The sequence below is a fragment of the cyanobacterium endosymbiont of Epithemia clementina EcSB genome, from assembly GCF_029919255.1.
Lineage (GTDB): Bacteria > Cyanobacteriota > Cyanobacteriia > Cyanobacteriales > Microcystaceae > Rippkaea.
In genome coordinates this window covers 2,998,922-3,056,592 of sequence record NZ_CP123991.1, presented here as the reverse complement: position 1 = coordinate 3,056,592, position 57,671 = coordinate 2,998,922, and the positions used below count along the sequence as shown (strand labels likewise).

General features: G+C 34.7%; 32 protein-coding genes, 1 tRNA gene and 2 pseudogenes (2 of these 35 running past the window's edge). 15 read left to right on the top strand and 20 right to left on the bottom strand.

What is annotated here, in order from left to right:
• Window positions 1–526, bottom strand: partial view of a hypothetical protein gene (locus tag P3F56_RS10195; RefSeq protein WP_281152734.1) — the 5' portion only. The gene continues 212 nt to the left of window position 1, outside the view; the window shows 526 of its 738 coding nt (coding positions 1–526); the start codon lies at window positions 524–526; its stop codon lies beyond the left edge, outside the window.
• 568 nt (window positions 527–1,094) lie between these two features.
• Between P3F56_RS10195 and ygfZ the strand changes: the two genes are divergently transcribed.
• The 3 genes from ygfZ to P3F56_RS10180 all read left to right on the top strand — a co-directional run bounded on the left by ygfZ (window position 1,095) and on the right by P3F56_RS10180 (window position 6,693).
• Window positions 1,095–2,144: a CAF17-like 4Fe-4S cluster assembly/insertion protein YgfZ gene (gene ygfZ / locus P3F56_RS10190; RefSeq protein ID WP_281152733.1), complete on the top strand. Its 1,050-nt coding sequence runs from the start codon at window positions 1,095–1,097 to the stop codon at window positions 2,142–2,144.
• 2,595 nt (window positions 2,145–4,739) lie between these two features.
• Window positions 4,740–5,012 carry a diacylglycerol kinase catalytic domain-containing protein gene (locus tag P3F56_RS10185; protein ID WP_281152732.1) on the top strand — a complete coding sequence of 91 codons (273 nt, stop codon included), beginning with the start codon at window positions 4,740–4,742 and terminating at the stop codon, window positions 5,010–5,012.
• 562 nt (window positions 5,013–5,574) lie between these two features.
• Window positions 5,575–6,693 (top strand): Gfo/Idh/MocA family protein, encoded by a 1,119-nt coding sequence (locus tag P3F56_RS10180; RefSeq protein WP_281152731.1) that lies wholly within the window; start codon window positions 5,575–5,577, stop codon window positions 6,691–6,693.
• A gap of 2,138 nt (window positions 6,694–8,831) precedes the next feature.
• Here the strand turns inward: P3F56_RS10180 and P3F56_RS10175 are convergent.
• A complete protein-coding gene (locus P3F56_RS10175; protein WP_281152730.1) occupies window positions 8,832–11,141 on the bottom strand; it encodes a putative PEP-binding protein in 2,310 nt (769 codons plus the stop codon).
• A 649-nt stretch (window positions 11,142–11,790) separates the two neighbouring features.
• Window positions 11,791–12,828, bottom strand: a complete 1,038-nt coding sequence (gap, locus tag P3F56_RS10170; protein WP_281152729.1) for a type I glyceraldehyde-3-phosphate dehydrogenase — start codon at window positions 12,826–12,828, stop codon at window positions 11,791–11,793.
• Between the two features lie 506 nt (window positions 12,829–13,334).
• Between gap and P3F56_RS10165 the strand changes: the two genes are divergently transcribed.
• On the top strand, window positions 13,335–15,743 hold the full coding sequence (locus P3F56_RS10165; protein WP_281152728.1) for a phosphoketolase family protein: 2,409 nt from the start codon (window positions 13,335–13,337) through the stop codon (window positions 15,741–15,743).
• 114 nt (window positions 15,744–15,857) lie between these two features.
• A complete protein-coding gene (locus P3F56_RS10160; RefSeq protein ID WP_281152727.1) occupies window positions 15,858–16,202 on the top strand; it encodes a phage holin family protein in 345 nt (114 codons plus the stop codon).
• 410 nt (window positions 16,203–16,612) lie between these two features.
• Here P3F56_RS10160 and P3F56_RS10155 read toward each other — a convergent pair whose 3' ends face one another.
• From P3F56_RS10155 to P3F56_RS10145, 3 genes are all read right to left on the bottom strand, one after another.
• Window positions 16,613–17,689: a calcium/sodium antiporter gene (locus P3F56_RS10155; RefSeq protein WP_281152726.1), complete on the bottom strand. Its 1,077-nt coding sequence runs from the start codon at window positions 17,687–17,689 to the stop codon at window positions 16,613–16,615.
• Window positions 17,667–17,804 (bottom strand): hypothetical protein, encoded by a 138-nt coding sequence (locus tag P3F56_RS10150; protein WP_281152725.1) that lies wholly within the window; start codon window positions 17,802–17,804, stop codon window positions 17,667–17,669. Before P3F56_RS10150 ends, P3F56_RS10155 begins: the two co-directional genes overlap by 23 nt.
• Before the next feature lie 178 nt (window positions 17,805–17,982).
• The gene (locus P3F56_RS10145) at window positions 17,983–18,180 is read right to left on the bottom strand and encodes a PDDEXK family nuclease (RefSeq protein WP_281152724.1); all 198 of its coding nucleotides are present in this window, start codon (window positions 18,178–18,180) and stop codon (window positions 17,983–17,985) included.
• Between the two features lie 656 nt (window positions 18,181–18,836).
• On the opposite strand from P3F56_RS10145, the gene P3F56_RS10140 reads away from it, so the two are divergent.
• Both P3F56_RS10140 and lgt read left to right on the top strand, forming a co-directional pair.
• Complete coding sequence (locus P3F56_RS10140; RefSeq protein ID WP_281152723.1) at window positions 18,837–19,901, top strand: LOG family protein; 1,065 nt, start codon at window positions 18,837–18,839, stop codon at window positions 19,899–19,901.
• Between the two features lie 152 nt (window positions 19,902–20,053).
• Entirely contained in the window at window positions 20,054–20,884 is an 831-nt protein-coding gene (lgt, locus tag P3F56_RS10135) for a prolipoprotein diacylglyceryl transferase (protein ID WP_281152722.1), read from the top strand.
• Between the two features lie 1,007 nt (window positions 20,885–21,891).
• Here the strand turns inward: lgt and P3F56_RS10130 are convergent.
• Window positions 21,892–27,834, bottom strand: a complete 5,943-nt coding sequence (locus P3F56_RS10130; RefSeq protein ID WP_281152721.1) for a translocation/assembly module TamB domain-containing protein — start codon at window positions 27,832–27,834, stop codon at window positions 21,892–21,894.
• Window positions 27,835–28,050: 216 nt separating this feature from the next.
• Here P3F56_RS10130 and P3F56_RS10635 point away from each other — a divergent pair.
• Window positions 28,051–28,890: pseudogene (locus P3F56_RS10635) on the top strand (amino acid ABC transporter substrate-binding protein).
• 2,912 nt (window positions 28,891–31,802) lie between these two features.
• Here the strand turns inward: P3F56_RS10635 and P3F56_RS10120 are convergent.
• Window positions 31,803–32,429, bottom strand: a complete 627-nt coding sequence (locus P3F56_RS10120; protein WP_281152720.1) for a cysteine dioxygenase family protein — start codon at window positions 32,427–32,429, stop codon at window positions 31,803–31,805.
• A gap of 1,691 nt (window positions 32,430–34,120) precedes the next feature.
• A complete protein-coding gene (locus P3F56_RS10115) occupies window positions 34,121–35,080 on the bottom strand; it encodes a DNA polymerase III subunit delta' (RefSeq protein ID WP_281152719.1) in 960 nt (319 codons plus the stop codon).
• 57 nt (window positions 35,081–35,137) lie between these two features.
• On the opposite strand from P3F56_RS10115, the gene P3F56_RS10110 reads away from it, so the two are divergent.
• Window positions 35,138–35,485 carry a hypothetical protein gene (locus P3F56_RS10110; protein WP_281152718.1) on the top strand — a complete coding sequence of 116 codons (348 nt, stop codon included), beginning with the start codon at window positions 35,138–35,140 and terminating at the stop codon, window positions 35,483–35,485.
• A gap of 96 nt (window positions 35,486–35,581) precedes the next feature.
• Here the strand turns inward: P3F56_RS10110 and P3F56_RS10105 are convergent, their stop codons facing one another.
• The 4 genes from P3F56_RS10105 to P3F56_RS10090 all read right to left on the bottom strand — a co-directional run bounded on the left by P3F56_RS10105 (window position 35,582) and on the right by P3F56_RS10090 (window position 40,705).
• Window positions 35,582–38,008, bottom strand: a complete 2,427-nt coding sequence (locus P3F56_RS10105) for a heavy metal translocating P-type ATPase (RefSeq protein WP_281152717.1) — start codon at window positions 38,006–38,008, stop codon at window positions 35,582–35,584.
• A 64-nt stretch (window positions 38,009–38,072) separates the two neighbouring features.
• Window positions 38,073–38,207 (bottom strand): hypothetical protein, encoded by a 135-nt coding sequence (locus tag P3F56_RS10100; protein WP_281152716.1) that lies wholly within the window; start codon window positions 38,205–38,207, stop codon window positions 38,073–38,075.
• Between the two features lie 485 nt (window positions 38,208–38,692).
• Window positions 38,693–39,871, bottom strand: coding sequence for a DNA polymerase III subunit beta (dnaN, locus tag P3F56_RS10095; protein ID WP_281152715.1), 1,179 nt, complete (start codon window positions 39,869–39,871; stop codon window positions 38,693–38,695).
• A 399-nt stretch (window positions 39,872–40,270) separates the two neighbouring features.
• On the bottom strand, window positions 40,271–40,705 hold the full coding sequence (locus P3F56_RS10090; protein WP_281152714.1) for a DUF2996 domain-containing protein: 435 nt from the start codon (window positions 40,703–40,705) through the stop codon (window positions 40,271–40,273).
• A gap of 258 nt (window positions 40,706–40,963) precedes the next feature.
• Between P3F56_RS10090 and P3F56_RS10085 the strand changes: the two genes are divergently transcribed.
• Window positions 40,964–42,895: a chromosome segregation ATPase gene (locus tag P3F56_RS10085; RefSeq protein ID WP_281152713.1), complete on the top strand. Its 1,932-nt coding sequence runs from the start codon at window positions 40,964–40,966 to the stop codon at window positions 42,893–42,895.
• A gap of 1,079 nt (window positions 42,896–43,974) precedes the next feature.
• On the opposite strand, the gene P3F56_RS10080 is transcribed toward P3F56_RS10085, so the two are convergent.
• From P3F56_RS10080 to P3F56_RS10060, 5 genes are all read right to left on the bottom strand, one after another.
• Window positions 43,975–44,634: an HAD family hydrolase gene (locus tag P3F56_RS10080; protein ID WP_281152712.1), complete on the bottom strand. Its 660-nt coding sequence runs from the start codon at window positions 44,632–44,634 to the stop codon at window positions 43,975–43,977.
• Between the two features lie 1,057 nt (window positions 44,635–45,691).
• Window positions 45,692–47,329, bottom strand: a complete 1,638-nt coding sequence (locus P3F56_RS10075) for an alpha-amylase family glycosyl hydrolase (RefSeq protein ID WP_281152711.1) — start codon at window positions 47,327–47,329, stop codon at window positions 45,692–45,694.
• A gap of 512 nt (window positions 47,330–47,841) precedes the next feature.
• Entirely contained in the window at window positions 47,842–47,967 is a 126-nt protein-coding gene (locus tag P3F56_RS10070) for a hypothetical protein (RefSeq protein WP_281152710.1), read from the bottom strand.
• Window positions 47,968–48,115: 148 nt separating this feature from the next.
• Complete coding sequence (locus P3F56_RS10065; RefSeq protein WP_281152709.1) at window positions 48,116–48,655, bottom strand: ComEA family DNA-binding protein; 540 nt, start codon at window positions 48,653–48,655, stop codon at window positions 48,116–48,118.
• Window positions 48,642–48,830: a hypothetical protein gene (locus tag P3F56_RS10060; RefSeq protein WP_281152708.1), complete on the bottom strand. Its 189-nt coding sequence runs from the start codon at window positions 48,828–48,830 to the stop codon at window positions 48,642–48,644. The genes P3F56_RS10065 and P3F56_RS10060 overlap by 14 nt, the downstream gene beginning before the upstream one ends.
• 122 nt (window positions 48,831–48,952) lie before the next feature.
• On the opposite strand from P3F56_RS10060, the gene P3F56_RS10055 reads away from it, so the two are divergent.
• The 4 genes and pseudogenes from P3F56_RS10055 to P3F56_RS10040 all read left to right on the top strand — a co-directional run bounded on the left by P3F56_RS10055 (window position 48,953) and on the right by P3F56_RS10040 (window position 53,153).
• Entirely contained in the window at window positions 48,953–50,386 is a 1,434-nt protein-coding gene (locus P3F56_RS10055) for an LCP family protein (RefSeq protein WP_281152707.1), read from the top strand.
• A gap of 112 nt (window positions 50,387–50,498) precedes the next feature.
• Window positions 50,499–50,579, top strand: a tRNA-Leu gene (locus P3F56_RS10050).
• A 196-nt stretch (window positions 50,580–50,775) separates the two neighbouring features.
• Window positions 50,776–52,188, top strand: a complete 1,413-nt coding sequence (locus P3F56_RS10045; RefSeq protein ID WP_281152706.1) for a serine/threonine protein kinase — start codon at window positions 50,776–50,778, stop codon at window positions 52,186–52,188.
• 567 nt (window positions 52,189–52,755) lie between these two features.
• A pseudogene (locus P3F56_RS10040) lies at window positions 52,756–53,153 on the top strand (aspartate 1-decarboxylase).
• Between the two features lie 556 nt (window positions 53,154–53,709).
• Here P3F56_RS10040 and lipB read toward each other — a convergent pair.
• Window positions 53,710–54,426: a lipoyl(octanoyl) transferase LipB gene (gene lipB / locus P3F56_RS10035; RefSeq protein ID WP_281152705.1), complete on the bottom strand. Its 717-nt coding sequence runs from the start codon at window positions 54,424–54,426 to the stop codon at window positions 53,710–53,712.
• A gap of 544 nt (window positions 54,427–54,970) precedes the next feature.
• Here lipB and hpf point away from each other — a divergent pair.
• Window positions 54,971–55,549: a ribosome hibernation-promoting factor, HPF/YfiA family gene (gene hpf / locus P3F56_RS10030; RefSeq protein WP_281152704.1), complete on the top strand. Its 579-nt coding sequence runs from the start codon at window positions 54,971–54,973 to the stop codon at window positions 55,547–55,549.
• Between the two features lie 1,157 nt (window positions 55,550–56,706).
• Here the strand turns inward: hpf and P3F56_RS10025 are convergent.
• Window positions 56,707–57,671, bottom strand: partial view of an alpha-mannosidase gene (locus P3F56_RS10025; protein WP_281153800.1) — the 3' portion only. The gene runs 2,101 nt beyond the window's last position; the window shows 965 of its 3,066 coding nt (coding positions 2,102–3,066); its start codon lies beyond the right edge, outside the window; its stop codon occupies window positions 56,707–56,709.

Below are 57,671 nucleotides of genomic sequence, written 5' to 3'. Positions count from 1 at the left end.
ATTTACCTCCAATGTTAAACCCACTTTCAGAATAGTCGTTAGTGTAGATTGAACGATATCCTACCATGGGAGCAACATTAATATAATTCCCCAAAGGCAACAAATAATATTGTAAGTTAAGCCCTCCCGCATCTCGTCTTCTAAAAGAAGTTTGATAGTCACCACTAATTGTTAAACCCGTTTTTCCAATAAAAATATCATCAACCCCAATATTAATTCCTCCCTCATGTTCAGTAGAAGGAAATTCTGCGTATCCTATCCCCACACGTGTTCGAAAACTCGGATCAGTATGAATATCGTATAAGACATTAGGAATCTTATTTAACCATTTTTTTAAGACGGGGCTATCTTCAATAATTTCTGATGGTAAATCAAAGGTATTTTCAATCAAACCATCCTTAATAGGACTAACCTCTGATGATGAGAATTGACTATCAGCTGGAGTTTCCAAGATAAAGATTAGTAAAACATTGGAAATGATGATATGCAACCAATGCAATCTCAGATGTAATTGTTGTTCGGGCATTATTTTAAAAAAGGAAACACCGCCAGGCTAGCATTATACTATTTTTCGACGCCGGTGTGGAGAAAAAATTAAATTCCATTAAATATTTTCTTAATTTTTTGGATTATTGCAATTAGTCTTTTAATTTTAATTAAAAGACTAATTGCAATAATAAAACTCATATCTTAAAATATAGAGAATACTACAAAAAGTAGAAGTTATCATTTAACCTGTTTTTATTCAGGTGATGAATAACCTGCGTAAACATTTATAAAAAATAAGTCAAAAGACAATTTATGAAAAAGATAAAATTATTTATCCTGGTTATTAACAATGTTTGACTTATAAAAAAATCTTTTACAAAAAGTAAATAATAATTTTATATTGAAGTTTAATTTATAGATTATGATATGTATGTGCTCAGACGTAAGATTTTTTCTGTAACAGTTGATTAGCAGGTATTTGATGTTAGTCATAATCTATGAAACAGGAAAAGTTGAGTGGCAACGGTTAGACAAAAAAGTTTAACGGATTGTACACTAAATATTTAGTTGACTAACTAGTTAATCTAGTACAAAATTATATTTATATGATACAAGAATTACGTAAAATTCAAAGACAATCCGGGGCAATTTTGATAGACAATGAGACAAGAATTAATAGTTTTAGTAATGATGGTGAAGGCTTTAAAACAGCTTATGACCGGGCGGTCATTTATGATTGCAGTCATTGGGGACTACTAAAACTCACAGGAGATGATCGCTTACGTTTTCTTCATAATCAAACTACTAATAATATTAATAAATTAAAACCAGGACTAGCTTGTGATACCGTTTTCGTCAATTCTACTGGTAGAATTATTGACTTAGTCACAGCTTACGTCACAGACGACTCAATCTTGATTTTAGTTTCCCCAAACCGTCGTCACTTCTTGATGGAGTGGATGGACCGATACATCTTTCCCATGGATAAGGTGAAAATTACAGATGTTTCCGAGAAAAATATTGTTTTTACCTTAATTGGTTCTGAATGTACTACATTACTAAAAGAAGGCGGAATTAATGGTTTAGCTGAACTTCCACCAGAAAGTCATTATTTAACGACTATGGGAGGAGCTTCTATGAGGATAGCTGTGGGAAGTGGTTTAGCTATCCCCGGTTATACCTTAATTATTCCAATCAATCAAGCCAAAACTGTTTGGGAGCAATTAATGCAATTAGGAATTATTCCTATCGGTGATCGCGTATGGGAACAATTGCGAATACGACAAGGAAGACCAGTTTATGATCAAGAATTAACAGAAGATTATAATCCCCTAGAAGCAGGGTTATGGCGAACTATTTCCTTTGAAAAGGGCTGTTATATTGGGCAAGAAACCATTGCTCGTCTAAACACTTATAAAGGAGTCAAACAAAGACTATGGGGAGTTAAGTTAAGTCAAGATATTCTACCAGACACTCCGATTATTTTGGGTAGTAAAAAAGTAGGGATTTTGACTAGTTTTACTGAAATTAATCAAAATTTTTGGGGGTTAGCTTATATTAGCACTAAAGCAGGAGGAGTGGGATTAAACATTCAAATAGGAAAAGCAATAGGACAAGTGGTAAAAGTACCTTTTTTAACCCATGAATATTATTAAACACTTGTTGTTTAAAAGACTTTTTACCGAAAAAATACTAAGTAAGGCACATTAGGTCAACTTTTGATTGTTTATGACCTCAGCCAAAATTTTTATAAGGCTGTAGCCCGCAATATATAGGCTTTTATTTATTAGCATGGCGTAACACTCCCTAAATTTTTCTTAAGATTTATGGCTTTCCCAAAAGAAATATGGCAACAGAATCAAAGTATAGTTGTTTTGTGTACACTGATATATCAAATACTTATTTTTACATATAGACAAAGATTATTTTGCTTAGTAAAGATGAAATAACTTTTCTAAAAAAAAGAAAAGATACGACAGTCTAAGTAAGTATAGAAAGTTAAAAATCTATAGCTCTTTTATAAGAAATAAATCAAGAGATAGTAGCGTAATTTTCTTAAAACTTAGTTTTCGAGGCATTGAACTAAAGATAAGAAGTTTAGTATAGATTATTGAATGTTCTATAAGAGTTTCATCAAAGAAATACTTTCTAATACTAAAGTAGTAGTAAAAATATTTCACATAATGAAACAGATAAAAAATTTAAAAATAAAATAAGAAAAATAGAAGAATGGCTACAACTCCTAGTAAATATTCTTTGTTCAAGAAAAAAGAAAGTCTGAGTCACGAAGAGAAAGCTAAGATTGAATAAGGTTTAAAAATTTTTCTAGTCTTAGAGAAGATGTGTTAAATATAAATAAAGAGGAGAATATCTGTCAGATAATAAGTAGATAGATTATAAAATCGTAGCTTTTTAAAAAAATCGAACTGTCCAAAAAGTAGTAGGAGTAACCAATCATGAAACTAAACCGATTAAATTATAAATATATGGTTGGATTTTGATATTAGTATATATCTTTTATTTATAAGTTTTTAGCTACTTTAATTTTTTTAAAGATTTTCTTATTGACAATAATTGATTAAATCTCATTTAAAATATGATAGTTAGTAATAGTAAATCCTTCTAGATTTAGAATGTTATTCGTTAAACTGAGTTAAGCATTTGATACTAAGAGTTAAATTGAACAATATTTAATATAACTTAAAAATATTGTAGTTTTTTTCATGAAAGGCAATTTTTTTAGTTAAAAATTAAACTTTAAACTTTATTTTTAAAATTTCGATATATATATTTTTTTAAAAAAAATAATGAGTTGGTGAATATGAATAGTTTTGGATAAAGTTCCATTAAATTACCGTTTAAATGTTTAAAACTAAATATAGATAGTTTAATTAAAAACTAAAGTAGATAAACAGATTTTTTTAAAAAAATTACCCTACAAAATATTGCTTAAGACAAATATAAATAAAATTTATCTTGCTTTAATTTAGATGCGTAAAATAGTTTGCTTTTTTGACGTTTCTTTAAGGTTATTCACTTAGTATGATTAACAATCATTATTCTTAAATGCAAAAAATTAAGTGATTGTCTTTACAAAAAGTAAATTTAAACTTTAATTTATAATTCTCGTTATTTTGTATTTACTCTGTCTAGTTAGTTTTCAACTAACTAGACAGAGTAAACTGATTGGCTCACAGGAAAAAGTAGGCTAATTGTCTAGATGTAAACCAGAATATTGCTAAATTTGCTGTTTGTGCCTTAGAGCTCCCTGAAACTAAACAAAAAACTTTTCCTGTTGTCTGGTTGAAAACTTGGAAAGCCGAAAAAAATATTCAACGCTGTGAAAGATTATCAGGAAAAATCGTTAAAACTTTACAGGTTTCTTTGAGACTTCTTCTTTTTCTGCGGAGACTAACTCTTTATTTCCAATGGATGTATAATATTTCTACTCACTTAACCTCTGTTTAAGTATCAGTTAGCAATCAACCTCTAAATACGTCTGTAGACGGAGTTTATCAAACCTTTGTTCTTAGATCTCAAAGGAACAACTACTTTACGATTCTATCTATAAGAATGTTTTAGTTAAATTTTAAAAAAGCTTAAAGTAATTAATTTTAAAAAGAACAAATTGAAGAAAAAAAAGAGAACAACTTTTAAATCTTTAGTTTAAGTAAATCTTGATATAAGACAGCCTGTTGTGCCAAAGGTAGGTATCATTTTTAACGATACCTACCTTTGGCTGTCAAATTGTTTTTGAATTGCGTGACAAGCCGACAGCCCATAGTTGTAGGATGGTATTATGAACTGACCGAGGGGGACTTCTCCGCTATTTCTAACCCTGAAGGCTTGTTTATCATACTTGTATTGACTATCTTTTTCTTCCTAAAAAAGACACAAATATGGTCTTTGTAATCATTTTAGGGGGGAATAAAACTTTTTCTCTGTCTATCAGCAACTTTATTTCTGTAAGATTCCTTGATTAGCTTTTGATTTTGGTAACATAGGTTTCTAAACTCTAGAACAAGTTTTGACCGATAACTACGAAATTGAGGAACGGACAGTCCTGACGGTGCGATTCCCTAGGAAACCCTATCATGTGTCACTTTAAAGTCACAATTGATAAAGGCGCCCCTGTGGATATTGCCACTAATGACATTACGAACTCTACACCAAAGAGGTTAACTTGCTTATTCTCTGAGTATAGGAAATCCTGGAGGACAGCAAATGTTCCCGTCTTCTAATTAGTCTTGATGTATCCCCATTCTCCAGCTTCCAATTCTCTAGTGTTTTCAGATAAGGAAGTGGTCAGGATTTTTCCAGCTACTCTTAATCGATTGATTATTGTGGTTGATGGTAATGGAGGACTTTATGTCTCACCAGAGGATCGAGTTCATGTAATAAAACTGCTCTACCTAGCCCATTCTATTCGTTTAGAATCCCCTGAATTTTTCCGTCTTCTACAAAAGAGATTAGGGTTAAGACTCCCCCATGCTGCCAAACTAACTTCTGTTGAATTTCCTTGACAAAAAATTTAAGTTTCTTCCTCTCTTCCATAAAAAAAGTTTAACTATTACTTTTATTTTACTTTTTTTCTATGAAATTTTGTAAGCGTCAAAGCTTGGCTTAAATTAGTTTCTGAAAAGTTAGGTTAGTTATCATAACAATAGACTTAAAATACCAGAGAAACCATGAGAAATAATGAAAAAAATGAGGTGAGTAAAACTATAAAAAGTACTTCGTTGTCAACGGAGTTCATAGACTATTTACCCGAGTTTATAAAAGAGATATCTTCGTAATTCTAATTGAAGTTAGTACAGATTGCCCATGATGAAATTACTACTTCATCACGGGTACCTCCTTATTGAAGAGGACAGTTATTTAGATACATTTAAGCATTAAGATATCTAAAAATGTCTCAATGCTTAAATGTGTCTGAATAAATCTTATGAAGGTTTTTATTATATACGATATAATATCCCATTTTTAAATTTAAAGTCATGGTATATTCATAAAATAGAGTGGTTGTTAAAAAATAGATAACAAACTGCTATGCGATAATTATTAATATCAATTAAAACAAGAATTATGTCAACTGTTCATGTCGCTGTTATCGGAACTGGTTTTGGTAAAGCTGTCCATATTCCAGGGTTGAAACACCATTCTCGCACCGAGGTAATTGCTGTTTACAATCGTGACTTAGAAAAATCCAAAGCCATAGCAGATTCTTACCAGATCCCCTATTATTTTGATAATTTTGAAAAACTTTTATCTCTACGTGAAATTGATGCTGTTAGTCTTTCCACACCTCCGTTTCTCCACTATAAAATGGGTAAACAAATTTTGGAAGCAGGTAAACATCTACTTTTAGAAAAACCTATGGCGATGTCAGCGCAAGAAGCAAAAGAACTTTATCATCTAGCGCAACAAAAAGAATTAGTTGTCACAACAGATTTTGAGTTTCGTTATGTTCCTGCATGGCAACTTTTATCGGAATATTTACAACAGAATTATGTGGGACGAATTCGCCTGATTAAAATTGATTGGTTAGTAGCGAGTCGTGCAAACCCAGAACTTGCTTGGAATTGGTATTCCCGTCGGAATCAAGGAGGAGGAGTTTTAGGGGCGATTGGCTCCCATTCTTTTGATTATATTCACTGGTTATTTGGACCTGTTAAACGATTATCAGCTCAAATAGTTTGTGCAATCAAAGAACGTCCTGATCCTAAAGATAATAATAAGTTTAAGCCTGTTAATACTGATGATACGTGTTTATTGATGTTGGAATTGGACGATGGAATCCCGTGTCAAGTATCCCTCAGTTCAGTAACTTATAATGGACGCGGACACTGGGTAGAAGTATATGGTGATCGTGGTACTTTAGTCTTAGGAAGTGATAACCTAAAAGACTATGTTCATGGCTTCCATTTACAAGCTGCCCCCGCAGGTCAACCGCTAACAGAAGTTGAAATTCCTAAACGATTAGCATTCTCTGAGGTCTTTGCCGATGGACGATTAGCCCCATTTATTCGAGTTCTTGATCGTTGGGTAGAAAGTATTGATCAAGGAAAGTCTTTAACTCCCTCTTTATATGAAGGAGTTTATTCTCAATTAATAATGGATCTAGCCTATGAAGCAAGTGATAAGAACTGCTCGGTAGATGTTCCAAATTTAGAACAATATATAGACTTTATAGACGTAAAATAATAAATCAGTAGCTAATCACTTCCAAAACTATTATCATGATTGTACTCTATAACTACAAAAACTTGATTTTTATAACAAATAAAAGTTAAAAGTCTTGCTTGGCAAAATTTTAACTTTTATTTGTTATTATTTTTTTACAGCTGGTCTAGAAGAACTTTGATTGATTTATTCTAGAGTTGGAACAACAAAATCTTACTATTGCAACAGTGGATATTTTATACATAATACAAATGAAAAATAATTAACTAGAAAATAAACAAAATAAGTACTGAATTAAAAGCAATTGAAGCTAAGTTAAAACTAACTACTATAAAAGTCAAAAATTATGGCTTACTTGTATAAATTTTTACGATTATATGGAAATAGATCACATCTAAGTTTTTAGTGATAATCTCAGAGATTATTGAAACCATTAATAATTTTTTATTTAAACATAATGATAAATGATAAATCTCAAATGAATACAGATTAATTTTCTATTGTAAGAACATGAGTTCGATTTCTTTACCCTTTTATAAAAAAGCATTTTCTAAAAAGTCAGCTATCATCGCTTTATAGAGCTCATGTGCTAGACAATGATTTTAATATGCTGTTTTTTACAGACTCGCACAGTAAAAATTACAAAAATTAGTTTCATTAATTCTAATCCGAAGAGTACACTGAGTTTTTGAAGGCTTAGTTGAATACCTCTAAAATCCTGTAAGATGACATTACGGATTTAAAACGCATTTAATCATAAACTATTGTAGTAAATATTGATTTTTAAGTTAACTCTAGGCAACATCGATGACCGTAAACTACTTCCTAAGTTAATGCAATATTTAATTGGTACATTATTAGCAAATTATTGGGAGGCAGAGTATATTCTTCTCAAGAACTCTTTGAAAAGCTGTATCAACAAGGACTTCAAGTAATTCCCTTTCATCGACAGATGATAAAGTAAAAGTTAGTAAAACTGATTGATAAAATCTTACTTGGTAAGCGTGTTAAAATTTAAACAGTTAAACAGTTAAACAGTTAAACAGTTAAGGACCAATTTGAAAATTTATCTAAGATTAAAAATTCGATAAACTGGAGTCTTTATAACTGTTATATTAACATTTTTTCTATACTGATTGCTTATCTATATTTACCTAAAAAACTTTTTCTATTTTTAGACTTAAAAGCTAAGACAACCTTGTATTATGCTGCGTTTAAACAAAAATATCAATCTCGATTATTGGCGCTTACTATATGAGATGAGCGTCAACTTCCTCATGTACTAAGAGAGATCTTAACAAGAATAACAGCGTTTAAAATCTAGCGTTATTCGCGTAGTAATAGATTAAAATATAATTTTTGAAAATAAATTTTACGTTTGCTGACTAAATTAATAGATTGCGTAGATAACCTGTGCTTTTATAGCTGAACTTTTCCCGTTGCTTCAATTTTACTTTCAATAAACCACTTGTATGTATCGAGTAATTACCAAGAATGATAACCATATCTATTCTTTTTTATTTTTTGTACTTTTTAGTTTTATATATCTTTTTATCTAAAGTTTGTTAGATTTTATACATTTTTAATATAGGATATAAAGCAGTTATTTTACTCGTTTTTAGTACTTTTTATTTTTAGCTATTTAAAACTAATTTGACTAATTTTTTGGGTAGTGAATTTTGATTGTTTATATTCAAAACAAATAGATACCATAAGTAAATTTGTCTCTCCATAAAAATTTCTTAAAAAAAATTTTATTTTTTTCTTCCATTTACTAGCGAATCCCGCTATTCTTTTCTTTCTTAAATAATTTATCTAGAAATTGTTTTTTAAATTGTATTTTCTAATAGTTCCATCCAATCTGTAATCTCTTTAACTTTCTTAGCCTCTTACATTTAGATGTAATGTCTGCTAGATGTAATGTCTGCGTTCTCATTCTGGAGAAAATTTTGGTGTCGCTAGTCAACTTTGATAGTTTTTACCTTTCTAATTATGTTAGCCAGACTTTCAGGCAGTCTACTATCCAGCAATTACTTTTTTTTATAGTATTTTTATATTTCATACCTATTTGAGTTAACTCATTTAGTTTAAAATAACTAATACGAGATAATTGTTATTATCAACCATGAAGCATATGTCTGAATAGGACAGCTTTCAAATTAGTTTTTTCTTTGTTGTCTGATAAATTCTAAAAGTAATTTTTTTTCAGCTCTAGCGATTGCTTGATAAGTTCGTTCTACCGCTTCAGTTTCTACCGAAATGTTGGTAATTCCCCACTGGACTAAATCCTCAACAAGATCGGGATATTGACTAGCTGCTTGGCCACATAAACTACACGAAATTCCCAACTGATGAGACTTTTTGATGAACTGTTTCAGAACTTTTTTTAACACAATTGGACAAGGTTGGGCAGTATCACTGAACTCGGGATTATCTCGTTCAACTCCAAACAGTAATGGAACTAAATCATTGGTTCCAATTGCAATTCCTTGAACTCCTGTATTAACGTATTCCTCTAATTCAAAAAGAACCGAGGGAACTTCTGCCATGATCCACAACTCAAAAGTTTTGGATTCCATTAATCCTGCTTGTTCCACTCGATGACGACAAAAGCGAAATTCCGCTACACTGCGAACAAACGGTAGAATTAAACGGAGATTATGAAATCCTTGTGCTTGAACTTGAGCTAATGCCCTCAATTCCCAGTCAAAAAGAGTTGGATTAAGTAAATAACTAGCTGTTCCCCGACAGTCACCTCTAACTGTAGCATTAATTCCTTGGCATGATTGACCATCAAAAGACCGATAAAACACAGGACGGGGAGTAAAACTAGTCGTAAACTCGCGAATACATTCACAAATTTGTTCAACAATCTGTGTAGGTTCGGATTCATGAAGCCATTGCTCTAGGGACTTAGGAGAACATAAGTTTAATAGCATCAATTCTGATCGAACCAATCCAATACCATCAATGGGTAAATCTATGGCCTTGACCAAAGAACTTGGTTGACTAACATTGACCATTAATTGGGTAGCAATAGGATAAGACAATTTTGAAGACATCTCCCGGGAATTCAAGGAAAAAGTAAGGGAAATATCATTTTGGGGTGATGTATGATAATAAATTGTTCCACTTCTACCATCTAGAATTATAGAGTCACCAGTTTTAAGTAATTTTGTTGCCCTCGACACTCCAACCACCGCAGGGATATTTAATTCTCTGGCTAAAATAGCTGCATGACTAGTCATTCCTCCTTGTTCAGTGATTACTCCTACCGCTTGTTTTAACAAAGGTAATTGGGAGGGGTGAATCTCTTTAGTGACAATGACACTCTTCTGAGAAGACGGGGGGCTGGGGGCAATTTCCCCAGTTATTATTTGAATTAATCCTTGGGTACGACCAGGGGCTGCCCCAATTCCTCTCAGGAGGGGTTGATTTTCCACGATTATTGGTTGTTTTCGAAAAGACAATGGATGAACTTGGGAACTTGAGACACCAGGAATAATCTCAGTGATAGCTAAAGTTGGAAGTTGGGAATGCTCAGATTCAAGCCATGTCCATTCTAAAGAACTCCAAGATAACTCATCTTGACTAAGATCCTCAAGTAATGGATAGATTTGACTCAGGATGGATTCATCGAGACAGTATTGCTCTTGTTGAGGAGAACTCAACACATAAGCTCCTAGAGGGCTTTCAAGATAGTTAACATCGCGGGACACGTCTTTATTTTCGAGTCGATAAGCACGGGTTTTATTCCCTAATTCTCTATCAATAACTAGGCTAGTAGTGCGATCAAAGACAAAGCGATCAGGCAAGACTTCCCCTCCCCATAAACTTTGGGGTAAACCCCAAGTGGCTTGTATTTCAAAAGTTTTGGGAGACACGGTAACAATACTTGAGACGATCACATTGGTTAACGGTTGAACCAAAACCCCTAGATTTAACTTTTCAATGGAAATGTCCATTCGTTGCCCATAAAATAGGCTTTGCGCGCTCAACAACTGACACCAAATTTGTTTAATGGCTAATTCTAAATCTTGGGGTAACTTTTTACAGACTTGAGGCACGATTAAGTTAGCAAACTCTTGTTTAATGCCCAAAGAATTTCCTAGAGAACCCTGTACTATTAAAAAGTTGCTAGGCAACTGCTCAACGGCTTGTGCAATAATCTTTCTCCATTGATCAGGGAAATAGGTATGAACAATAGCTTGACGACTTTGTTGTGCTGCTAACTGCAGGGACCTAAAGTTATCTACATCAAAATACAGGGAGGATGTGGGAAAATCCGCCAATAAAGAGGTGGAATCGTCTAACCTTCCCAAGAATTCTCCCCAAGTTTCTGAGCCGATAACAAATCCAGGAAAAACTGGATAGCCTTTTTTTTTGAGTTGGCTCAGTATCCAGGCCTTTTCCCCAACCCAAAGGCGATCTGCCGATTCAATCTGAGATAGCCAGTAGAGTGTTATCACTGTCGGGATGATGACTGAACCACGATCACTAGAGTACACACATTCTAATTTAAGTTTGTCACCTAACTCATCTCAGGGAGATTCTCTATAGTCAAATCTCTTAAGAGTCAAGAGCATTCATGTAACAATCAGTCCACTTCCTTAACTAGGATAACCTATTATTGATTCTCTTCAGTCTTTAGACTGGCTTCAACTCGTTAGAGTCGGCTTACTAAGTAAATTCCAACATCATCCTTTTCTCTAGTCTGACTATAAGCCAATTTGTGATGCCCAGTTTTTCAGGAAATACTTCGTAAAACTACTAAACCTCTCGATAGTGAAGTATTCCCATTTAAGAGTCTTCATTTGATTGAGGTGACAGATAAATCCTGACTTAATCGGGAGGAATCTCCAATAGTTTTAATAAAAAAAGGTAACCCAGTATTGAAGGTGTTCATAGTTCAATTATAGCTAACATTTGAGGGTTAGAGGTTACGACAGAGGAGCAGATTATTAATACTAGTTAAAAAACTATGATAGAAGACTAGATGTTATCGTTTAAATTAATCAATTAGAATCGAACCCAACAACTTCTACATTAGAAGTCTGAAAAAGAAATAATATAACCTATTATGGCTCTTCCACAGCTAGTCTAGAAGAGCCATAAAGACTAAACAGCAGTCATTGCTTCTGACTCTTTAGCTGCCATCATTGTTATTAAATCTAATATCCGAGAAGAATAACCCCATTCATTGTCATACCAAGATACAACTTTAAAGAAATTAGAGTTAAGTTCAATTCCTGCTTTGGCATCAAAAATACTTGAATGATGATCCCCATTAAAGTCCATGGATACCACATCCTCGTCAGTATAGTTCAAAACACCTTTTAATGGCCCTTCAGCAGCAGCTTTCATTGCTGCACAAATGTTTTTATAACTTGTAGGTTGAGTGGTCTTAAAAGTTAGATCAACCACAGAAACATCAGGAGTTGGAACTCGTAACGCCATCCCTGTCAATTTTCCTTTTAACTCTGGAATAACCAAGGTAACAGCTTTAGCTGCTCCAGTAGAAGTTGGAATAATATTCTGCCCGGCTCCTCGTCCTTCCCGAAAAGCTTTTTTACTAGGACCATCTACGGTGGGCTGAGTTGCAGTTACGGAATGTACCGTGGTCATTAACCCTTCGGCCAAGCCGAAGTTATCATTAATCACCTTAGCAATGGGAGCTAAACAATTTGTGGTACAACTGGCATTAGATACAATGTAATCTGTAGTGAAGTTATATTCGCCATCATTGACTCCCATCACGATTGTCCGAACTTTCCCGGGATCTTTGGTGGGAGCAGAAATCACTACCCGTTTGGCTCCAGCTTTGAGGTGTTTGCTGGCTGCATCGTAGGTGGTAAACAATCCCGTAGATTCCAGTACATAATCAATACCTTTTTCTCCCCAAGGCAATTCTTCAGGATTTCTGACAGAAAAACAAGGAATAAATTTACCATTGACAACAATACCATCTTCTTTGGCTTCCACCGTCCCATTAAAGCGCCCATGGGTAGAGTCATATTTGAGTAGATAAGCAATGTTGTCCGGAGGAATTAAGTCATTAATGCCGAGAAATTCAAAGTCAGGGTTATGGACACCAGCACGAAAGACTAATCTCCCAATTCGGCCAAAACCGTTAATACCAACTTTGACAGTTGCCATAAAATAAACTCCTAAAATTAAATGTACAATACTTTATCTTGAAAGCAATCAAAAAAGACTATTTGTTCTTACAATACTGTATCTCCCGTGACTTATATCTTAAGTGAAGCCTAATTATTAACATTTTATGAGTTTTAGGCTAATTTTTATGAATTCAGTAACCCCTTTCATTTTTTTATTCTTTTATCAGAATGATAAAATCCCATAACTAAAAAAAATTTCATTTGATTGCATTGTCTGTCAAAACTCTCATTTTAATAGAATTCTGTAACTCCAAAAACTTAATCTTTATCAGAATTTAGTTCTGATAGTTTTAGAAACTCTTCAAAGCAATACTTTCAGTTTTTTATCAGAATTTTGTCACAGCTAGGCTTAATAAAGCTATAGTTGCCATCCTATTATAGTTATTTTGTTCTTTGACAAGGGAACAAGTCTACAAAAGATTATACTGAACAGTAACTGATTGACAACGATTAACTTAAAATCCAATTTTAAAACGATAACTCATGACAGCCACACCGGAAAGACTAACCTTAGAACAAACTCCTCTTTCGAGCAGCGAGTTGCAAAAAATTCATGCTTATTGGCAAGCTTGTAACTACCTTGCTGTTGGGATGATTTACCTACAAGATAATCCTTTACTCAAAGAACCTTTGAAGGAAGAACATATTAAAAACCGTTTGTTAGGACATTGGGGAACAAGTCCTGGTTTGAGTTTTATTTATATCCACCTCAATCGCCTGATTAAAAAATATGATTTAGACGCGATCTATATGGCAGGTCCTGGTCACGGTGCGCCCGGAATACTCGGTCCAGTGTATCTTGAAGGAACCTATTCTGAGACTTACCCTGATAAAAGCCAAGATGAGGAGGGAATGAAAAAGTTTTTCAAGCAGTTTTCCTTCCCTGGGGGAACTGGTAGCCATTGTACTCCAGAAATTCCTGGATCAATTCATGAAGGGGGAGAATTGGGCTATTGTCTCTCCCATGCCTATGGTGCGGCTTTAGATAACCCCAATCTTATCGTTGTCGCCGTGGTAGGAGATGGAGAAGCAGAAACTGGACCGTTAGCCACTTCTTGGCATTCCAATAAATTCCTAAACCCCATCCGCGATGGTGCTGTGCTACCTATTTTGCACCTCAACGGCTATAAGATTGCCAATCCGACAATTTTTGCTCGTATTAGTCATGAAGAACTAGAATGTCTCTTCAAGGGATATGGTTATAAACCTTACTTTGTCGAAGGCTCTGATCCTGAAGTAATGCACCAGAAAATGGCCGCTACCCTGGAAGCAGCGATCAAAGAAATTAAACGAATTCAACAAGAAGCGTATAGTAGTGGGATAGCTAAACGTCCCATGTGGCCAATGATTGTTTTACGTTCTCCAAAAGGATGGACAGGTCCTAAAGAAGTAGATGGCAAAAAGACAGAAAATTTCTGGCGATCACATCAAGTTCCCTTATCAGGAATGCACAATAATACTGCTCATTTAAAAGTTCTTGAAGACTGGATGAAGAGCTACAAACCCGAAGAACTTTTTGATGAAAATGGTACATTAATTCCCGAATTACAGAAACTTGCCCCCACCAGCTACCGCCGCATCAGTGCTAACCCTCACGCCAATGGAGGGTTACTCCGTAAAGACCTCAAAATGCCTGACTTCCGTAACTATAAGGTTGAGGTAAACAAACCTGGAACAATAGAGGTGGGAAATACTTTCGTGTTTGGGAACTTTCTACGGGATATCATGGCTAACAACATGACTAACTTCCGTGTTTTTGGCCCTGATGAGACTGCATCTAATCGTCTCAGCACTATTTACGAAGCAAGTAAAAAAGTCTGGATGGCTGATATTCTCCCTGAAGATGCCGACGGCACCGAAATTACCACTGATGGACGGGTAATGGAAATACTGAGCGAACATACCCTACAAGGATGGTTAGAAGGCTATTTATTAACAGGTCGTCACGGATTTTTCCACACCTATGAAGCGTTTGCTCACGTGGTTGACTCAATGTTTAACCAACATGCTAAATGGCTTGATATCTGCAAAAATCAAGTTTCTTGGCGGGCATCAATTTCTTCCCTAAATATCATGTTATCTTCCACTGTTTGGCGGCAGGATCATAATGGGTTTAGTCACCAAGATCCAGGGTATGTTGATCTTGTTACCAATAAGAGTGCAGATGTAGTGCGGGTGTATTTTCCCCCTGACGCTAACTGTTTACTGTCTGTTGGAGATCATTGTTTGCGAAGTAAGAACTACGTTAACGTCATCGTTTCCGATAAACAAAAACACCTCCAATATCTAAGCATAGAGAAAGCCATTGAACATTGTACTAAGGGTATTGGTATTTGGGATTGGGCTAGTAACGATGATTGTGGCACAGAACTTGATATCCCTGATGTGGTTATGGCATGTTGTGGTGACATTGCCACTAAGGAAACTTTAGCCGCTACTGCTATTTTACGAGAAGAATTTCCTAAGTTAAAAGTACGGTTTGTTAATGTAGTTGACTTGTTTAAATTACAACCGCAACGTGAACATCCCCATGGACTTTCAGATTGGGATTTTGATAACCTGTTTACTAAGGATAAGCCTATTATTTTTAACTTTCATGGCTATCCTTGGTTAATTCATAAGTTAACCTATCGTCGTACCAATCATGTGAACCTTCATGTTCGTGGTTATAAGGAAAAGGGTAACATTAATACCCCCCTCGAATTAGCAATAAATAATCAAGTTGATCGCTTTAATTTAGTGATTGATGTCATTCACCGTGTTCCTAAATTGGGGTCAGCCGCTGCTTATGTTCATGAACGTATGAAGAATGCTATTATAGAACATAAGGCTTATGCATATGAAAATGGTATCGATAAACCGGAAATAACTCAATGGAAATGGCCTAACTAATCTCAGCTAATGATTAAGGAAATTTTTTAGCGTGACGTAATTATTGTGTACTCCTAAGAGCTTAATCTTAGGAGCTTAATCTATTTTTTCTTAAAAAGAGGTTAAATAATAAACATGCAATTTTTGTTTACGTGGCTTATTACAGCTATCTCACTATTAATTACAGCTTATGTGATTCCAGGAATTTTTATTAAATCCCTTGTTGCTGCTGCCTTTGCTGCTATTGTTATGGGAGTAATTAATGCTATTGTTCGACCTGTTCTGATTTTATTTACACTTCCTTTAACTTTTTTTAGTTTAGGGTTATTCTTATTTGTAGTTAATGCTATTGCTTTTTCTTTAGTAAGTTATCTTACTCCAGGTTTTAGCGTTAATACCTTTTGGGATGCCTTATTTGGTTCGATTATTTTATTTCTCATTTCCGGATTTTTTGGTCAATTATTAGAAATTAAAGAGTAACTTTTATGTTTATGTTTTTGCTACCATTTAACATCAGAGTCATTTTCTGAAAACCGCAAGGCGAAAAAGTGTTTTGTCCCAACAGTTTAATTAATCTATTTTCTCTATCATCAAAAATGATTTTGATTTATCTGTTGATGATTCTCTGTTATCTTTCCATCTCTTTTTTTAGTTAAAATTTTATGAGTGATATTACAGAGATTGCATTCATAAGTGTTTGGACTAATAATTTTATGGCTAATATCGAGGATAGAATGTTAAAAACTACTGTTGGTTGTATAGATAAATACAATATTCATTAATACTTCTTTGGGTAAATAGTTTGGGTCTAGAAGATTTTTAATTGAAGTCTTTATAATAGCTATTGACAAGGAACAGCTTAAATACTCATTAGGTAAAACCTATTATTTTTACCTTTGTTTCCATAGACTATTGACGGTGACTATAGTTAAAGTTAGTACAGTAATGGGAATAACAACAAGGAGCATGACATTACTGAATATCTCTAGGCTATCGTGTTCCGTCGAACGTAGAATTAAATAAGTTGTGTAGGCAATGTAATAACTAACAAACAATAACCCTTCCCAACGGTCGATCACATTTCCTGTAAGGAAAATAGGTAAACAAGAAATAGCGATCGCAATCATAACTGGTAGATCAAATTCAATAGCAGCACTAGAAACAGGAATACCCTGAGGAGAAACCATAGCCCCTATCCCTAACACAGCCAAAATATTAAATATGTTACTTCCAATCACATTACCAACCGCGATATCTCGCTCTCCCTTCAAAGTAGCCATAACGGAGGTGGCCAATTCCGGTAATGATGTTCCCACTGCAACAATCGTCAAACCAATAACTAATTCACTAACCCCAATGGTAAGGGCGATGCTAGTAGAACTTTCCACCAACCAACGAGAGCCTAAGATTAATAGCCCTGTTCCACCTAACATTAACCCCAAATTCTTCACCCATTGAAAAACTGAAACATCTTCTATAACGGTGTATTTTTCATATTCTTTTTCTTCAGGAGATTGTTGTGACCCTTGAAAAATGAGAAAAATAGTATAAACAATTCCACCAATTACTAAAATAATTCCATCTGAGCGGTTAATCAAGCCGTCAAATCCAAACAACAAAGTTAGGAATGAAATCCCAATCATGATGGGAACCTCGATTCTAATTAACTGTTTTGCCACTATTAAAGGCATTGCTAAGGCTGATAACCCTAAAATGACTAAGACATTAAAAATATTACTACCAACCACATTCCCCAACGCAATATCGGCCTGTCCGGCAAAACTTGATTGAATAGCCACGGCCATTTCTGGTGAACTTGTCCCATAAGCAACAATAGTTAACCCAATGACCAACGGAGAAATCCCCAAACTAGCTGCCAGGAAAGACGCACCGTTGACTAATCCTTCTGCACCAACGACTAATAATACTAATCCAGCTAAGAGTTTACCTAGCACGAAAAAATCCATACGTTGCACTCTCTTGACGTAAGGGGAGTAAATGGTCTTGATTGATCTGTTGAAGTTCTTTAAGGGAGTCGAGATGATTGATTTGATTGGTTGACTGTCCAAGTTTATTAATCAATCATCAAAATCTCAACCCGATTCTTGACAAATCAACAGTTTGGTAATGTATCTGACCATATCATATCCCTTGTGCACTGTGCGCTATGGCGGGATTGATCAGACCAGCCATATTATGAGTATTTATATGTTGTCTTGCTTTTTTAAAGAGTTTAACAATTAAGTTTAACTGTTACATATTAACGTTCTTCGTCGGTCACAACCTCATGAATTTTCTGAGAAACTAAAACCCGAGTGAAATTGGGAACCTTTTCATGGCAATGGGGACAATACCAGTAGATTTTATGATGATTGATATGCCGTAAAATTTGACTAGAACAAATAGGACAATTATTCATATTTTCACTAAAAACGTTGTGTGATAAAACAATATTCATTTACTTTCAAAATAACACTTTTATAGTTTCAAAAAACAAAAGTACATAAAAGTCAAACAATGAAAGTGGTTAAGAATGAAACTAAACTCATGATAGTTAACAGAGAAATTGCCATTTTACCTTTCCAAATATCTATTATTTCTTTCTAGGAGAGTTAGTAATTTTTTTGATACAGGTTTATAATGTTTTTTACATCAGTAGCAAATATTTACAAAACCAAAACTTATATAGAGCAGGAGAAAACTATTTATTCAACGGAAAACTGCTATTATTTCTTTTTCTAGCTTTTGAAGACTTAATCATTAAGTCCCTTCTAGACTAGCTGTGACAAAATATTAATAAATAAAAACTGGAAGTCTTATTTTACGTATTTACAAGATTTGAAAAACTTTATCTTTATAAGATCAAGTTTTTGGAGTGATAAAATATAGCCAAGATAAAAAATTTAACAACTATCAACTGCAATCATATCATATTCAGTCCAAAAGAGCTATAATTATTAATTAATAAAACTAAAAAATTCAAAGAGAAACAATATAAAACTTAAGACAATGGGAAAACTCAGTATTTTTGATTCTATGTATTTCTTAACACATAGAGATTTATCTGAATAAATAGAACTTCGATACAATGAAGGTAGTCTTCAAGACATAACTATGACTTTATCAAAAGATAATATAGACCCTTCTTTAGCTAAAGACATAGGGGAATTGATAGCAAAATTGTCAGAACATCAACATGGCACCCTAGTCAAACGGGCATTGTCTGTCTTGTTGAGAATTGCTGGAGAAGAGATAGACCGCCTCGACTGGAAAATTTTAACTGCTGCCCTAGAAGACTTAGAACAAGGGTTTCAGACTTTTTATCCTTACCGTCACATACGTAAAGTTACCATCTTTGGCTCGTCTCGCCTGTCTCCCCAAAGTTCAGAGTATCATTTAGCAGTTGAATTTTCCCGTTGCATCACTCAGTTTGGGTTTATGGTTCTCACAGGCGGAGGAGGAGGGATAATGCAAGCAGGGAATGAAGGAGCAGGACCAGAGCATTCTTTTGGACTTAATATCCAATTACCATTTGAACAAAGTGCCAACCCTTTTATTGCTGATGATCCTAAATTGATTAATTTTAAATACTTTTTTACCAGAAAACTCTTTTTTCTACGAGAAAGTGACGCAGTAGCTCTATTTGCAGGAGGGTTTGGCACCCAAGATGAAGTCTTTGAAACCCTCACTCTTTCTCAGACAGGAAAATATGGCCCCTGTCCTTTAGTATTAATTGATGAACCTGGAGGCGATTATTGGAAAACTTGGAACGAGCATAACCAGAAGAATTTGTTACGACGGGGATTAATTAATACAGAAGACTTTAGTCTCTATACTGTTACAGACAATTTAGCCCATGCCTGTAATGTTATCCATAATTTCTATTGCGTGTATCATTCAAGTCGCTATGTGGGAGATTTATTTGTGATGCGTCTTAATTTAGAATTATCTGATGAACAAGTAGACCAGCTCAATGACGACTATTCAGATATTCTTGTCAAAGAAACAATTTGTAAAAGTGCTGCTTTACCTAGTGAAAAAGGAGATGAAACAGAAAGCTTACCTCGCTTAGTCTTTCATTTTGACCAGCGCAACTTTGGTCGCCTATATCAAATGATTAATCAGATCAATCAATATAGTTCTTGTTTACCGGTAGAACCTCACCCCGAATGGAAGTAGATGATTGTGAGAACTATGAGAAAATAACAAGAAGAAAAACATTTAACTGCTTACTTGGTAGAGGTCAAAAGCTGTTAATGCGTACAATTATACTTAATTAACTTTGGTCTTGACACTCTATTTCTCCAATGTCTTAACTACTAATTTGGATAATGAACAGTTTATTAGGGTTTCAGTTTCAATCTCCAGGGCCAATTGTCTTTGAAATTGGTTTTTTTGCCATTCGTTGGTATGGCTTATTGATCTCGTCTTCAATCTTAATTGGTGTTGCTCTATCCCAATGGTTAGCCACCAAACGTCAGGTTGATCCCAATTTAGTGGCTGATCTAGTGATTTGGTTGGTTATTTCCGCTATTCTCTGCGCTCGACTTTATTATGTTATCTTTGAATGGCAACAGTATGCTCAAAATCCAGGGGATATTATTGCTATTTGGAAAGGGGGAATTGCCATTCATGGAGCTATTATTGGAGGAACCTTAGCAGCTATTATTTTTGCTCGTTTAAATAAAGTTTCTGTCTGGCAGTTGGCAGATTTAATTGTGCCATCTTTAACCTTAGGACAAGCCATTGGACGATGGGGAAATTTCTTTAATTCAGAAGCTTTTGGTTCTCCGACTAATTTACCCTGGAAACTATATATTCCTGTAAATCACCGTCCTTTAACATATATTAATCAGGAATATTTTCATCCGACTTTTTTGTATGAATCTATTTGGAATCTGTTAGTATTTTTTTTGTTATTAAATCTATTTTTTTTTGGATTAAAACATAGGGATAAAATCCAAGTAGGTACATTGTCTTTAGTCTATTTAATAGCCTACAGTTTTGGGAGGTTTTGGATAGAAGGATTGAGAACAGATAGCCTAATGTTAGGCTCTTTAAGAATTGCTCAAGTAATTAGTTTGGTAATGATAGGATTTGGAATTTTGGGTTTAATTTGGCTCTATAAGGCAAAGCGATCACTACCAGATGTTCATCATTAATAAACATGTGTTTTCTCTATTTAAACAGTTTGTTAAACAGAAAATAAATTTTGACATCTGAATCATAGTAATAGATATAAAATTTTCTACTGAATGGACTTGTATTGTGCTGCACATTTAGCAAATATTAAAGCGTAACGATAACCTAATTAAGAACATCTTTTGACCATTATGTTATAGAATATTTTGATTGGATAGCTCACGAGAATAGTAGTGGGTAGATCAGCCAATTAGTTGTCGAGTTAATTGATCAGTATTCTTGTTAATTTCTATAGTTTTAGTGTAAATATATATGGAATATAGCTTTATTTTTTAATTTGGTCTATCTAAACAAAAACGGCTGTTATTACCATGACTTTCAGTAAAATGACATCAGCAAAATAACAACTTAATAATCAATCCAAAACTCTTTAGAATTCATTTGAGTTATATCGTGTTTTGTTTACCTATTAATCCTAATTAATCAGGAAGGGGTGATTATAATAATATAATTATGAAGACAATCATATGCTTCAGATGAATGTAAAATACAAATAATAAAATAGTTAAAAACGAGTAATTCCTAGATGCCGGTCTGTCTAAAAAATTAAGCTAACAGAATTAAAAAAGAAATAACTATATCGACAGCTATACAGACAGATATATTAATGTTGTTGTCTTTTGAACTTGTTTCAATGTATTGATATTGTTAAGGATGAAATTGCTCTATAATTGAGATTATAGTTTGGAATATTTGTTGAATCTGTTCGCTAGTTTTTTTTGTTCTTTAATCAGTAAAAAAGGTAAAAGTCTTCCTATCTTTCAATATCTTTCTGACTTAATACGTAGCTAAGTATTTGTGGGTATTGGTTCTGTCACTAATAGTTAAAAAATATTTGTTAACAGTGAAATGTTGAATGGCTAGGCACATTTTAGTCGCAATAAATTTTAATTATTATTAATATAATATTGCAACTTTTTTTTAGTTAGTATTAGTTGTATGATATTTTAATTTCATTAAAAATTAACTAGAATCGTTTTTCATAGCGAATTCGAAATTCATTAAGAATGTAATCATAATAGAATTTAATAAACACTTTATCTTCCAATTCATAAATAGTTTCTAAGAATGGTAAAAGTCTCCAATCTGTACTTTTAGTAGTTTCACTTATGGCACTCTCTATATCATAAATAAAGGTTTGAAATAGCATTGGCAATACTAACTGAACAACGCCAAATTGAATTAACTGCTCAGTACTTTGTCCTTGTAAAGATTCAGCTAAAACAAATATTTGTTTTCCTAACAAGCGGACAATTTGTCCTTGACTCTGCGGAGGACTACTGGTTAAATTAATCACTGGATTACTTAGGAGTTGTTCATCTAAGTTCTCTTTACTGTTCTCAGCCAGAAAAGTCAAACAGTTTTTTAAAAGGTTTAATTCTTCCACAGACCAGGTGGTTTTAGTACGGATTGGTTGTAGAGGATTTTTAATCAAGCACAACTCTGATTTATCTTTGTAAAAACTAGGAATTAACTGAGTTAAAGATCCCTTAAGAGCTAAATTTATATCAATTCGTTCTACTTTATTTAAACTATCATCAGGAATTTCAGTAGTATCAGCCGCACGGAAGTCCTTTGAGGTCTCAGAAACTCCTGAGACAATCGTCCGTAGTTGTAGATCAAGATCGGGATTTAATAATCCTTTGTCTGGATAAAAAACAATTTGATTAAGGTTCCGACGTTCAAGCAAAAAACGGGTTTCAAGAAAATTAATCTGTCCTCGATTGAGGATAACATTTCCTTGAGGCTTCAGGCTAGTCAAATTATTTAAAGAGCCATTAACTATTAAATCTCCCCCGAATTCAAACTGAAATAGGGGCAGAGTTTCTACCGACAAATTTTGAATAATTACTCTAAAATCCAGTAATTCAGGGATAAAAGGAATATTTTCTTGAGAGAAAAACACTTGACGACTAGTTCTTGACGATTGAGTTAAGGCAGCGTTAGGCAAGCCTGTGGCGACTTCTGGGGTTTTAGGTATAAAGACTTTTCCATCAGCTAAACGAACCACACCACCAACCAAAGGTTTAAGGGCATTTCCCATAACAAAAATACTTCCTTCTATTCCTCCACTATATAATCCTTCTAAATCAATAGTTCCTTTCTCAATAGCAACGGTGAGGGGGTTCTCAATTTGGGGTTGGGACTTAAATAAGGGTAAGACTCCGGCAATGATCAAGTTACTTTGGGCAAAAGTTCCTTGTAGTTGGGAAATTTTTATGGCTTGATCATCGAGGTTAATTTCTCCGCTGATAGTTAAAGGTTTGGGCAAAGCGGCACTTTGGAAAATAGCTTCACTTAGGAGCACCTTTCCTTGGGCGTTTAAATCATTAACTCTCAGTCCATTGAAAAGATTAATGCGTCCTTGGACTTGGGCATTGATTTGCCCCTCTCCGCCAATTAAGATTACTTGTTCCCCAGTTAAAACACTTACTAATTTTAGTGCGTCTGTGTCTAATTTTGCCTCAATGTTAAATACATTATTATCGGGGGTAATAGGAAAAGGAATATTAACTGCTAAGTGCACAAAAGACGCATCAGCAGTAGCGAGTCGAAACCGACCATCTTGATAGCTAAATTGTCCTTGCAGATTTTTTCCTAGTGATCGCCCTTGAAATGCTCCTTTTTCAAAGGCAAATTGTCCTTGTATTTCTGGTTGAATAGGGGTTCCGCCTAGAGTTCCTGACATATCAACAAAACCACCAATATCGACGGGAAGTTTCACAAAGTTACCTACTGTATCAACGGATAAGTGTTGCACCTTCCACTTAGAATCAATGTTTTGTAAGGAAAAATCCCCCTGTAAAGTGAATAATGTATTTTTTAGTAGTATTCTGGCGCATTCAACTGCAACTATTCCATTGACTGACTTGGCTTGGACTTCCACAGAGTTAATGGGAATAAATTGTTCATCTAATATCACCAACCCCAAGGGTGGCACAATGTCGGGAAAGGGTTGTTGAGGATGCCATTCCCACTTATCCCCCATGAATTTTAGGTTAACAGTGGGGTCCAAGAAAGTTCCTCCTAGGGCAACATCGACATTGAAGCGACCGCGAATATCCAATTCGGTAGGAATTCCTCCTGCTTTACGGAGAGCAGCTAATTGGCGTATTTTTTGATCAATAACCCCTAATAATTTTACTTGTTCAGCAATGGCTGCTTGGGCATCTCCGATAGATTGTGGGGGGATGGCTTTAGCCGTAGTATAGTCTGGGGGTTGGAATTTAATTACGTCTAAGACCCGTTCAAAGTTGGTAAAGTTTAAGGCGGTCAACAGATCTTCAACGCGACCATCATTAACCGTTAATTTTCCTTGTAAGGCTAATGATTGCAGATTAAGTGACCCTTGCACATTGTAATCACTTCTCCCTAATTTGAGGCTTGCATTGTGTAAAAAAGCCACATTATTTTTATATTGGACCTTTGCGGTGAGTTGTCGCCCTTCAATAAATCCTAACCTTGGTTTGTCAATGGTTAGAGTCCCTCGTCCTTCGAGAGTGGAAGTATCAATCTCCAGTTGGCCGCTAACCGAACCCGAAAGATAACCAGAGATGCCATATTGTCGACCTAGAGAAATTCTAGCTAATTTTAGAGGTAATACTTCAATTTTTGTGGTAAGGTGATCGTCTTCTAACATTCCCTGGACAATAATAGGGGATTGTTCTCCGGCAGTTTGACGTAATTCAAAAGAAGCGGGAAAATAAGGAGCAAAACAGTTTTTTTGGGTACAAGGTATTAAGATTGCAGTAATTTTATCTTCTTTTCCTTCTAAATTCAGAGTGATTTTTTCTTTTGAAGAGATCTTAATAGTTCCTGTTAATATCTCTTCAAAAACTTGATCATTAAAGACCAAATTAGTGAATTTTAAATCCCCTAATAATTGGAGATTACCTGGGTATGTAGAAGAAGTTAAAAGGTTGTTACCTAAAAATTTTCCAGTAAATTTTCCATGACCTTTTAAGCTAAGTTCTCCGAGAAGAAATTTTCTATCTAGGGGAATAATGGAAACTAATTGAGTTAAGGGTAATTGATCAAAGTTAGAACTGGCATTAACTGATAAGTTGACGTTGGCAATATCAGGGTTGCTCAAAAGATTAGACAATTGCAGATTTCCTTTGGCATTCAAAATTTGTCCATCGGCTTGAACGGCAATATTATTAACTTGAACAGGAATTATTTTCTTTCCTGCTAGAAAATCTACTATACTGCCAGAAAAATTAATTTCTGCGTTAAGATTAGAAGTTTGTATTGGGGACGCTTGGGGAATAATTTTTTCTAAAATTAGAGCATAATTGAGATTAGATACATTGATGTTTGTTGTCCACCAATTATTATGTAATCGAGTAGTGGTATTGATATGACCTTGGGCAGCAGAAAGCTGTAGATTAGCTATTAATTTGACACTACTTACGTCAGGTTTAGTAGAAAGTAAAGGTGTTAATTGACTGGAAAATTTGATGTTACCACCGATAACTTTTACAGGAATAGGTAGGGTAGTAACAATTTTATTAAGGTATAATTCACCGAGGTTAACTAACCCATTTATCTGACCGTTTCTTAACTTTCCGTTAATACTAACTAGACTATCTTCTACGATAAAATGTGCATCTACATTAGCTTTTAAACTATTAAAAACTAAGTTTGTTTTGAGAGATGTAAGGATGGAATTTAGATTTCCTGTTAAAGTAAAACTACTCTTAATTAACTTGGCATTAACGAATAAATTAGGAACAATTTCGTCAAGGGGAATTTTACCAGTTCTCACGACTGTTTGTAGTATTCCATTGCTTAAGTCTATAGTTGCATTGACAGGACTGCCATCAATCGTTAATTGTGAATTTCCCTTTGCTTGGAGATGGTTAATATTTAAAGTGAAATTGTCTAAGATTTTGCTTAACGAACCTGATATATCAAAGTAACTTTTTGTTACTTTGATAGGGACTGCTAAATTAGCAATATAGGGATTAAGAGAAATTTCTGATATACTAACAACGGATTTTATATTCTCATTAGCGATACGACTACTAACGGCGATTATCCCACCATTAACATTAACAGTTAAATTTCCCTGTCCATGAATTTTTACTAAATGGAAATCATCTAACTTACCAGATAATTTTATATTACTCTTAGTAAGAGTAACTGACTGACGAGAAACTTGATCAGTACAGGTAGTAACCGAACAAGTAATCATTAAAAATGGGCTAAGAGAAAAAGTATTAGCTGTCAAAGCTATATTCCACTTTTTATCTTTTAAATTTCCTAACCCATTAATAGTAATGTATCCTTCTGCAGACTTTAAAATTGTTTCCTCAAGTGAAATTTCTCGTCCTGACAATAAAATTTTTCCTTTTCCTGAAATTTGTTCTTTTGAATTGTTAATTAGATTCGGGGACTGCCATTCTATTTTACCCAATGGGTTCCCTAAAGTTCCAGTAATTGCACCTTTAGTTGTAATTTTTCCTAAACTAATACCTTGTTTTTTTTGAAAATAAGGAGTAACTAATTCTTCTGTGGGTAGTTCAACCTCAAAAGCGAGGAAGAAAGGGATTTTTTTCCAATCAGTTTTTTTTGTTTCTTTGATCTCTTTTAGAACTCCTGGTTCTACTTTTGCCCTAGCTACAATCTTTCCACCAGCAGCAGGAATAATTTGGACTTTTTCGAGGATAAATTGATCTAAATTAGCTTTAAAATTGCTTGTAAATGTTTTAATAATAACCTGATCGATTAGCAGAAATTCTGTATTTTTAATTGTTCCAGTCAAAATAGGATTTTTAATCCCCCCACTAAGTTTAATTTTTCCTTGAATTTCTCCCTTTAATTTAAGAGGTAATTTGAGGAAAACAATAGCAAGTAAATCTTCTAGAAAAACTGGATTAATATCAATATTAATATTGTAACCTTGCTCCCAATTAATTACTCCAGTAATTTTAGTAATTAATTTTCCTAGACTAATTTCTATATTTTGTAATTGAACATTTTTTCCTTGAAAATCTAAACCTAAGTTAACTTTAAGAGGAGTTTTTAAGGATTTAATATTTGCTTCAATGGTAGAGATATTAAATTCTCCTGATCCTGTAAATCTTTCTATTTCTTCTAAAGAAGGAATAGAAAGATTTAAATTACTATTTAATTGTCCACTTTTGAGGGTGATAGGTAAATTAGGAATCAAAGAAACTAACTCAGCTAACCCAAGTTTATAAACCTGTAATTGTGCTTGGGTTTTCCAACTCTTAATATTGGTTTTTCCTTCTATATTAATCTCACTGTTTAGAACACTAACTTCAAAAGCATAACTAAATTGTTGATTCTCATTGGATTGATAATTATAATCTGCTTGTCCGTCTGTTTCGAGAGATAGAGATTCTTTAAACCCGTAAGGATGAACTGTAATATCTGCATCTTTGAAACGAATCTTAGCGTCAAGACTAATTGGAAGATTAAGTTCTTCTTCTTTAATTTTTGGTAATTTGATCCATTCTCCTGTTTGATCTTGTTCGATAAAAAGATTAGATTTTTTGATAGTAATATCAATAATTAAAGGTCTACCAATAAAGATTGGTAGGGGATTAAAACTGATAGCAATTTTTTCAGCTTCAGCATAATCTGTATCCGTATTAGTCGTAAGAATATAAGAACGTCCAACACTGATTCTATTAAAAAAAAAGCTTTCGACTTCACCTATTTTAACTTCTCTTTCAAGAAGTTTACTAAATTCTTTAGAAAGGAGAGGTGATAGTTTTTTACAGACAAAATAATTAATTCCATAATAGGTTGTCATCCCCAAGATTAGCAACACTCCGCTCATTATCAGGGTAGAAGGCCGCCTAGCAAAACTAGCTAATCTAGTTAATAAATTATTTTTTTTAGGCGGTTTTAATGGTGAATTTGGAGGATTAGTTGTCATTTTTGCCTAAACAGAACTGAGCAGGATTCACTGATTAAGTTAACATACTTAGCTAGTCACATTATCATCTATTTCTCATAAGCAACGGAAAATTTTTAAGTGGATCTTTGTGACTTAGCTAAATTACACTCTTATTTATTTAAGTTAATCAACTTTGACGAAACATTCCTTCTATCCCTTTGGTCTATGAACCTAAGTTGTATTAGAGAAGAGACGGTGGGGAAAAAATTAGCTTTAGTGATTTTAATTTTAATGTTTGCGACAACCAGCCAATCTTCCAGTTGGGCTAGTGTAATTTTGGGAAAAATTAGAAAACCTGGAGTGGTTACTGCCGGAACTCGTAAAGACGCTATTCCTTTTGGTTACGTTAATGAACAAGGAAAATGGGTAGGATATTTAAAGAATATCCTCGAAATAATTTGTAAAAATATAAAAAAAATAGGTGAACTCATTAAACTTAATTTAGTAAAAGTAACTGCTAAAAATCGCTTCTCTTTTATTTAAAAAAGAAAGATTGATATTGAATATGCCTCAACAACAGTCAATTTGCAACGAACTCAGACAGTATATTTTACCGTGAGTTATTTTGCTAGTGGCACAAAAATTTTAGTTAAAAAAGGGAGTGGACTAGAAACAATTGATCCCCTCGCTGGTCGTCAAGTCGGGGTAATTCCTAAAACTACCAATGAACTGGTAATTAAACAACAACAACCGGCTGCTAAATTAGTAATATTAAAAGACTGTAATGATTGGTTAAAAAAACTAGAGGCGTGGATGATAGATGCCTGTGTAGGTGATGAAATTTTTCTAAAAGAATCAAGGAATTCTAGACAATTGGAAGTAGTTCCAGAGTTTCCCTATGTCTAGGAATCTTATTCTTGTATACTCCTTCAAGATGAATCTGCATGGCGGAATATTGTGCATTAAAGTTTAATCAAATTTATGCAAAGAATTATTCGTGATCAACCTGAAACTGTAGCACTTTATGAAAAGTGGTTTGGGGAAGAAACTGGAGTTACTCCCTATTCAAGAGAAGCAATTAATGATTATTTTTAAGGAATTATTAATAGTTATAAATGGATCCCTTTTGTTCACTATTAAAGTAATGCTAAAACTTGCCTTATAATCACACAAAGCTTTATCCAATAGGATTTTTACTATAGTAAAATATCATATTTTTTCATTTAAGTTTACCTAAACTAAGAAAATAATATCTAAGCAGTTAAAAATCTATAAAAATAAGTAAATATAATCTATTTTAGGAAAATTACTAAAAATAGTAGTACTGCTATAATAACAAATTACAATTAAAACAATGAGAGGTTAAAAACTCAAGAATAATAATTTAAACTAAAGAAATAAAAAATTCTTTAGTTTAAATTATTAATATGTTAGAAACAACTAAAATAATCTCATATAAATTAAATATTTTAATATAATTAAATTATAAGTACGACAATAAACTATAGAAAGAGATAATATTTTAAACCGAAAAATCTTAAAAGATTATATTTTAAAAAATAAAAACCCAAAAAAATATTCAAGAATTTAAAATAGATATATGTTTTTTTATTAACTTGGAGTGGGATTGAATTCAATAAAAAGAAGAGTTGAGAGTTCTATCAGAGAAATGATGACTGCTACAGTAAGCCGATCATATATCTATAAATTTGTTAAACCTCTAACTAGAGAAACTTTATGGAATTGAATTCTAAGAGTGAATAGAAAATAGCTTAATTTAGTTGATGAACATTTGACTAAAGATGTAGAGCTATCTAAAAAAAAGTTTTATTAATAGAAGATAGTGGCAGATGGCATTATAGCAAAAAAATTTAGGAAGCACTAAAGAATATTTGCCAACTTACTTTTTAAAATCAAAGTAACCATAAAGATTATAGACTTTAATAGATAAGACTTAATTATAAGTTTTTTTAAAAAAAATCAAGGAATAAGTTAAGTATTTAAATAATGATAATTAGTTAAATTTTCTCTTTTTTATACAAGAAACTATTGTTTCACAACTATCGAATAGTAGTTCATGTATAAACACTTATCTCTAATATTGTTTTATGTTGAAAAGCAATAGTAAATTATTACTTTGCCAATAAACTTTTGTATCTCAAGTTCTATTGTGTTCAACCGACTAAAGTAGTATTAACAATAGTAGAATTATTTACTAGAAAAAGAAATTTTCTTACTCATATATACACCATGAGGTTACCGTTTTGCAATGGAGAGAAAAAATATCCAGACTATCCTGATGTAAAAAACGCATCAAACTGTTAAAGTGGCAAACTAACACCTACATGATACTCTAGAGTATCATGTAGGTGTTAGTGAGGTTATCAACAATACTTTAGACTTAATAAATTTTTATCCACCATCTGGGAAAGTTACTTGGTTAGTCAGTGTTTTAGGAGAACAATCTAAGAGTATTTTTTAAAAAAAATAAAATTAATCAGAAAATAAGTATAGCAAGCGTTTAATGAACAGGGCAAGTTATTCGATAGAAAAATATTAGAACGCTTTCATAACTTTGCTATCAATGTAAGAAAAATTACTCAGAAACTATGTTGGTCAAAAACTATAAGTCTTAATTACTTGTGATATTAGCATTTCAAAAAACAGAGATGATTCTTATTAAGAAATAATATTTTTTTATTTATCACTAATTTTTTATGTTGAAGGTAATATGCATATATAATTTAGTAATTACCCGTAAAAGCAATTATAAATTGCAAAGCAAAAAAATATTGTAACCCCAGTTAATTGATAAAAAAATAAATGTTTACTAACATTATCTATTTATATTTATAGTGTTATATATCTGTGTATTTTTTTGCTGCCGTCAAACTCAATCCTAAAATAATAATAGTTTTAATAGTTAAATTTTAATAAAAATAAATAAAAATTTAAAATTTTATAATTTGTATAATTACACTATATCTATTTCAAAAATCTTTTATAAAAATAGTTAAAAAGTTAGTTTAAATTTTAAATTATATATAACGATTTTTCTTCAACAAAATCAAGAGTGTTCTCTGTAGTTTTCTCAGGTCTTATTTTTAAAATTCATGTTCAACAAAACTATTTTAAATTTAAGAATTGAGAATTAAAACCTAAATTAAAAATTTAGACTTAATTAATTACAGAAAAATTAATAATATATTGATTCCTATTAATTTAACTAAAATCTAATTTTCTTTAAATTCTTAATTCTTTTTTCTTTTATTTATTGCTAATCTTGTTATTACAACAGTAATTAAGGTAATGTAATGATACCCTTAAAGTGGTTATTAATTTATGGAAAGTTGTTTTCAAAAACTTTGATAGTACTTGACTAATTTCTTTTGATTTCTCTATTGAAGTTAACTTATAACAAAAAATTCTTCCAGAACTAGAGCAACACTATTATGTTTAAATATCAAAGGACATAAAGTTTAAAAACAATTAATTTAGTAAAACTTTTAAAAAATATAATAAGAAAAACAATCTATAGATGAAATTTTAGAATAATAGAAAGATTATGATCTTATCCAAAAATTGTAAGACAAAGAATTTGGAAGGAAGAAAATATAAAACTTATTGATCAAAAAAGTATTAACAAATATAATAACTACCCAAATTATTTTGGATAGTTATTATATTTATCTAAGTAGTTTATTTAAAGTAAATTTAAAATAATGAGAATAAAAAGGATTATATTTATCTTTTCCACTAACTTAGAGTCTATACCTAAATGTAATAGTAGGGAAGATGTTCAAAAGTCAATATAATTTAGCTCAGACAGTTAAACAAAGTTCTATTCAAAGGAGTTGATATAAACAATGTGAATTAAAACAACATAAATTAAATTCCAAGTAGCTCTAAATAAATTTTAAAAAATATTTTTTAAAGTTTATTTAGAGCTACTTGATTAATTAGCATAGTCAATAATCATGAATTTATCATAAATATTTTTATGTGAGTTAAAATTTATGTGCTTGATAAGTAATCGGATCAAAATTAAAACGATTGGATAGAGTTTCGCCATAAAGATTTAAAGTAAAAGTTGGTTCATCTCCTATGGCTTCTACCTGATGAATTGCATTGCTAGTGAAACTAATAATGTCTCCTGGGTTAAGTATTTTTTCCCCAACTTTTTGAAGTTTATCGGAAACCTCTAAAGTTGGCAATCGTTTCCAGAAACTATTTTTTTGCCGTCCTCCCAAAGTAGCTACTACCCCCCAAGTCCCATGATTATGAATGGAGGTGGTAGTTCCTGACAACATAATTTCGGTCTGAAGCGTTAGAGAAAATCCAGGTTCATCGTAGAGTAATGATAACGCAGTACCTGTTTGGGGGGACGGGTCAGGAATGGTAGTTGTCACCCAATAGACATTAAGAATCAACTTTCTAACCACTCGACGGATAGACTTTAGCAAATCCTTTTCCTTTTGGTTTGTCATTTCTCCTTGATTGAGAATATCTTCGAGTTCCTCCAAAAATCGATATAATCGATAGGGATTGGTGTTGGATAACAAATCCCATTCTCTAGGAGAATCAAACCCTAAACAATTACCATTTTCTGTTACTAACCAATCTTGTTTTGCCATTTGTTCTATTTATTTAAGTAACTTCTAGAGAATCTTCTTCACGAGCTTTGGGACATTTTTTTAGAAGACATCTCTTTCAAGTTTTTCAACGACGTAGTTTATGATATTGTTGACCAAGTGAATCATAGGATTATGACGACCTTAGAACATCATCATATCTACTGAAACTGTCCCCTTCTATACTGCTAATTTAGCTTGTTTTTTCAAAAAGTAGAGCTCGTGAACGGTAAGGGGCAGACACTTGACCGTTTGGGTAAGGAGAACTATTTGGAATGTGATCATTTTCTCTTGTAACTAGATGATTGCTTGGCGCAGATTTTGGAAAATTTGTTCGGTTTTATCAACAACGAATTAAATCTTAGAAGTCGACTTTCAAATCAAGTATAATCAGTTTTATCATTTTTTGGAAAACTAGATAGAAACCGGCAAACTAATTTATTTCCAAGACATCTAGTTTTTTTCTTTGTCATTATCTTTTCCTTAGCTCATTGTTATTCTTTGAGATTTTATCGATATCCATCTTGACCCAAAAGGATAGCCTTAATGCCGTGCAACTAGTACTGCGTCTTCGAGAAGGGTTTGTTGAGATGACAGACTCTGTATTCGTCTTCTTACATCACTCAGGTTTTGAACTTGATTGAAGGATACATTTTTACAATCTTCGCAGTTGTTCTTGAGTCTGTTCAAGGCGATTTTATTTCATCATCAATAATTCCCCGATTAAATTACTGAGGTTGTCAACTTTTTTAACAAAAACCTACATACTTTGCCCAAATATCTTAGTCTGTGCGTACGGTTAATTATTTTGTTTAACTTATGGCAACGCTGGGAGTTGTTTTCAGGGTGCGATTAGCTTGTTGAAGGATAGCTTCTAAGCCTTTGAAATCATCATCCAAGTCCTGAAAAGGACTTATTTCTATAATCTCTTCGACTGTCTGTGACTTTTAAAATTTAAGGGATAAATTAATGGGGGTATCGATAAAGACAGCTAACTTGAAGGAGCACAAGGGTGTTTATTGAGTAGCAAAGCTAAGCATTAAATCAAACTAAGAGTAAAGAGGAAGCAGATTTTTCTAAGATGGGAAGTTAATAGTCGTAATCCGAAGCGCAATCAAGGTTAGATTTTAACTAACTCAAAAATTCTGTTTAGAAATTTCCATCTTAATAGGAAATTTTTTTAACAAAACTGACTCTAAGTAGGCGTCAGAGATAAATGATAGTTGGCTTTTAATGTTCTCAGTTTTTTTTGAAATGCTAGCAGGATTGCCCTTAGAAATTTTGCTAATTTTATTTGCTGATCATTAGGTTAAAGATAAAGAGGTTGACAGAGAATGAGTTGTCGATTGTGAAAGTTCTGAATCAAATCAACTTAACAATTCATCAAGTTCGTTATCAGATTTTGATGACTCGAACTAAATTGCTAAATGACTTAGCAATTTAGTTTAATCTTTATTAAAGGAATTGTCGGTCAAGTTGCCTTAATTGTAATAATGATTGATTATGTCTTTATTCTATAAGTTTTTTGTACTTGGTTATAGTGAATCAGCTTCTTGTAGTTAGAGTATTTACATTTAGTTACAACAACACATAAGTATTGCTCAGGTTTTAGATTTTTGAAGTCTTACTTTTTCAATTTTTTGTTTAAAAAAGTAACACAAAAGGTGAATGGACAGGATTTTATAGTAGTTTATTTAGGAGTATACGGAAAGTATTTCTAATAATAAACATTCCCAAACCAATTGAGATTGTACATAACTCAAAAGATAAAGACGAGATTTTTCTAAAATCTCTAATATTTTTTTGTTTTTTAATCTTGTCCAATAATAATATTGCAGATATTTAATTAGCCATAGTTGAGTTTGAATGTCTAATTTTTGAGCAATTATTTTTGACAATTCTAATGCTTCTATCTGACCAGAAGGTATTTTTTTTATTTTTTGATACAATTCTTTTGGAATATTATCTAATTGTTGAGTAGCAAAAATTGCTTCTCCTGGACTTCCTTGTGCAAAAGATATTATCTCTTCATTTTTTAAAATTACTTCGTTTTTTTGCTCTTTAAAAACCTTAATTAAATCTTCAAAAGACAGACTATGAAAAGGAATTTTCTGACAACGGGATATTAAAGTTGGAATAAGATCATTTATATTAATAGCTAATAGAATTAAAGTGGCTTGTCCTGGTTCTTCTAAAGTTTTTAATAATCCATTAGCAGCTGCTTCTGTCATAGTTTGAGCATCTTCGATAATGACTAAAGATCGAGAAGCTTCTAGGGGAGGATGGCTAAGAAATCTAGTAACTTCTCTGATCTGCTCAATCCGAATTTGTGGAGGAACTTTGCGGGTTATTCCTAAATTTTTAGCTTCTTGAACTGTAATTAATTGACCTTGATATTGATAAGTCGGTTCTACCCATAATAAATCAGGATGATTTCTTTCTCTGATGCGTTTTTGAACTAATACTTGTTGTTCAGGAGCAATGTTTACGCATAGCAAAGCTTCGCTGAAACATTTAGCCCCTAAACTACGTCCAACACCAACAGGACCGGTAAACAGATATGCTGGAGCAATCCGATTTTTGGCGATTACTTGTTCTAACAATTCAACGGCTTGAGACTGTCCGATTAGTTGCTGAAAAGGGTTGATACTCATTAAGATGACAGGCAACAGTTTGAATCAATCTATTATTGAATTAGGAATTTTGGATTTATGGCTCGATATACTTCTTCTTATCTGGTTAATTTGCCTTTGGAGCAACTCCCTCAAGCAATCAACAAGATTTTACAATCGTGTGGATTTGAATCAGTTTACCATGCAACTGATTATATGATGGCACGGGAAATTCCAGGCGAGGTAGTTTTCTCCAAATTAGTGACAGTGGAAATTCTTATTGATAGCACTAAAGCAAAGATTGGTGAGATCCCTATTACTTGGGTGATCAAAAATGACGAATTACCCTTACAAGTTACTAACCATTGTCAACAACGATTTGGACAGATTCAGGAAATAATCAGTCAACATCAACAATGGAATTTAATTGCCTCTGCTGCAAATTAATTATTATCAATAATATCAAAAGCAATAAAAAATTCGGGGGGGAAACTTCATCTGTTTTGGATAGCTTGACGCGAATTTTTCTTGTAATCCCAGTTATTACTTGGATTTATTCGGAAATTGACGACGCAATAACAGAGAGTTGGTGACTACGGTAATGGAACTACAAGCCATTAACCCTCCTGCTAAAGCTGGACTAACACTGAACCCCAGGGTTGGTAGTAAGATACCTGCAGCAATTGGAATAGCTATAACGTTATATCCTAAAGCCCAAAAGAGATTTTGACGGATTTTATTGAAGGTCGCTAAACTTAGGTCTATGGCTTGAACCACCGATAATAAATGTGTTCCCATCAAGACAATATCTGCTGTATCTAAAGCCACTTCCGTAGCTCCTTGCAAGGACACTCCTAAGTCTGCTTGGGCCAATGCTGGAGCGTCGTTAATACCGTCTCCAACCATAGCAACTTTTTTGAATCCGGGGTGAGATGCTAAAAGGGAGGATATTTTAGCTTTGGTCTTCTGTTGTTGAAGGGATCGGATGATGGTAGCTTTTTCAGCAGGTCGAACTTGGGCAAACACTTGATTAATGCCTAGTTCTTGGGCGATGGACTCGGCAACAATTTGGTGGTCGCCTGTTACTAAAATAACCTCTAGTCCCTTTTCTTGGAGACGGGTTATGGTTTCTTTGGCATCAGGACGCAAGGTATCTTCGAGGACGATAACTCCCTGCACTTCCTTCTCAAGTACTACATAAACTAAGGTTTTATTTTCTTTGATTAAGGCTCGTCCATCGTGTAAGACAATACCCTGTTCTTTCAACCAGTCTTTATGACCTAATAAAACTGATTTGCCTTCAACTATTGCACTTACCCCTAGTCCTGCTTGGGTTTGGAAATGCTCAGCCTTTAGGAGAAGTAATTTCTGACGTTGAGCCTCTTCTAAAATAGCAATCGCTAGGGGATGATTAGTGCCACTTTCAACCGTTGCAGCCAATTGCAGCAGCCTTTGAGAGCTAATCTGGGTTAGAGGGATACAGTCGGTTACCCTCGGACATCCAAGAGTTAAAGTTCCTGTTTTATCAAACACAATAGCATCAAGTTGATGCACCTTTTCCAAGACATCTCCTCCTTTGATTAATAACCCCCGTTCGGCTCCGATCCCTGTTCCTACTAAAATGGCGGTGGGAGTCGCTAACCCCAAAGCACAGGGGCAAGCTACTACTAAAACAGTGATCGCTAACTTCACACTTAACAATATGGGGGAAGAGGAGAGAGAAAGAGAAGATGACAAGAGGGAAACTTCTGCCTCTTGAACTCCTATTGAGTGGCTATGACTGGTCATTTCTAAGACCTGAGGATAGATTTTTGTTCCGACCCCTAACCAAAATACTAAAGTCAGTAAGGCGATCATCATCACCCCATAGGCAAAATAGCCAGCAACTGTATCAGCAAATTTTTGAATGGGAGCTTTGCGAGTTTGGGCATCTTCAACAGAGGCAATAATCCTGGCTAAGGTGGTATCGTTTCCGACGTGGGTTGTTTTGATGGTGATCGCCCCTGACTGGTTAAGAGTCCCGGCAATCACTTTATCTTTAGCTTGTTTAGGAACCAGTACTGACTCCCCTGTGACTAAAGATTCATTTATAAGGGTTTCTCCTGTCACTACTTCTCCGTCAACAGGAATCTTTTCTCCTGGGAGAACCTGTATCCATTCTCCCATCTGCACTTGTTCAACAGGAATTTCGATGCTAGAAGTATCTTCTGTAAAGGGATCACCGATTAAACGGGCGACAGACGGTTGTAAAGCACTTAAAGCTTCTAGGGCATCGGAGGCACGGTTTCTTGCCTGTCCTTCTAAGGTACGCCCTAATAAAATAAACCCCAAAAGCATGACAGGTTCATCAAAAAAACATTCCCACCCTAAATTGGGAAATAACAAGGCGATCAAACTGGCAACATAGGCACTTACAGTTCCTAAGCCCACTAGGGTATTCATATTAGCCATCCCGTAACGTAATCCTCGCCAACCATCGATAATAATCTCTCGTCCAGGAATTGATAAGGCTAAAGTGGCTAGCCCCCCATGGAACCAGATATTACTAATCAAGGGAATAGTAAGATTTTCTAAGTGTTGCAGGTGTCCTAGCGCTGAAAATACTAATAAAACAGCAGCAGTAATCAGTTTCCATCTATACTCTCGCTTTTTTTGTTCCTTACGTTTAGCTCCATTTGAATGGGTTAGACTTAAGATTTGGTTTGAGGAGTTCCTTAAATTAGCAGGAAAGCCAACGCTAGTAAGTTTGTCAACTAGAGCTTGGGGTTGCACTGCCCCCAATTCGTACTCAACAACGGCAACTTCGGTAATTAGGTTGACACAAGCAGATATGACCCCAGACTGTTTACTCAACTGCCTTTCTACTGCTTTGACGCATCCGGCACATTTCATCCCGTGTACGTCTAAGACAACGGTTTCTGTCTTAAGTTGGGAAGAAGTTTCTTCAGTTTTGGGGAACAGTTGCACCATGTTACTTAATTTGTGAATATTTATTCTATTAGGATTGAGAGAAATTACAAAGTTAGACTTAGATCTAAATTTTAGTCAGCCTTGCGAGGATGGTACATCTTGGAGTGATTATTTTAACGTCATCTTCAACATTCGTCGGGCTGGTTAAACTATGTCGTAAACTACCTCGATCTGCCATCGCTGAAATCGAGGTTTGCATCTAGATTCCATCTTAATTCTAAAAATTTTTTCAAGTTCTTGGCCTTGGCTTTAAGGTCTGATGACAGCGGTTTTCTTTTTAGATAAAAAGCGAGCAAAGCGTTTTCAAATTAATTATGGTTTTATTAATCGTCTCTTTAGACGCTAGGAAGCAACGACAATCATATAACTATTCCATCATGGCGGAGGAAAACACCGTTGAATTAGGACAGGACAACTTATCTTAATGTTAAGAAACAATTGCTAGAACAAGATAAGCTAATGAAGGAACTTTTATAAGTGCAACAAGGTTAACGATCACCTAAAATGGCAATCGTCAACAATTAGGATTGTATTCCTTGTTTAAAAACAAAAAAGACGAGATTAGACTATTCTTTTCCCCTAATTGTAATAAGTTTTTCATTTAGCTTAAGTAAAAGCAATACATGGAGCAAAAAGGTTAACAAAACAGTTCCAAATACTTTAATTTCTCGAATGAACAGTTTATTATATGAGCTGTACAGGCATCACTAGATAAATCATTTTTATTCCCCCTAAAGGAGTCAATATCACGGGTTGATTACCTGCATTTAATTGCATTTGAAATTCCTTAGTCGGTAACGCCTTGAGTCCATCCATCAGATATTTAACGTTAAAAGCAACATCGCCGCTTTCTCCAGTAATTTGGGCCGGGATAGATTCCTTAGCCTTGCCCAAGCCCTGTGCTTCTACCGATAACGATACTTGCCCTTTTTCTTCATCAATCGTACATTTCACTAAATTATTTCTTTGATCGGCCAACACAGCTACCCGTTCAAGACTACTTATAAATCGCTTTCGATCTAGACTCACTGTCCGTGCAAATTGAAGGGGAATTAGTTGATTATAAGAGGGGTATATTCCATCTAATTTACGACTGGTGAGTCGTTGTTCTCCCAATTCAAACACTATTTGAGCATCATCTACATATAAGGCTACTGTATCTGTACTCTTACGATTAGCAAACATCCGCTCTAATTCCCGTAAAGCCCTAGCAGGAATAGTGACTGCAAATCTTGCAAAGTCTCCTTCAGGCATTCTTTGTACCTCTTCTTCTCCGTCTATTTCAGTTTGTAGAGGGGTTTTCACAACCGCTAAACGGTGTCCATCAGTGGCGGCAAATTCCAAACCATCAAGATTTCCAGCAACATGAACTCCTGTTAAAACTTGTTTAGCTTCATCACTACTGGCGGCAAATAAAGATCCTTTCAACCCTTCAGTTAAAATGGCGATAGGTAATTTGAGGGTGTCTCCTCCTTCTACGGTAGGAAGTTCGGGAAATTCTTCAGCACTCATAGCCTGTAGTTGAAACTGTCCTGATGCGGATTTAAGGATAATTAACTGAGTGTCGTCCTCCAGATTATCTTTGTTAGTGATAAGGGTAATTTTTCCTTCTGGAAGTCGTGAAACAAGGTCATTGAGCAGTTTAGCTGGCAGGGCAATTTTTCCTCCTTGGTTAACATCAGCACTAAAGCTGGTTTCAATGCCTAAACTAAGATCGAAAGCGGTAAGGCTAACTCGTCCTTTGTCGGCATCCACCACTACTAATACATTTCCTAATATAGGGTGGGTGGGACGGGAGGGAACAGCACGACTGACTAGAGAAAGGTTACTGTTAAGTTCACTTTGACTGCAAACAAATTCCATGGGGTAACACCTCTAAAATAAAAATAATCTCTTTCGAGAAACTGTTTGTAAAAAAACATTCAGGAAAAATTTTGTTGTTGTTTAAGCTAGTCAATGCTTCAGTGATATCTGAATTTGATCAAGATATGGCAGCATCAAGGTATTTGACATTGCTAAAAACCTTGCCTTTTGCATACACACGCGGTGGTATGACTCTTAATGATTGCTCACTCTAACTGTCTTTAGGCTTAGCTGATAAGCTACAGAATATAAAGCGATTTATCTATGATTAATGGCCAGGCCTATTGTTAATATAATCTTTCCTCAGAAATTAACAATATCTAAGAGCATACAAGGTTTATGCCCTTAGATATTGTTAGAAATTGTCTCTAGCAAGTTACCAGTTAAAACGAATTAAAATTAATTACGCGTGAGCCACTTTTGACTGTTAAGGCGTTGTAAAGTATACAACACCATTAAATCTAAAGTTACTTTTCGTTCATCAATCATAAACGATTCAATGGTACTTGGAGGAAGCCCATTAATCCCATAAGAAAAAGCTTTAGAGCCGCTAATATCTTCCTCTAAAAAGTATAAGTTGAACTGACGTTGACCATTATTCCAAGTTCCAATAACCTGCCAATATGGCTCGTTAGTATTAACACCAGGAATAGCTAATTTTTTCTGAGAAAAAGACAATTCAACATCAATCAGTCCAGTTTCAGTCAATTTTTGGTGCAAAGTTGGGGTGAAATGCTGCTCCATAAATTCAGTAAAAGGTTTATCTTCAAGAGCAGGGGGTTTTCCCTTTTTTTTAGCTGTCAGTTTAGCGTTAGGAGTAGTTTCTTCTGCCATAATCAAAATGATTGGGTAAAACTGTAATCACAATACAATAAATACAAATACTCAAAAGGCCAGCATCTTTTGAAAGATACCTCAGATCTTAATCTATAATGAATCATCCCCTAAAGACTACTAAGTTTTGACAGAGACTCGGAATTTCTCAAGATTATTCAGTTATGATTTGCCACTTCAGAAGAATTTAGGGATAATGACCAACGAAACCTTTGTGGGTGATGAGGAAACATCAAGGTATTATGGTCTTTATGAGCTATGAATCAATCTACTAAACCGCTGATCGCAGTCAAAGAATTTCCTGATAAAAAGAAAGTTGTTTTAAACCTGGGTAAATTACCTTGGCAACTATGGGTAATTGCCCTTATTTTTGCGTCGGGAATGGTAGGATTTACCGCCACTTCTATGTTACTTAGATTGCCAAAATCTCCCCAGTGTACTAGTATTTTCTGGCCGATTGCCTCAGCCTCGATGCGGATCTATTGCGCTCAACTTGAAGCAGCTCAAGGAACCGTAGACAGCTTACTCAAGGCAATTAATCTAGTAGAAGCCTTACCCTCAGATCATTCCCTGCGAAGCGAAATCAACAGAAGTGTAGAGGAATGGGCGATCGCTATTCTCGATATCGCTGAAGAAAAATTTCAAAGTGGACAACTCCAAGAGGCTATTACTATCGCTCGTAAAGTTCCTAGTCACGTTCAAGTTTATGGCGTTGTTGAAGAAAGAATCGAAAAATGGCGATCACTGTGGCAAAAAGGAGAAGAAATTTTCGCTGAAGTTGAAGAAAAGCTACGACAATCAGAATGGAATAAAGCTTTTCGTTCAGCCGTTAAACTGCTGAGTCTACCAAACAAATATTGGGCAACAACTGAATACGATGCAACTGTTAAACAAATTCAATTAGCCCAAGAAGAAAGCAGGAAACTTAATAAAGCCTATCAGATATTCCATCGGGGAGGAGTCGATAATTGGCTAGCAGCGATTGCTGATGCTCGAAAAATTTCTAACGATAGTTACGCGCACCGAGAAGCCCAAGACTTAATTGAGAATGCTAAAAACAAGCTAATCAATTATATTGAAGGGTTATTCGAAGCTCGTCGTTGGCAACCCCTCCTCGAGGTAGTTAATCGCCTCCCTCAGAGCCTTTTACTAATAGAAGAGATTAATGATTGGAAAACTTTGGCTAATGCAGGTATGGAAGCAAAAATAGGTACGCTAGAAAGTCTAGAAATGGCCATTACTTCAGCCCAAGTAATTGACGCGGATCGTTCTCTATACCAAAAAGCCCAAGATTTAATTAATCGTTGGCAGCTCGAAATAGAGGATGTTACCCGTCTTAAAGAAGCTCAAAACTTGGCCCGTGGGGGAACTGTTAACGACTTAAATGCCGCCATTGCCTATGCCGAATTAATTCCTTCGGGCAACCCTCGCTACCAAGAAGTACGTCAAAAAATTCAAGCCTGGGTTCTGGAGGTTCAACGAGTTGAAGATCAACCAATTTTAGATCAAGCTCGAAATATAGCCCGTGGGGGAACTGTTGTAGCTTTACAAAAAGCAATCACTAAAGCTAATATGATTGATTTTAACCGAACTCTTTATGATGAGGCACAAGGAAATATTCATCAGTGGCGTGCGATTATTCAACAGCAAGAAGATCAACCGATTCTTGATCAAGCTATCTTTTTAGGAAATTCCAAAAATTATAATGGCGCGATTCAGACTGCTAGACGAATTGGTCGAGGTCGAGTTCTCTTTCGAGAAGCCCAAAATAAAATTGGCCAGTGGCAACAGGAAATTCAAGCTCAAAAAGATCTTCAAGAAGCTTATCTCATCGCCCAAGGAGGAACATCTCAAGCCTTGGGATCAGCCATTGAGGTCATTCGTAAAATTCCCGGCTCTACTCAGGTCAGCAATCGAAGCCGACAAGCCCTCAATCAATGGAGTTATCAACTGTTGTCTATTGCCGAAGATAAGGCTCGCAAAGCTTTGTTCCAAGAGGCCATTAGTCTTGCCCACATCATTCCAGCTGAGAGTACTTCCTATCATGGGGCTCAAACTCAAATCAGAGCTTGGCAAAGAGCACTTACCCCCCCTAGTCCTTCTACTCCTCATGCCGGAACAAAGCCTCCTGCCCCGCCTAAGTCTGCCGTTCCACTGACAAATGATCTCGTTATCGAAACTAATCACTAAGAGTCTAAATCCACTTACGTGGAAAATAATCTATCTTCCCCTGCTTTACCTGTAGGTTGTTCTAAGTGGTTAATTCTAAATAGCGGTAATTTGATGCTAGAAGCAGTATTTATTGAGATCTGGCGCTGTGGATGCAAAGTCCTGTATTAATCTTACTGAAGTGTTTTGTGACTTGAATCATTTCCATAAAAGATACGAACAGCCTTCTGAGCCTGTTCCTCGGTTAACAGCATTTATTTTCAAAAATTGCAAAAAAACATTTTCTAATCTAGTCAATGATCATCGTTTGATAGAACTTATGCCCTAGATAATGATTTTAATATGCTGTTTTTTTACAGACTCGCAAAGGATAAACAACAGTTCTGCCACTTTAAGTAAGTCTACTTTGATCGAAGATACTTATAAGTACAGAATGTCTTGAGAATGTTGTTTGTTTTCCTAGCTGCTGATTATACTCTGAGATTGCTTGTGATGATAAGTATAAGAAACGCTAAGAGGGATAATATATTTTCTATTTTAGAGAGTAAACATTGACGAGTGATTTATTTACGAAGTACTAAGTAATCTTTACGTTTTCTCAAGGCATAATTCCAAACTGAACGATAAATACTCAGTGTATAGTCACTTACCATAAATTTCTGCCTATCTGAATATTACTTTATATTAACTATAGTTAGATTTAGCATTAGTTCAGTCTACGCTGATACCTCTGTTAGACTAGATAAACCTGTATAAACTTTCGAGCTGTGCAGAAGCATTCCGCATATCGGTTTATTTATAGGTAGTTTGATTTTTTAAATTCTAAGATGGACTTGGGATAGAGATTGTTGATTTAGAATTGCTGTTTTATTGGATGGAAAATTGAGTACTGACAACAGCAGCTACTGCGATTGTGCCGAAAATAAAAGTTCGTCGAGTCATTTTGTTATTCATCGATAAAATAAGTCAACGTGTTTGGCTGAAGAAGTGATGAGCCTGTCGGAAAATTTACCGTAGAGAGTTTTCAGATTTAGAAATCAGAGAAAAAAAGAAATTAAAGACGGGGAGCAAAGGAATCATCCGACAGAGAAGATGGTGATTTAGATATTGTCCAACACTCCGATGGTTTTTAATAGCGGATCACTAAAATCATGGATGATTAATTTAGCACCACATTCGGATAATACCTCGTCCGAATGAGTGGTAGAAATGCCCACAGTAAAAATCCCCGCACCTACGGAAGAATAAATGCCAGTAGGGGAGTCTTCAAAAACAAGGGCTTCATCGGGGGCAATGTTCAAACACCGTAAAGCTTCTTGGTAAGGATAAGGGTCTGGTTTAGCTTTAGGTAACTCTTCCCCTACGATAACCGTCTCCCAGAAGTCATCGAGTTTAAGAGCTTTTAGCATAAAATCAGCATTAGAACGAGGGGCATTGGTAACAACCGCCGATTTAAGCTGGCAATCCCTCAGCCAATCGAGTAGAGTGGACAATCCTATAAGCGGTCGCAACTGGTCTTGTGCTATTTCCCGAAAATAGGCTTCTTTATCCTCACTTAATTGTTGAATTTCCTCTTCAGAAAGTTCTGATAGCCATTGACGTAGAAAATCCTGGTTGTGTCGGCCATTAATATTTTGCTGGTAAAAAGATAAGTCAATATTTAGCCCATATTTTTGTAGCCAAGATTGCCATATCGAGAAGTGAATTGTGTCAGTATAGGCAATTGTTCCATCCAGATCAAAGAGGATTGCTTTAAGCATTGGTTAAGAAGAACGTTTGGACAGTGCTACTCACCAGTAATTATAGCACTACGCAAAAACGTTAGTACAGTTTTTAAATTAGAAAATTTGAGTATTTAAATAAATCGTGAATGATTTGCATTTGTCTAACAATGCTCTCTAATTAAGAGAAATTACTTTTTCAGTATCGTTTGATTAATTTCCTTTGACGATCGGATTGTAGGCGCTATGATCTATAATTCACAAGCAATAATACTTTGAGGTATAGCTGCTGGATACAAGCTAACTTTCCCACTTCGGAGAGACTCATTTCGGATGAACTTGACAATATGATTGAAAGATGTGGAAGTACAATAGGTCAAAACTATAATTCTATGGTGAGTTGTGAGTTTCATTTATTCATCTAGTTTGGGACAACCAAGAAGAAGAAATCAACAAGTTACATCTCTTAATAAATCAGACCAATAAAGAGTTCACAATAAAATTAGGTACAAAGAAGTTAGAGTTGTTGTCCAAGAAGAAAAACAACTTGGCATTTAACCCTTATAAGAAGCCATGATTTTAGCTCATCAAGAAGCTTATCCTTAGTATGAAGTAGCTCCTAACGCTTCACCACTTCTGTGTAAAATTACCGATTATTAGAAGTTCAAGTGTCAGTCAACAAAAAATTAAGCTAAAAAGATCGCATAGAAAACTGTATTGAAGAATTAAATTTGAAATATTGACTGATATAGGGTAATTGAATACCAAGCTCATAAATTCCCCAACAATGGTGGCAACGTTAAATAAACTATCTATGAGATTTAAAAGTTGGGAGAGAACATTCATGAAGCTTAGCTGTGAAAAGTCTAGATAACATTATCGCTAAACGGTCCATGTTAGTAGGAAATAAAGAAGTAGCAACTACAAACACAGTAAACTATATTTACGTTGAAATCCAGCTGAAAACCACTACAACACTGACCAAAGAGACTTCCACATTAAAGTTAAGTTAAATGATTTGGTGCATAATGGTGTTAGGCTTTCAGCAGTCGCTTTGTCATTCCATCTAGATTTAAATTCAACGCAAGTTCTTGAGTTAAATGGGAACGACAACAATTCCTTCAAAAGGATTTAACGTCAAAGTCTCCTCAATGTCCTTAATGATTTTATCCTTTGATTGAACATGAGTAGACAAGAGAATTTTCCATGATGAATTTTGTTTATGGGGTAATTTTGCTAAAGAAAATTGAGTGCTATCATTCGACATATTGAGCGCAATTAAAGTATTTTGATCCTCGTAAGACCTTACATATGCCAATATCTTAGGATCATCTTCTAAGATAGTTAGTTGACCCAGACTCAATGGAAGCCAATGTCGCCGTAATTTGAGTAGGTTTTTGTAATGATTTAAGACGGAATTAGGGTCATCTGTTTGTACAGCAACATTCCGCGTTCGATAATCTGGATTGAGTTTATACCAAGGTTGACCAGTGGTAAATCCCGCTTGAGGTTGACTATTCCATGGCATCGGAGTGCGACAGCCATCACGACCTTTATAGTCTGGCCAACGAATGCGACCTCGTGGGTCTTGAACTTCTTCGATGGTTTCTGGAGGACAGTCTCGAAGTCCTAATTCTTCTCCATAGTAAATAAACGGGATACCTCGTAGAGTTAGCAACAAAGTAGCTAACAATTTAGCCATTGCATCGGAATTTTCTTCTGTGGCATAGCGACTGGTTGCTCGTTCAAAGTCATGGTTACTTAAAACTAAAGTAGTTGGCAGATCTCCTAGAATTTGCTGAAACTCCACAATCATTTCTCGAAAATAGTGAGCATTTCCTTGAGGGAGGGTACTTAAAAAAAAGTTAAAAGGCAATTGAATTTCATCATCGTTTTCTCCATAAAATCGCCTAATTTCATAAAAATTTGGAGCCCAAATTTCTCCGATTAATAAAGGGTCATCTTTATGATTGTTTTTGATATGATGACGTAGTTTTTTTAAAATTTTATGGTTGTCAGGATGATTGATAGTGTGAATAGGATCTTGATTGAATTGATAAATATTACGCAGGTAATCAGGAACCTTATCAAGGATAGGATTATCTAGTAATTGAGGATCTTCAACTAAATAATTAATGGCGTCTAATCGCAGTCCTGCCACCCCCTTATTTAACCAAAAATCACAAATGCTAAACATTTCTTCAACAACGGCTGGATTACGCCAGTTAAGATCAGGTTGTTCATGATAGTGAAAATGATAATAATATTGATTAGTTTTAGGGTCAAAAGTCCATGTTGATAGCTCAAATCCTTCCCAATTATTAGGGGGACTGCCATCTGGTTTTCCTTCACGCCAGATATACCAATCTCGTTTTGAAGAGGTGCGAGAACGACGAGATTCAATGAAAAAAGGATGTTGATCTGAGGTATGGTTTAATATGATATCGACGACAATTTTCAGGTTACGTTTATTGGCTTCTGAAATTAAGTCTTCAAAGTCTGACATATTTCCATAACGGCTATCAATATCCTTATGACTACTCACATCGTAACCAAAATCAACGTGGGGAGATTCATAAAATGGGGTAACCCAAACGGCATTAATTCCCAACTCTTGTAAATAATCTAAACGATCTACTAACCCCCTTAAATCTCCAATTCCGTCTCCATTAGAGTCTTGAAAACTACGAAGACAAACTTGATAAAATACAGCTTCATTCCACCAACTTGACATATTTTACTGCCCTTTTATAATACATAATAATTATATCTCAATAGTGTCCTTCTATATCTAGTCAAGAGTTACTAAACAATAAAAACTAATATCTTTTAGCTAAAGTGTGAAATCAGTCTATAACAAATACATTATAAGTTGCTAATTACTTTTTTCTTGAACAAATCATTGATCTTTTTACCTCTCTAAAACAGAAAAAAAAGAATTAAGTATTTGAAATTCTTGTATATTATCAGGATACAGCTAAGCTTAGATATCAGCTTAGCTGTATTTTAAAATTTCATTGACTCTATTTTTTATCTAAGTTTAAGAGTGATTTTCCTTTAAAAGCTGAAGTTTTATTGACATTCTTGTTCAGTTACTTAGTAGCGATAATAGAACATTTCCTGTAAGCATAAATCAATCCGCCATCTTATCAAGAATTCTACAACAGTTCCCCAGTATTTTGATAAAAAACCTCATTGATTAAATGGAGTTTTCTGTTTTCAGAGGTAAAATAATAACAATAGAACCTATGATTGCACTAGCCTGACTTTTTGGCGACCCACAAATAAATATGGTTTCTCATACTCAGTATGATAAGTCAACCAACGGATGGGAACCAAACCTAACCACAGACTTGACTTGGGAGTTGCCATGATTTTGAGCCCACCTTTGAGACGAATGGACTAAACAATTTACCACTAGAGGGTTAGTAATTGCAAAATATTAGAGTATTTAGGGAATTTACATACCATCTCAACAAAAGTATTGATGAGGATTGAACATTATAAATTTCAGCATCAATCAGAATTGTAAATAGTGCATCAATTCGGAAATGAGCGATCCCGTTAGGGTTAATCGTTGTTGTAAATCAGCGAAGTTCTTATAAAAACCGTTCTCGCGACGATTGTTAATCAGGTTTTGGGCAAAATTAGCATCAATAACAGGGATATCTTGAAGTTGTTCCAAGGTAGCGCAGTTGATATTGATCCTTTGAGACGTTAACAAATTTTGGGGATCACGGTAGGAGAAAACGAGAATGGGAGCTAGGGGTTTAAGACGTTGTATTGGAATACTTAAAGCAGCAGCTAAGTCTTCAATACAGAGTAACTCTACCCCCATTGAAACTAACTCTACTAGGGTTCGCCCTTGGTGAATGGAAAGTCCAGGCAATCTCAACCAATCATCCACACCTGCTTGATTAACATCAATTGTTATCCCTAATTCTACTGCAATCGCAACTTCTTCGAGGGAACAGAATCGATAATAAGGATCATTGAGAATACGCTTACGGATAGCTTGTCGATTAAGATTAAGCTTTTTTGACCACCTAGAAAGTACCATAAATTAATCCAGAAAGGGTTGGAAGATTGTGCTGTTTTAATTCCATTGATGATACCAAATTCCAACAATAATTCCCTAGTTTTCCTTTGTCTTCCCATATTTTATCGCTAACTTTGTCTAAAAAGATGACGATAAAATTAGAATGTAAATAGCCAATTTCTCTATCTTGTGGCATAATCTTGCGAATGGGATGACTACCTAAGTCCCAAGCAAGTTGTGGTGATCAACATGGTCAGGTAACATGCGCAAAATAAAACCTAACTACAACGGACATATCGTTAAGGTGTGAGGAAAACTGTGTCAGTCAAAAAAACCTATCCGACAAGTCCTACCCCAAGTAAACCATTATCCCCGAAAAATCCTAGTGTCAAAAAGCAAGGGGGCAACTGGTTATTGATTGGATTAGGATTGACCGCAGTATCCCTGGTTTCTGCTATGGCTGGCGCTTTTCTTTCCATATCATTTTCTGCTACTCCTCTAAGGCAAAGTAGCCTGACTCCTGGACAAGAAAAAGTTTTTAGTCAAGACAGCACTATTGCTTATAGAAATCTACGCTTACCTGAATTAAGTCGTCCTGTTAATCTCTTAGTATTGGGCACTAAAGTTTTAACCTCGGAAGTCAATGAAAAACCCGAAGAAAACTTAGGATATCATGCCTTAGTGAATTCTTTTAAGGGGTTATCAGATACGATGGTTTTATTACGTTTTGATCCCAATCAAGATAAACTCAGGCTTTTATCAATCCCTAGGGATACTCGAGCCAATATTGGTCGAGGGATTCGGAAAATCAATGAAGCCAATTATTATGGGGGGGCAGCCTTAGCTGCAGAAGCCGTTAGTACCCTTTTAGGAGGAGTTCCCATTGATCGTTACGTCAGGGTGAACATTCAAGGGGTAGAAAAAGTAATTGATGCTTTGGGGGGCGTTAATGTTTATGTTCCCAAAAATATGAAATATACTGACCACAGTCAACATCTCTACATTGACCTTAAACAAGGGAAACAACGTCTAGATGGGGAAAAAGCGATTGCGTTTTTACGCTTTCGCTATGATCGCTATGGAGATATAGGACGGGTACAACGACAACAAATGTTAATGCGGGCAGTGGTTGAACAAGCCCTTAGACCCCAGACAGTTCTAAAAATGCCTGAAATTCTTTCGGTGATTGGGACTTATATTGATACTAATTTAACCGTTGAAGAGTTAGTTGCTCTAGCTGGATTTGCTGCTCAGACTAAACGAGCTAATGTGGAAATGTTAATGGTTCCTGGAGGCTTTAGTGGCGATGGCAAACAGAAGATTAGCTATTGGATTCCTTCCCCTCATAAAATCAGGGAAATGGTTGCAGACTACTTCGATCATGGTAATTACCAAGAATTTGAAAACACAAACCCCACTCGTTTGAGAATTGCGATTCAAGATAGTGTTGAAGATCCCAAAGCCGTGGAAGCTATGGTTAACTATTTACGAGAGAACGGTTATGGTCGTGTTTTTGTAAGTGATGACTGGGGAGAACCATTGGCAACCACTCGTATTGTCGCGCAGCAAGGAGATGATTTAGGGGCGGCTTCATTGAAAGCTACCTTAGGGGTAGGAGAAGTCTTAGTCGAAAGTACTGGAACCCTTTCCTCCGACATTACTATTGTATTGGGCCAAGATTGGCAACAACAGTACCCTAGTTTTAAAAGTCCTGCTGCAGAAAACTTCTTACAAACTCAGCACAATAATTAGTGCTCATTTTTTTTTAGTATTGGGGTGATTACAATTTACTGTTGAAATCACTTAGAGGCTAAAGTATTGACTTTCTAAAAAAAAAATACTACAATTACAGACTCGTATGTAAGCGGACGTGGCGGAATTGGTAGACGCGCTAGATTTAGGTTCTAGTGTCCTTGGCGTAAGAGTTCGAGTCTCTTCGTCCGCATTTAGTCAAATAATAATTGGCTAATTTTGTCTTAAAATATTGTTATTGTGCTAAAACTTCTGTCAAGGCATAGTATAAATGAACATTGTGCAAGTTTATCAATCAGATGTGACAAATTCTCAATAGTTTGTTGGTCTTCTTACAATAAGGTCTCATCCTGTTGTTAGAGTAATAATATAATTGCCTTTGTAACTGAATGACCATGCTGTTGAGCAATCGTTATCAAATTTTAGAAACCTTGGGTCAAGGTGGCTTTGGAGAAACTTTTTTAGCTATCGACACTCAGATGCCCTCAACTAGAAAATGCGTTATCAAACAGCTTAAACCCACATTACAACAATCTCAATCGATTCCACAGTGGTTACAAGAGCGATTCAAACTTGAAGCGGCTGTATTAGAAAAATTGGGCGAAAATCATCCACAAATTCCCTGTCTGTATGCTTATTTTTCTGAAAATAATCATTTTTACTTAGTGCAAGAATGGATTAAAGGGGAAACTCTTTCTCAAGTTCACCAAAAACGGGGAAATTTTTCGGTAACGGAAGTCAGGGAACTTCTCTGCAATATCTTACCGATTCTCGATTACATTCATGCTCACCATATTATTCATCGGGATATCAAACCCGATAACATTATTATCCGAGCTACAGATGGTCAACCGGTCTTGATTGATTTTGGTATTGTTAAAGAAGCGGTGGCTACTATGATGAATAGCAACGGAAAAACCGCCTATTCTATCGCCTGGGGAACTCCTGGCTATATGCCATCTGAACAAGCAGCCGGTCGCCCAGTTTATTCAAGTGATCTCTATAGTTTAGGGTTAACTGCCGTCTTTCTACTCACTGGAAAAACTCCTCAATATCTAGAGATTGATCCCCACACCGGGGAAGTTCTCTGGAATAAAGAAATTCCTGATCTTGATTCTGATCTGACTAATATTATTAATCGCACTCTTTGTTTCCATCCAAAGGATCGCTTCCTCACAGCAAAAAAAATGTTGGCTTCCCTCAACATTTCACCACCTACTGTTACTGCCGCGACCATAGCAGTTATGTCGGACCCTTCTTGTTTAAAACCCCAGTCAGCCCCTTCTGCAAGCTCCTCAGAATACGACAGTGAAACCCCTTGGGCTCTTCTAGTATTAGGCTCTTTTTTAATCGTTAGTGCTATTTTCGGAGCCTTAACCTTAGGATTTATTTTAACGACTAAAGAACAATATAGTCCTTCTTCATCTCCCTCAAAAGTACCAAAATCACTTGAATTACCGGCAAAAAGCACTTCACCGTCTCAAATTAAACGTCCTCCTACGCCAGAACCAGAAGTTTCTCCCACGCCAGAACCAGAAGTTTCTCCTACGCCAGAACCAGAAGTTTCTCCTACGCCAGAACCAGAAGTTTCTCCCACGCCAGAACCAGAAGTTTCTCCCACGCCAAAACCAGAAGTTTTACATACTGATGAATTGCCGTCCATTCCAGAACCGACAAAAATTATTCCTATCCCCATTGAATCTCCCTCATTAGGCACTTCTTCTCAACCTAGTTCTTCTGTGGCAGAACCTAAGTCTACTCCTAGTGCACCCGACATTATTATCAATATAGAGCCTGAATAGTCCCGACGCTGATGTAATGATACAGGGTGTTATATTAGTTTTTACTAAAAGTTTGGTCTTAATCTTCCATTCAACAGGTCTATGAAGAACTGCTTTAACTTCACCAGGTTTTAGGGATTTTTAAATAGTTATCATTGGCCTTTATTTTTTTAAAAATCTTGAATTTAAGTGCCTACCATATTTTGACTTAAATCACAGATATTTAGTGCGTGTTTCAAAGAAGTTAAAAAAGAAAGTTTCAGATCGTCATGGGAATGATACCCATCCATCGTACGAGTAGGATGACATAAAAATCCTTTAACTTAGCTGAATTATACAATAATCACAAATTAACTTGGCTTCATGGTGGTATACCATTCATTTTTTAACTCTGCCAAATAATTGATAATAGAGACTTAAACTAAGTTTTTTACTTATTCTACAAATTTACCGACTCTCCCATATTCTGGCAAGTCACGATATAAGTTCCATAATGGAACTTATATCGTGAACAGTCTGTCCGAGCAAACAGCCTAATAAAATAGGCAAAGATGATTATCAGCACAACTTATAAGAATAATTAGGCTAATGCATACTAAGTTTGGTCGGTTATGTGTAACTAGAGCAAATGTAAACCATTTAGGGAGTATTACTATTGTTACTAAGTTGCTTGATGAAGTTGGTGTTCTTCCCTTAGAAGAAGTAGATACTATTAATTTCAACAAAATTTTAACAATGAAAATATTTTTTCTACCTATGTCATCCTAGGAGAACCAAGAATAAGAGAGACTTATCCTAATGGCGGGGCTGCCTTATTATGTTAGCCGGGAGATCTGTTAATTGTCTATGCTTACGAACAGTAAAATCGTACAGATATTTCACACATTGGCTATATAGCCAAAATTTTAGTAGCTGATTAACACAATCAAACAGAAAATTTTTTGCTCCGAAGCCTAATTATTTGTGAAGATTTAAAAAAAGTTTAATTTCACACTACTTCTTCTCTGAATTAATCTTTATAGAAGATAATCTGAAGCAATAGCTGTAAAAGTAACAATATTAAGTATTGATACTCGAGTATTTTTTGCTAGTTCACAAAAGGCTCAGATCTTAAAAGTAATTCTCTTTGAAAATTAGTTTAATTATCATTAACAATGAAGGAATGCATCAATAGTTAATTAATGAGGTCTTATTAACAGAAAATTTCTGTCCTGATAATTGAGAATATCAATAGTGGTGACTAAGATTGTCTTTGACGTGTTTTATAAAATTGAAGTCACTTAGTTTTTAAAGATTATTTAAAATAAGTAATCGATCAGAGAAGTAAAACTGATAGACGACACGTAGAAACTTTAGAAAATTTTTCGATTTATCAATGTTTAGAAAACTTTTTCAAACAAATTTAAGATAGAGGCTTAAAAAGCAGTATAGTTACTAGTTTTCTGGTTGGCGTAAAGGTTATCTGATTGGACAATAAATTCTATTTTGGAGTTGTGAACAGAAATGGTAGTGAAGTAATTTTAACTAAACTTAATTAAATAACTAAGAAAAGTAATTTTTTTCAGCAAATAAACCCTTTTTACTGACTATTTCAACCTTAAAAACGTCAGCAAAAGCTAGAGCAACTTTTTGACGAACTTTTGACAATTTAATATTAGGAATAAGTTGCTCTAAACTTCCTAAAGGTTTATCTTCAATTCCACAAGGAATAATATGTTTAAATCCTTTTAGGTCAGGGTAAACATTCAAGGAAAACCCGTGCATTGTAATCCAACGACTTACCTTAATCCCGATGGCTGCAACTTTATACCCTTCTACCCAAACTCCTGTTAAACCAGATACTCTTTCTCCTTTAAGTCCATACTCTTGAAGCACTTTAATAATTACTTCTTCGAGTTGTCGCAAATACCAATGTAAATCTTGTTGGTAATGGCGTAAATTGAGAATTGGATAGCCTACTAATTGACCTGGACAATGATAAGTAACTTCCCCTCCTCGTTCAATACGATAGACTTCGTAAGAGGTCGTGGTAAGGTCAAATTTTAAGAATTTTAGACTAGATCCGGTTCCCAAAGTATAAACAGGGGGATGTTCAAGCAGTAAAAGGATATCCTCTAAAGTCGGGTTTTCTAGGCGTTCTTTAACTAGTGAGCGCTGAGTCTCCCAGGCTAACTTATAGGGGATAATTTCTTCCTGGTAAACAACACATCGTCGTTTTTGTCCCTGATAGTTAAAAGTCAATCGAGAAGTTTGTCTCATCTCATGAAGATAATTTTAAGAAATATCAAGATGTGCAAAGGAAAATGACAAGAAGATAAAAAGCGATGCTAGGAACAATATAAACATGTTAGTCTAAGGAGGTCGGATAGTTCCCTTTAAGTGGGAGATTGTGGGAGAAAAAAACTTAGGTCTATTGTTTTTTTCTGTTCGACTTTTCTTCTTAATTTGTAAATACAGTCAAGAGACCGGGAAATATCCTAACTTTTTTTGACATTGAGCCTTAAGAAACCACTAAAGTTAAACGAGAGACGAAATATAAATTTACAAATATACAGAAGTTATTTTTCTTCAACATTCTATCATTAATCCGTCTTAGAGAAAGCTACAAGAAAAAAGAGATAAACTACCATTAAGATTTCTAGAAAAAGGTCAGGATACTAATGAAAAAATACAAAATATCTGATACTTTCGCTAAGAGTAGTAGCATTTAATATGCTAGTTTGTCTTTGTTGAGAAACAAGCAGCTGGTTTCTTTGTTACTGTTTTATGTAAATAAAGTTTAGTTAACAATGGAGTATTAAATATGAAACTTTTGATCCAGGGTAATAATATCGATATTACCGATTCTATTAATGACTACGTACAAGAAAAGCTCCAAAAAGCAGTAAGACATTTTCAAACAATTACAACGAAAGTTGATGTACATTTATCGGTAGCTCGTAATGCTCGGATCACTGATAAGCATAAAGCAGAAGTAACGGTTTATGCCAATGGCACTGTTATCAGGGCTCAGGAAGGCAGCGCAAACCTCTACGCTAGTATTGACTTAGTTTCTGACAAAATTGCTCGCCAACTTCGCAAATATAAAGAGAAACTTAATAACAAGAAGCCGCACACTTTGGTCAAAGCGGCAGAAATTGTTGAGGAACGTCCGATAGAAGGGGACTTAATTGGTGATCGCACCCCAAAATTACCACCTGAAGTCATCCGTATGAAATATTTTGCCATGCCACCGATGACCATTGATGAAGCATCACATCAATTAGAATTGGTAGACCATGATTTCTACATGTTCCGCAATCAAGAAACTAATGAAATCAATGTTGTTTATCTTCGCAATCATGGTGGATATGGTGTAATTCAACCTCGTGAGATCAATTAAAATGGCAACACTTCTCACTAAATTATAGTTAGCTAACTAATTTTATTTAGTCAAATATCACAGGGAGGATTTAACTCTATTCCTCCTATCTTTTCGCAGCTCAATTACTTAAAAAAGTAATAATAATTGTTATTAATTGTTGTGTTCTGGCTACTTTGTACTGGGAATGCTGAGGGTTTAGACTCGATTAAGCCAAGTCTCACATGAGGGCAATATGTAAGCCAATATGGATGCTAAAACGATTAGACTCTTCTGAGGTTAAGCGTTAAAATTTGTTAAAGTTGAGACAGCAAGCAATGGGCTGAATCTGATTGGTCGAAATTTAGCAAAGTTTGAGCTTGAGTTTCCTCAAAAGTAGACCAGAAATGTTTTAGTATAGTGGAGTTCATGAATAACTAATTTCTCTCAATGAACAGTAACTAAGAGCACAATTGTGAACTTTGATAACGTCAAGTTTAAATGGGGGTTTCATTTGGATAGATTCAAAGTGAAGGAAGAAAAAAAATGTTAGTTACACCGAAAAATGAAGTCATACTCGACAGATATTTCTACTAAAATCAGAAAAATTAAGAATAAGACTAATCCATCAATTCAACAAAATAGTAGAGTATTTTCAAGTCAGTCATAGTTTTGTTAATCTTCTCCTTAGGAAGTAACAAAAGTTAAAGAACTGATGGAATCTATCTATAGGAACACAAGTAGTATTCTTATCTCCTTATTCTGCTGATTTCAATTCTATTGAAAACTTTTAATTAAAAATCAAAAAACATTTGTGAACTTAAGACTTACCAAATTCTTAAGGTCTCAATCAAACTATCAATGAAGCGATTGATTTAGTAACTGATGAAAACATAATTAATTGATTCACTGACTGCTGTTGTTATGAGCTACCCAATTGAAAGCCGTTATTATGCCAATTTTTTAAAATATCGCTACATATTCCCTTAGAAATCAACGGACGTTGACTTCTAAAATATCAACATCTGTAGTCAGAGTTTACGAAAATAGTACCAATCACAATTAAAGTGAGACAGGAGGCGGAAAGGTTTAACAACTTCAGAAGAGAATGGGGGGTATGAGAACCAAATGTGGTATCTTCTGAGAGCTGCCCATGGTTTAACTTCTAGATTCCTTAAAGCAAAAGTAGAGCTTTAAGGCTAACTTTTTAGGCTAACTATTTTCCACGGAGTAATTTCAAGAAAGTTGGGAATAGGTTCTTCTAAGAGATTTACTTGATTAGTAAATGTTAAATCTAGGTTAGTAGTTACAAAAATTAAGGTGGGTTTTCCCTCACATTCGTAACATCGTAAAATCCAAGTATTCGAGTAATCTTCTGCTGGTTTGAAAGCTGACAGAATTAAGTTATCTGAACCCAAATTTAAGAATTGATTGACTGGTGGTAATGTTGTCTGTTGAGTCGTTTTATTTTTCGGAAAAAAAACCACATTTAGGGGGACGTTTAATTCATATCCTCGCTGTACAGTTTTTGCTTCTTGCCAACTTCCTTGATGTGGATATATGGCATAGGTAAAGTGATGCAAACCGCGATCACAATTAGAATCGGGCCAACGGGGACTTTTTAAAAGAGTAAGTCTTAGGCAATTACTTTGACTATCATAACCATATTTACAGTCATTTAAAATACTTACTCCATAGTTTTGAGATTTATCTGTTAAATCTGCCCATCTTAATGCAGGGACTTCCCATTTAGCTTTTTCCTCCGGAGTTTTAGGATAGTTTGTTCGTTCAATAGCAGCAAAAGGAATTTCATAAGTTGTATAATCACTGTCTAAATTTAACGAAAAAGAACTTTTCACCAATACATGGGTTTCTTGCCAGTTAACTTTTGTTTTAATTATGATAACTTTTGAGTTAATTCGTAAACTATAATCTTGACAAAATTCAGAATTTTCTAGTTGTCGAATCACTCTTATTGTCCATTGTATGGGGCCATTTTCTAAATACTTAATGGTTTTCAATTCAGTTGCTGGTAAGGGATTATCCTTATAATTGGGATCAATATTCCAAGCATCCCAATATTGTCCTTGATCTTGAAATCCTTGCAATTGATTACATTCTCCTCTAACAATTTCTTGCTGAACGATTTTATCAAAAATACTGT

Bases quoted from the DNA above. Each gene is read 5' to 3' on its own strand.
- ygfZ (WP_281152733.1), top strand. From the start codon at position 1,095: ATGATACAAGAATTACGTAAAATTCAAAGACAATCCGGGGCAATTTTG.
- P3F56_RS10185 (WP_281152732.1), top strand. From the start codon at position 4,740: ATGTATCCCCATTCTCCAGCTTCCAATTCTCTAGTGTTTTCAGATAAG.
- P3F56_RS10180 (WP_281152731.1), top strand. From the start codon at position 5,575: ATGTCAACTGTTCATGTCGCTGTTATCGGAACTGGTTTTGGTAAAGCT.
- gap (WP_281152729.1), bottom strand. From the start codon at position 12,828: ATGGCAACTGTCAAAGTTGGTATTAACGGTTTTGGCCGAATTGGGAGA.
- P3F56_RS10165 (WP_281152728.1), top strand. From the start codon at position 13,335: ATGACAGCCACACCGGAAAGACTAACCTTAGAACAAACTCCTCTTTCG.
- P3F56_RS10160 (WP_281152727.1), top strand. From the start codon at position 15,858: ATGCAATTTTTGTTTACGTGGCTTATTACAGCTATCTCACTATTAATT.
- P3F56_RS10155 (WP_281152726.1), bottom strand. From the start codon at position 17,689: ATGGATTTTTTCGTGCTAGGTAAACTCTTAGCTGGATTAGTATTATTA.
- P3F56_RS10145 (WP_281152724.1), bottom strand. From the start codon at position 18,180: ATGAATATTGTTTTATCACACAACGTTTTTAGTGAAAATATGAATAAT.
- P3F56_RS10140 (WP_281152723.1), top strand. From the start codon at position 18,837: ATGACTTTATCAAAAGATAATATAGACCCTTCTTTAGCTAAAGACATA.
- lgt (WP_281152722.1), top strand. From the start codon at position 20,054: ATGAACAGTTTATTAGGGTTTCAGTTTCAATCTCCAGGGCCAATTGTC.
- P3F56_RS10130 (WP_281152721.1), bottom strand. From the start codon at position 27,834: ATGACAACTAATCCTCCAAATTCACCATTAAAACCGCCTAAAAAAAAT.
- P3F56_RS10120 (WP_281152720.1), bottom strand. From the start codon at position 32,429: ATGGCAAAACAAGATTGGTTAGTAACAGAAAATGGTAATTGTTTAGGG.
- P3F56_RS10115 (WP_281152719.1), bottom strand. From the start codon at position 35,080: ATGAGTATCAACCCTTTTCAGCAACTAATCGGACAGTCTCAAGCCGTT.
- P3F56_RS10110 (WP_281152718.1), top strand. From the start codon at position 35,138: ATGGCTCGATATACTTCTTCTTATCTGGTTAATTTGCCTTTGGAGCAA.
- P3F56_RS10105 (WP_281152717.1), bottom strand. From the start codon at position 38,008: ATGGTGCAACTGTTCCCCAAAACTGAAGAAACTTCTTCCCAACTTAAG.
- P3F56_RS10100 (WP_281152716.1), bottom strand. From the start codon at position 38,207: ATGCAAACCTCGATTTCAGCGATGGCAGATCGAGGTAGTTTACGACAT.
- dnaN (WP_281152715.1), bottom strand. From the start codon at position 39,871: ATGGAATTTGTTTGCAGTCAAAGTGAACTTAACAGTAACCTTTCTCTA.
- P3F56_RS10090 (WP_281152714.1), bottom strand. From the start codon at position 40,705: ATGGCAGAAGAAACTACTCCTAACGCTAAACTGACAGCTAAAAAAAAG.
- P3F56_RS10085 (WP_281152713.1), top strand. From the start codon at position 40,964: ATGAATCAATCTACTAAACCGCTGATCGCAGTCAAAGAATTTCCTGAT.
- P3F56_RS10080 (WP_281152712.1), bottom strand. From the start codon at position 44,634: ATGCTTAAAGCAATCCTCTTTGATCTGGATGGAACAATTGCCTATACT.
- P3F56_RS10075 (WP_281152711.1), bottom strand. From the start codon at position 47,329: ATGTCAAGTTGGTGGAATGAAGCTGTATTTTATCAAGTTTGTCTTCGT.
- P3F56_RS10070 (WP_281152710.1), bottom strand. From the start codon at position 47,967: ATGGCAACTCCCAAGTCAAGTCTGTGGTTAGGTTTGGTTCCCATCCGT.
- P3F56_RS10065 (WP_281152709.1), bottom strand. From the start codon at position 48,655: ATGGTACTTTCTAGGTGGTCAAAAAAGCTTAATCTTAATCGACAAGCT.
- P3F56_RS10060 (WP_281152708.1), bottom strand. From the start codon at position 48,830: ATGCCACAAGATAGAGAAATTGGCTATTTACATTCTAATTTTATCGTC.
- P3F56_RS10045 (WP_281152706.1), top strand. From the start codon at position 50,776: ATGACCATGCTGTTGAGCAATCGTTATCAAATTTTAGAAACCTTGGGT.
- lipB (WP_281152705.1), bottom strand. From the start codon at position 54,426: ATGAGACAAACTTCTCGATTGACTTTTAACTATCAGGGACAAAAACGA.
- hpf (WP_281152704.1), top strand. From the start codon at position 54,971: ATGAAACTTTTGATCCAGGGTAATAATATCGATATTACCGATTCTATT.